Source organism: Psychrobacter sp. K31L (assembly GCF_017942195.1).
Taxonomy (GTDB): Bacteria; Pseudomonadota; Gammaproteobacteria; order Pseudomonadales; family Moraxellaceae; genus Psychrobacter; species Psychrobacter glaciei.
Genome location: NZ_JAGKSC010000003.1, coordinates 1 through 57671 on the forward strand (window position 1 = coordinate 1; position 57671 = coordinate 57671).

The following is a 57671-nucleotide window of genomic DNA, read 5'->3' on the forward strand; positions in this document are numbered from 1 at the left end:
ATACCGCATCACTCGATTGCTATTTTAACCAGTAGCCGCGCTGATATTGAAGATCCGCGTGTACAAAAGCTTGCTGACGATATTATAAAAGCGCAAAAACGTGAAATCGCTGAGATGAAGCAATTGATTGATGAGCTGGAATAATATGATGGTTTACCAGTGAACGCTGCGAAAAACGATCACTTTTTTCTGCTTAGACGCTCAATGACCCAGCCTGCTAGTGGGAAGGACACCAGCTGTGTCAACGGAACGAGTATGATCGTTTCAATTAATACCACCACTGGCAGGCTTAATCCTTGAGTCACAGGCTTCAATAACGTTAATACAATTAGGAGTGTTGGATAGAGTCCGACATATCCTACTAATATGCGTATAAGTCTGTCTTTAGTATTCTGATTCATTGTCTACTACCTATTGATAAAATAATAAAAAAATCTTTACGCGATAAAAACAATAATTTTCGCGTGATGATTGACTGTTTGTGAATATCCAACAAGTCCCAAATTTATAAATAAAAATAAGGCCATTAATATTAATGGCCTTATCTCAGTCACTGCTCAGCTGCTTCGCTATTATTGATATAGTTGATTCAGTTTAAAAGAGAGTCAAGGCAACCGAGTGCAGATGTATATGTAATACTTCAAGCGAGGTTAATGCTGTCACTCTTTTATAGAGGATTGACTATAGTAAGGATAATCACTGTAGCCAACGTCAGTGCCACCATACATCGTGGCAGGATCTACTTCATTGAGTGGCCAATTATTGGCGATACGCTCAGGTAGATCAGGGTTGGCAATAAAAGGACGACCAAACGCAAATAAATCGCCATAGCCTTTGGCTAAAATATTGACTGCTTTTTCTACGGTATATTTACCCGCATAAATAATACGGCCTGAAAATTCTTCTCTGACCGCTCGATAAAAAGTGTCTGGCAAATCAGGCGCATTATCCCAATCGGCTTCTGCAATTGACAAGTAAGCAATGCCAGCTTGCTCAAGAACTTTGACCGCTTCGACATACGTATGATGAGGATCTGACTCTACCAATCCTAAATACACGCGCGTCTCACCCGTACTCGCAAACAAAGGCGCAAAACGTACGCCTAAACGATCCGCACCAACCACATCACTGACAGCAGCGACGATTTCTTTTAAGAAACGTAGACGATTGGTCAACGACCCACCATATTGGTCATCACGTGTATTGCTATGCTCAGAAATAAACTGATTGACCAAATAACCATTAGCACAATGCAGCTCTACCCCATCAAAACCCGCCTCCAGTGCATTGCGTGCGGCTGCCGCATACATCGTTACCAGCTCACCAACTTCATCAGTGCTGAGAGCACGTGGCTCACTTGGATCGGCCAATGCACCTTCACCTGGACCTGTTTCAATAAATACTTTTACGTTGTCAGCAGCAATCGCTGATGGGCCTACAGGCTGAGCACCATTAGGCTGCAAGCTGGTATGAGATACACGCCCAACATGCCATAACTGAGCAAAAATAATACCGCCTTTATCATGTACTGCTTGCGTAACTTTTTTCCAGCCTTCAACTTGGGCTGGTGAATGGATACCAGGTGTCCAAGCGTAGCCTTGGCCTCTTGGCTCAATCTGCGTACCTTCCGTCACCATAAAGCCTGCTGTCGCACGCTGTGCATAGTAGCTGGCCATTAAGTCATTAGGAATATTGTCAGGCTGCGTGCTACGAGAGCGTGTCAATGGCGGCATGACGATGCGGTTTTTGAGCGTATAAGGCCCAAGTTCTACAGAGGAAAATAGTGTACTTGTATTTAGAATGGTTTGTGTCATAAATATCTCTTTTAAAGCAGCTGATGGCTTATTATTGAATGTATTTGGCCTGTTTTGATGCTTAATAGCTCATTTAGTTGCTACTTAAGCAATATTGGTCAGCATAGCGTTTTGAGGGTACAATTAGAAACAACCACTTATTGTTTAAGATACAACTATTAATGGTATGAGTTATGAATGGTATGAATCGGCTCGATATTAAGCAGCTTAGAGTATTACAGGCGCTGCTTGATCTAAAAAACCTCTCGCAAGTCGCGCGTAAAATGGGACTGACTCAACAAGCCATCAGTGAGCAGCTGCGCAAGTTACGTGAGGTGTTTGATGATCGTTTGTTTATTCGTCAAGGGAATAGCATGGTGGCAACGCCAAAGGCGCTATCGATGCAGCAACCTATTGACCATATATTAAAGCAGTTGGAAGATTTGTTAGAGCCAGAGGTTTTTATGCCGCAAACATATAAAGGCGTCTTTACGATTAGCGCAACCGACTATGCGACGCAGGCATTATTACCGCAGTTGTTTAATATTACGCGCCGCGACGCACCGGATTTGAAGCTGATCGTGCGCGACTTTGCCTCAGACAATATTAACCAACTTATTGCAGCAGGCGAGCTTGATTTATTGATTACCTTTCCCGAGTTTATTCCCGATAATTTATCGTATGTCACTCTGTTTGAAGAGCAACATTTATGCGTGACGGGTTGTGAAAATACTTTTGCCACAGAGCCATTAACACTGACGCAAGTGGCTGCGCACCCACAGCTGGTGGTATCGCCTTCGCGTGCTAATTTGCGCGGCTCTCATGACCAATGGTTTGCAGAAAAAGGTCTAAAACGAAATATTGTGATGTCAGTTCCTAGCTTTTCGGCTGTACCCAATATTTTGCACACGACTGATATGATTGCGTTTTATCCTTCGCGGTTATTGCCGAGCAGTAAGGTCAAAGAGCTTGAGGTTGAAGCCTTGCCACCTACTTTCAAAGTCATCGCGGCATGGCACCCACGTACTACTGACAGTGGCATACATCGTTGGTTGATTGAGCAATTACGAAATTTATAATTAGTAACGTTCCTACGTCATACTTTCCAAATTGGGTATTAAGTGGTTACTGTTTATAACTTTATTAACATCAACAAATGCACCTTTACCCACAGCACCAAGATTATAGTCTGCAAACTCATGATATAAAGTGACCACATCACCCATAATTAATAGTGCAGGTGTTGGCAATTTCGCTATCGCTTGCTGATTAGCGATACTACCAAGCGTACCGATGAGCAGCTGCTGCGTGGGTAAGCTTGCATGACTAATCACGGCAAAAGGAGTCTCGCTGTCGCGCCCCGCTGCTATCAACCCTTTGGTCAACTCACCTAGCCGATGCAGTCCCATATAAAACACCACTGTTTGTTTGCTGTCCAAGTGTTCGTCATAGTCATTATTGGCTGCGCCTGACTTTTTGCACGCTGTTACAAACTTGACGGCTTGTGCATGATCACGGTGCGTTAATGGAATCCCTGCACGGCTAGCAGCGGCGCTGGCGGCTGTGATGCCAGGAATGGATTCAAAACGAATGCCATGGCGCACAACTTCTTGCAGCTCTTCGCCGCCGCGCCCAAAAATAAAGGGGTCGCCGCCTTTTAGACGAACCACTGTTTTGCCTGCCAGCGCGTGTTTGACTAACAGCTCATTGATGCCTTCTTGTGGCAGAGCATGATTGGCACGGCGCTTACCGACGAATATTTTTTCTGCTGTCAGCGCGCACATATCTAAGATATCCTCTGAGACTAAGCTGTCATAAAGCACTATGTCTGCGCGCTGCATGACTCGTAACGCTTTTAGAGTCAACAACTCAGGATCGCCAGAACCAGCACCGACTAAATGCACAGTGCCTACTTTCTCACCTTCTGCTATCGTTGATGGTGTGTTTAGCACATTGACATTGCATTTTTTATTGGATAAATCATTCGAAGGTAGGGTTGCGATAAAAGCAGATGAATCAGTCATAATGGTCACTCCTAATAACACTATTAGCGCCGTGCAGATCAGCACTTCATAATGGAATACATAAGAACAAAAGATAGTACAAGACACGGTGCAAGCCTCATGCCATATCGATAACTTGACCCTCTTTCAACAGGCGTTTAGGACGCATATTCCTCAATAAGTGCATTAATTTGACTCACGCATGAGCCGCAATTGGTGCCCGCTCGGCACGCTTTACCAATGGCATGTGCGCTGGTACATTGCTGTTTGGTGATGGCATTGATAATAATATTTTCTCCCACCGCCATGCACGAACACACCAGCGGGCCTGGATCGATATAACCTGTGGCTGGACGACCTGCCAGCAACCATTTATAGCGCTGCTGTGCAGGTATCGCATCGGTATTGGCAAAGCAGCTATCAAGCCAATGACTGCTTGGCAGCTGCGTCACTTGCGGCGCGAAATAAATAGCTAATAGTAGCCGCTCACTCGGTGTCGTAGAGATAGAAGTGCTTGGCAACGTGCTATTGACCTCTTCATTATTTGCCTCACTTGCCTCATTCGCCTCTGACTGAGTCAAAATAAAACGTAGTTGTTGCTCCGGTTTACTAAGGGTAAAAGCACTATTAACCCCTACAGTATTGGTATTAGCAGCGTCATCAGTCAATCCTTTATCCGATACAGAGCTTTGATAGGTATCGATAAACTGCTGCCAAAACTCAGGATCAAGCAATTGCTTAGCGATGCTGTCGACTGGGCTAGCAAGAGTAATTAGAACGCTGTTGGTTTGGCGGCTAATACTCCATGTCAGTGCTGGTAGTGTTTGAGTCGACTGCTCACTAGCCACATCAAAGCTAGAAGAGGCTGCTTGCAACTCCTTGTCTGTCATTTGCTCTTTAAAGCTAGCCGCCATAGCACGAAAGTGCACTAGTATGGTGTCTTGCAAATCAGGATGCACCAAAATCTTGCCAAACGTCTGCATGGGTACAGCGCTGATACTAATCGCTGAGTTTTTTAGCTCAGGCTGTCCTGAATGGGGATCGACAACCGTCGGAATGAGCGTACCTACTCTTGCACTGCTGGCAAAGGCGTTACTCCAATGCATGGGCATAAATGCATCACCAACACGCATGCCATCACTGATGGCAACTTGTGCTATCACTTTTTGCTCTAACACTTCAATGTCTGTATTTGAATCAACAGCCGCCTTATTATGTGGCTGAAGCTTTTTTAGTAGGTTTTGCTCATAGCGAGGACGTAGCTGCACATAGTCGCCTTTTTCAACACCGAGTTGCTTGGCGTCATCGGGATGGAGGGTCAGCATCGGCGCAGATTCATGTTGGTTAAGCTGCGGCGCAAGTCCTGTGCGGGTCATGGTATGCCACTGATCACGCAATCTACCGGTAATAAGACGTAGATGCACGGTTGATGAGTGACCGTTATGTGGCTTATCGCTCTTATTATCCTTTTCTCTATTATCGCTTTCTGTATTGTCATTAGCTTTCGGTCTTGAGCGACGCTGATGCCTATTAGGTAAGCTGGCGCTATCCGAGGGTGTAATAGCGATAAAATTTGAGTGCGCCATCGTGATTCGCTGGTCGCCCCATTGAAAGGGGGTCATTACCTCATAGTCAGCACGGTTTAGGATTGGCATTGGTAGGTCTTTAGCCAAATTGAGATAGCGCGGTTGATTGTTTTTCGATTCTGATTGATTAGGGTCGTTCTTAAAAGCAGTGAGCGCCACGTACTCATTAAATATCTCACTAGGATAGTCATAATCAAACCCTGATAACCCCATACGCCTCGCCACTTGCGAGAGTATCCACCAGTCAGGTTTGGCAAGACCGAGTGCAGGCTTTACAGCACGTTGGCGTGAGATGCGTCGCTCAGAATTGGTAACTGTGCCTGATTTCTCACCCCAACCTTGTGCTGGTAATACAATATCTGCGCACTTCACCGTATCGCTGTCTACCGAGCAGTCAGAGACTATTACCAAGTCACAAGCCGCTAATGCGCGGCGAAATTTATCCGCTTCAGGTAAGCTCACGACTGGATTGGTCGCCATAATCCAAATGGCTTTGATACGCCCATCTAAGATAGCATCGGCAGCATCACAAGCTTGGATGCCCACCTCTGGCGCAATAGACTGCGGTGCCTGCCAAAAATCAGCCACCAGTTGACGATGAATACCATTACTCAAATCTAAATGTGCCGCCAGCAAATTAGCCAGCGCCCCGACTTCACGGCCACCCATAGCGTTTGGCTGACCAGTGAGTGAAAACGGACTGGCGCCTACCTTTCCTACGCGTCCGGTGTACAGATGACTATTGATAATGGCATTGACCTTGTCGGTGCCACTCTTTGATTGGTTAACACCCATACTAAACGCGGTCACTGTCTTGTCATTGGCAGCGACTAGCTGATAAAACTGGCGTATGAGGTCAGCGCTGATTTTGCATGCTTGAGCGACTTTGTCGATGCTCCACGTCTTGGCAGCCTCCAAAGCGAGATCGACATCATTACATTGCTTGAGATAACGCTCATCGCAACAACCTTGCTGCTTAAGATAGTGCAACAACCCATTGTATAAATGCGTATCGGTGCCAGCGGCTATTGGTAAGTGCAAATCTGCGAACTCACAAGAGTCCGTACGACGCGGATCAATGACAATAAGCTTTTTACTGGGATCAATTTTTTTTGCGTCCAAAAATCGTCCAAACAAAATAGGGTGACACCATGCCATGTTTGAGCCCACCAGCACCAATAAATCGCAGGACTCTAAATCCTCGTAATTACCAGGCACCAAATCAGCGCCAAAGGCACGTTTATGCCCTGCTACTGCGGAAGACATACATAGGCGTGAGTTGGAGTCGATATTATTATTACCGATAAAGCCTTTGATAAACTTATTGGCGACGTAGTAATCCTCAGTGAGTAGCTGTCCTGAGACATAAAACATAATACTGTCGCGACCATGCTTGGCGATCGTGTCGTTTAAGCGCGTGGCAATATCATCTAAGACGTTATTCCAATCGGTAGGCTTTGTAAGTGGCTCATCAGATATGTCGATAGCGTTAAAATCATTAACCAATTGCATAGGTCGATGTTGTTGCATTACCGCTTGCTTGTTTTGATAGTAAGGCTCAGTTAAGCGTCGCTCACTGCCTAAGGTTTGCGCCAGCGCACTGCCCTTTGAGCATAGTTTACCAAAGTTCGCCGGATGCTCAGGATCTCCTTTTACGCTCACTACCCCTGTCGCATCGACACTGGCTAGGACGCCACACCCTACCCCACAGTAAGGACAAGTGGTACGTATGGTGGACGTCGTTTCTTCAGTATAAGTGGCAATAAGAGCCGTTTTTGAAGGACTGACCATGTCATCAGATTTGTTATTAGATTTGTGATCAGATCGGCGTATACCACTTTCTAATTTTTGACTAGCATTCGGTTTATTACTCAAAATCAATTCACTCATGACGCCGCTCCTACTATGTCTGCTGCGCTTAATAAATCCAGATCGCTATCGTTATCCATGTCTCCGTTAGCCTCACTATCTGTCGTTATTTTCTCCAAATCACAGTAAGCCTCGCCAAATATTAAATCCGCTTTTATAGGCGCGATATCACTATTGCTGTTGATCAGCTGGCTATAAAAACTGCCTTCATTGACCTCACCGTAGAGTACAGCGCCGATCAGTTTATTGTTTCTAAGATAGAGGCAATGATAGTGATTTATACTGGTTTGCTGATAAGTGATGGTTTCGATAGCTGCCGCTTCCTCCTCGTCAAAGTCGACTTGCCCTGCTGAAAAGGCACTGATGCCAGATACTTTTAGCTTTAAAGACAGCGGTTTGCTAGTAAAGGGGTGCCAATTATTCCTGGATGCTAAGCCATCGTTTGATATCCTCGCATCTTTTAGGACAGAAACTAAGGTATCAACTTGCTGATTGACGGGCGCCACCATACCGAACAGCTCACCGTCTAGCTCCACACATTCGCCAATAGCGTATACGTTGGCAGCGCTGGTATGCATATAATTATCAACGATGATGCCACGGTTGACCGTCAGTCCGCTGTCTTTTGCCAATGTGATATTAGGTACCACTCCCACTGCCATGACCACGAAATCTGCTGGCAACGTGCGCCCATCTTTTAGCAACAATCCGCATACTTCATGCTGGTTGTTGACCGCTATACATTCAGTGATCGCTGATACCTCAAGTCCGACATTTCGACAGCTGAGCTCTGCTTGCAATAGCTCAGCGGCGGGCAAATCAAGCTGTCGGTTCAGTACATAGCTGTCCACATGAACAACCGTCATATCTGCTCCTTGAGAAGCCAAAGCGCAGGCGGCCTCTAACCCCAATACCCCACCCCCAATCACCAGACCTTTTTTCCCTTGATGTGCATATGCGGTTAGTGCATTTACATCAGCTACTTCTCGAAACACGTGCACGCCTTTAGCATCATAATTTGGAAAAGGAATAATTCGAGCACTGGAGCCCGTCGCAATAACCAGCTTGCTATAAGCGATCGTTTGTCCATTGCTCAGCTCAATGGACTGCTGTTTGACGTCTATTGTGTCAACCGAAATTCCAGCCAATACGGTGATACCCAGCTGTTGATACTCTGATTGCTCGTATAGATAAGTATCTTCAAATATAGAATCTCCTGACAGTACAGGCGATAGCATAATTCGGTTGTAGCCGACTTGTGGTTCTTTACTAATAAGCGTAATTGGCAGATGAATGTGAGGGTTTTCCAGTCTGTTTTGCTGTTGGGCACGAGCCAACTCAATAGCAAAACGGCTGCCTGCCATGCCAGCACCAATAATGACGATACCAGCACTCGAAGGTAGCGTTGACGCTATTTTAGGATTTTGGCTATTGACTACTGTTGACTGTGCATTAAGGTGTGGTACAAAAGGCGACATAAGAAGAGCATCCCTTAGCCGCAACGTGCAGCATTAAATAAATGGCGTGTCATATCATGTTTTTGTTGAAGCAAACTTATAGAAAATAAGCCAGCAGTGATAAGATAATGACAAACTGAATGAAGCAAATGCTGTGCCATACCAGTAAGGGATGGCGTATAATAAGCGGCTCAGGGTCGCGGATATTGCTGGTGTTATCGGGGTTAAAATCTTGTAAAAACTCACCAATTGCTTGGTATCTAGCTTGGGTGTTGGAATGCAGCGCACGCATTAACGCTTGCTGGCTAGTAGTGGGTACGCGGTGCTGACGTAATGATTGAGCAGGCAGCGTCAACGTATGACTTGCTTGATGTGAACTCATTAAATCTTGCGAACTAAACGGCAACTCATTGGTTAGTAGCTCATAACCGATTACGGCTATGGAAAATAAATCAGAATAAACTCCTTTTGGTGCATCGCTGTAATATTCTGGTGCAGCGTAGTGCAAATCACCGTTCGGTGGTCGAGTGCTGTCTTTGAGTATTAAAGAGCTGGCCGAACCAAAATCAATTAACTTGACCGCGCCTGAGGTGGTCAATAGGATGTTTTCCGGCTTGATGTCTTGATGCAATAGATAGTTACGATGCATCACCCGAACCGCCATGCCTATTTTGGTTAATAAATCATATGTCTGCCATACGTCGCAAGGGGCATGGCGATCCATAAAATCTCTGAGGCTCTCGCCCTCAATATATTCGGTCAGATGGTATAAATAAGTACTACTCGCTGGTACGGGGTAATAACGTAGCAATCCTGAAGAACTCAGCGCTGAGCTCGCGCTTTGATTGGTTTTGATGCTGATAAGGCTGTTATCGCTCGACAAATCATTAGGGTCCGCTTGATTGTAAGCAGGCTCGCCAGCACGGCTGTGCTTAGATAAGCTCAACCCTATTTTTCGCTCTTTTAAAAACTCGCGCAGATAGTACCCATCGGTAATCGTATCAAGGCTTGGCGACTTTATGACAAAGGCATGATGGTTGCTATCTTCTACCAAATACACTTCACTACGAGCAGTACGGGCTATAATGTTCTTGATAGTAAAACCGTCAATCTGCGCACCAATCTCCAAACCCGTTGGCAACTGATAACGATGAATATCGTGAGAGCTAGTATTGTCGCCTGTCTTATAAATTTGTGCCTTAAACGTTTGCTTATGGAGCACTGTTGTATTCATACCGAGCATCATCATACTTAGGTTATCGTAACTGCCTTCGCTAAACGCTTGCTCGCATAAGCTTTTACTGATATCTAAGCTTTCACCGATACCGATACCAACATCACTTATCTGTTGGTCGATAGCGTTTCGATCAGTCATAGTCGTCGATTGAACTAGCGCCTTTGCGGCGGCACACAGTTCAAACTGAAGCTCTGAGGCAGTAATAGATTCATAGACGCCATCAGTCATTAGCGCTAAGCACTCGTTTTGATGCAATGTAAATACCGATTGCTGTAACTGAATTCGTGTATCAGCGCCAACAGCAGCCGACAGAGCACCTTTGTCTTGCCCACGATGGATGCGGTGATCTTTAGTGAGCACCGCCATGCTATCCATACCTATACGGTAAATACGTGAATCGCCCGTATGAAACAGATGGATACGGTCACCGATACACAGTAGGCCTGATAAGGTCGATAACAGCGGTGGTACTCGCTCGTAGACTTGTGGGAAATAGAGCACATCATTGGTTTTGTTTACCGCCTCCTTAATCAATATGGCAATTTGATTATCATCAAAGCTTATCGGTGCCTTTTGACCATTGGCTTGTGACTCATTTTCTGATGCCGACTCATACTCTGTCCTCACGAGATTTTCAAGCGCTAAAGTAAGGTGATGCGTGATGGTATTGACGACCAATTGACTGGCTTGTTTAGGGAACTGACAGGCACTGACACCATCCGCCATCAGCACCAATAAAGGCGCATGAGGACAATGAACACCGCCGTTGATGGTTGCTGTGGACTGTCCATACGGCAAGCATGTTGTTATCAGCAAGCTGTCTTGATTTTCGGATTTGCGCCCTTGCATGGTATAAAAATCAAGCAACCATAGTGCATTATCCGCACTATAGTGACTGGTTTTGTCAGTGGTCTTAAAGTCTTGTGTGCCGCCCTTTTTCATACTTAGCTCACTTTAATTTGGGCAAAACTACCATCTGGCATTTCTTCGATGATAACGCCTTCAGGCTCTTTTAAAAAGAATAGTGCTAAGAAGCCAACCACTGCGGTGGCGGCGATCACAAAGAAAAACACCTGATAGGAGACGAGACTCAGTACGGTTAAATAAACGACCGAACCAACATTGCCATAAGCACCAGTCATGCCAGCGAATTGTCCAGTCATACTGCGCTTAATGAGTGGAATGACCGCAAACACTGCGCCCTCGCCTGCCTGTACAAAGAATGAGCAAAACATCGTGATTAACAATGCCAACGCAATCGGCCATGTTGAATCAACGATTCCCATCAATAAATAACCGACGGCTAAACCCGCAGTCAAAATCAGCAGCGTGATCTTGCGTCCATACTTGTCACTGAGCCAACCGCCGCCCGGACGTGACATCAAATTCATAAACGCATAGCTTGATGCCAATACCCCTGCCATCACAATCGATAGGCTAAATGTCTCTTGATAAAAAAGCGGCAACATAGACACCACCGCCAGCTCTGAGCCAAAGGTCGCAAAGTAGAGAATATTTAAGATACCGACTTGCTTAAAGTCATATTGATGTGCTTTTGGAACTGGCGTAGTAAATATCTCTTTATTAAAGCGATAACTACTCACGAACTCATAAATATATAAAACAACCAGTCCGATATAGACGATAGTCACGCTGTCCTGACTAAGCAAGCTGACGCCAGCGGGCGATAATTTCCATCCCAAAAGAGCCAAGGCCAAATACATTGGCAGCTTAAACGCCATCATCAGCCAAAAGTCACCTGCTGAAGTCACCATCATGGCACCAGATTTTTTGGGTTTAAAATACGTCGCACCCTTTGGCGTATCTCGCACCATCTTATAAAAAATCACACTGTACAGCATCATGACCACCCCTGAAGTAGCCGTCGCATAACGCCAGCCCTCATCACCACCAACTATAGCGGCAGCGATGATAGCCACTGTCGGTAATAGCAAGGCAGCAGCAGCGGAACCAAAATTGCCCCAACCGCCATAAATACCTTCAGCCGTACCCAGCTCATTTGCAGGGAACCAATCACTCATTAGACGAATACCCACCACAAACCCTGCACCCACAAAACCCAGTAAGAACCGAGACAACGCTAGCGTGTTGTAGTCTTGCGCAAAGGCAAAAGTAAAACAGGGAATGGCACCAATCGCCAAAATGGCGGTATAGACGAGGCGCGGGCCAAAACGATCGGTTAGCATACCGATAATGACTCGAGCTGGAATCGTCAAGGCGACGTTTAGTATCAATAAGGTTTTGATTTGATCTTTAGTAAGGTTAAGCGTCTCCCCAATCGCGGATAAAAAAGGCGCGTGGTTAAACCACACAAAAAAGGTCAGAAAAAAAGCCATCCAACCAAGATGGAGAATTTTATTCTTACCTGTAAAAGAGAAAATATTAAGCTTGTTTTTAGTTGGCACAGCGGGGTTCGATGGTGGCGATGACGACATATGCGATTTCCTTAAATGGCAAACTTTAGGGCCAACATAAAAAGTTATAAGAACAAATTATGTTAAACAGAATGATCAGTTAGAACAGTTAAGGGGGTGCAATGGCTGTGCCATTTGCCGTCATAAAAATCGTTGTAGAGGCAAACCATCGTCTTTGGTGAAAGCGTCAATGCTTTGTAATGGCAGACTTACAGGCGACTATCACAAGCCGATTCATATCTTAAAAAACATGATGCCCTTGTATCATTGAGAGACATAAAAAAATGCTACTCATTATAAATGTAATCAAATTGGTGCATGATTCTGTCCACTTTAGTGCATCAATACTTATCACCTCATTGCCAAATGATCGATTAATGTTTTATTTACCATCATCGTCAACCTCCTCATAAATGCCTTGCGACCTTGTAAATACGCGATGAGCGTCATACGTATTCGTCTGAATTTTTTAGCAATCCCCTTAAATACAAAGCGCTATATAACAGTGCTTGGCACAGTTATTGAAGGTGTAATTGGTGTAGGCACTAAATATTACTAACCATCATAACGTTTAGATCACGATATTTAGACAACCCCATTACTAAGGATAAGCGCATGAGCAGCACTATAGTGAGTACACCAAATAAAGCTAAGTTAGTGGTGATTGGTAACGGTATGGTCGGGCACCATTTCGTTGAGCGAGCCATAGAGCAAGGGCTACATGAGAGATTTGAGATTCATGTGTTTGCAGAAGAAGACCGTCCGGCTTATGATCGTGTGTATTTATCGAGCTATTTTGAGCATAAAGATATCAGTAAGCTAAATTTGGTTGATTTGAGCGCCTATGCCGCCGCCCAAATTCAATTGCACCTGAACCAGCGCATTGTAGATATCGACGCGACCAATCAATACATCATCACTGAAGCTGGCGAGCAGATTGAATATAGTGAGCTGGTGCTGGCGACAGGCTCCTATCCGTTTGTACCACCCATTCCAGGGCGTGAACATCCGCATTGCCACGTATACCGAACCATTGCCGATTTAGATGACATTCTTGCCATTGCTGAGCGCCCCACAGTCAGAAAGGGTGTGGTCGTGGGTGGTGGACTGCTGGGACTTGAGGCAGCAAAAGCACTGGTCACTTTAGGGCTAGAGACTTATGTTGTAGAGTTCGCCCCGCAACTGATGGGTGTTCAGCTTGATGCTGCTGGCGGTGAGATTTTGAAACGAAAAATTGAAGCTCTTGGGGTCAAAGTATTAACTGGCAAGAATACCCAAGCCATTATTGACAATACCGATGCCCTGTCTAAAAACAGGAATAACACCAGTGAAGATCAGTGCCACTTAACCATGCAATTCACCGATGATACCTCGCTTGATACCGATATGATCGTTTTTAGTGCGGGTATTCGTCCGCAAGATGGCATTATCAAAAACAATCCTGAGTGCGGTATTGAGATAGGTGCACGAGGTGGTATTTTAATTGACGAACAATGCCGCACCAATGCCGCGCATGTCTACGCTATCGGCGAATGCGCGGTGTGGGATAACAAGATATTTGGCTTAGTAGCACCAGGCTACAGCATGGCGAGTATTTGCGCGGCACAAATCACAGGAGATCATTCGCAAACCTTTACAGGCGCTGATATGAGCACCAAGCTCAAACTGATGGGCGTCGATGTTGGTAGTATTGGCGATGCTCATGGCAACAGCGCGGACAGCTTGAGCTATTTGTACCAGAACCCTGCTGAGGGCATTTATAAGAAACTGGTCACAACGCCTGATAACAAACGCTTGCTTGGCGCAGTATTGGTCGGTGATACCGAAGACTATAATAATCTATTACAGCTATATCTCAACGACATCGACCTACCTGCCCACCCTGAAAGTCTCATACTACCCAACGTTGAAAAACCGAAAATGGGTATAGAAAATTTACCAGATAGTGCAACGATTTGCTCATGCTACAACGTCACCAAAGGGGCTATTTGCGCGGCGGTTGAGAACGGTGCGTACTCCATTGCCGAAGTGAAGTCTTGTACCAGTGCAGGTACAGGATGTGGTGGCTGTGCGCCTATGGTGAAAGACACTTTAAGCTACCAGTTAACGACCCTCGGGTTTGAGGTCAATAACGACTTATGTGAGCACTTTGCTTATACTCGTCAAGAGCTCTATAGCTTGATTCGTGTCCATGGTATTAGAACCTTTGATGCTCTGTTGGATGAGCATGGTAATGGTCATGGCTGTGAGATTTGCAAACCTACGGTCGCCTCCATCTTGGCCTCATGCTGGAATGACTATGTGCTCAAGCCTGAACTGACACCGTTGCAAGATAGCAATGACTATTATCTGGGCAACATACAAAAAGACGGCACCTATTCTGTCGTACCTCGTGTGCCGGGTGGTGAAATCACCGCCGATAAACTGATCATCCTCGGACAAGTCGCCAAAGAGTTTAATTTGTATACCAAAATCACAGGTGGTCAACGCGTGGATCTATTTGGGGCACGTTTAGACCAATTGCCTGATATCTGGACACAATTGGTGCAAGCTGGCTTTGAGACTGGTCACGCTTATGGTAAGTCGTTGCGTACTGTTAAATCGTGCGTGGGTAATAATTGGTGTCGCTACGGTGTCGATGACAGTGTCGGCTTGGCACTCACCTTAGAGGATCGTTATAAAGGAGTACGTTCACCGCATAAGATAAAGATGGGCGTGTCCGGATGTACACGCGAGTGTGCAGAGGCACAAAGCAAGGACTTTGGCATTATCGCCACCGAGAATGGTTGGAATTTATTTGTCTGTGGTAATGGTGGTATGACCCCGCGTCATGGTGAGTTGTTTGCCACCGATCTTGATAGCGACACGGTCATCAAATACATCGATCGCATTATTATGTTTTATATAAAAACAGCAGATAAACTCCAACGAACTTCAAAATGGCGCGAGAGCTTAGAAGGTGGATTGGAATATCTACAAGCAGTCATTATTGAAGACAGCTTAGGCATCGCTGACGAGCTAGAAGCGCAGATGCAACTGCTAATCGACAACTATGTGTGTGAGTGGAAAGCCACCATCACCGATAGCGAAAAGCTCAAACGTTTCCGTCATTTCGTCAATAGTGAGCAAGGAGATGACAATGTGGTCTTTGTCACCGAGCGCGAGCAAATTCGCCCTGCAACCGATACTGAAAAAACTCAAATCCTAGTGACTGAGCTGGCTTAATCAACGCCCAAGATAGTCGGTTTAAGATAATGAAGAGACAATTAATAAACTAGGAAGGCGAATGACAGCACTATCAATAGTCGATCGAGCTAGCGTAACACCGTCTCTGATTTATCTAGGACTGCCTATACTCTCCGATAATATACGAATAAGGATAACCCAATGACTCAATATACGGTTTGTAGATTAGAAGACATTCTCCCTGAGACTGGTGTTTGTGCGCTCATAGATGGCAAACAAGTGGCTATCTTTCGCACCAAAGAAACTAAGCTGTTCGCGCTTGATAATTATGACCCTTTTAGTCAGGCCAATGTATTGTCTAGAGGTTTAATCGGTGGCACTACCATTACCAACGCAGCTGGCCTTAGTGAAGCAGTACTGTATGTAGCCTCACCTATTTATAAGCAGCGCTTTAATCTGGTAACAGGCCAATGTTTAGATGATGAAAGTATCATACTCAACACTTATAAGGTTGATCATGATGGGAGCAATGTGGTGGTCAAATATAATTTGCAGAGTTAGCTAGGTTAGCGCCGTAGCACTTTTATGGTGAGCCAGCTATATATCTTATCGTTCTCTCAATAGTCTTAAACAGCCTTTAAATCTAAGATTTAAAGGCTGTTTTGTTGTTTGTTATGTTTAATAATTTTATGAAAGGTCATGACAGTCCGTAATCAAATAACGGCATCCAAACCCGTATCGCTGATGAGAGTGGCGGTACAGGCCTTGATATTTATGATTCCTCTAACCTTATTCTTGAACGGCCTAACGACATAGACTAATATAACGCTCATACCCAATTAGGATGGGTGCAATACGATCATAAATTTGAGGGAACAAATATGTATGCTGTCATTGGTGCCGGTCCAATGGGACTAGCCACCGCCCGTAATCTCCAAAAACTTAATATTCCTTTCGTTGGTTTTGAGCTACACAGTGATGTAGGTGGCCTATGGGATATTGATAACCCTCATAGCACCATGTACGAAACAGCCCATCTGATATCCTCCAAACAGATGACCGAGTTCAAAGCGTACCCCATGCGCGACTCTGTTGCCTGCTACCCACACCATAGCGAGCTGCGCCAATACTTCCAAGACTTTGCCGATCAATTTGATCTCAAATCCCGTTATGAATTCTCTACTCGAGTCATCAGCGCCAGCCCCGAAGGTGATGGTTGGCGCGTAATCAGTGAGTGTAATGGCGCGCAGCAGTCGCGACTGTTTGATGGGGTGCTGATTGCCAATGGCACTTTACATAAGCCAAACATGCCAGCTTTGCCGGGCGAATTCGCCGGTCAGTTGATGCATTCCTCCGAGTATCGTAACCCCTCAGTCTTCAGAGATAAGCGCGTACTCATCATCGGCTGCGGTAATTCTGGTGCGGATATTGCGGTAGATGCCGTTCATCATGCAAAGTCAGTAGATATCAGCTTGCGACGTGGCTATTATTTCTTGCCTAAATTTATCAAAGGTCGCCCTATCGATACGTTAGGTGGCAAACTCAAGCTACCACGGCAAGCCAAGCAGCGCATGGATGCAGCGATGATCCGTATGATCATTGGCAAGCCTTCGGACTATGGTCTACCAGATCCTGACTATCGAATGTATGAGTCGCATCCAGTCGTTAACTCGTTAGTGCTTCATCATTTGGGTCATGGTGATATTAAGCCGCGACGTGATATAAGCGGTATTAAAGGGCATACGGTGAGCTTCAGCGACGGTGAGAGCAGCGATTATGACTTGATTCTGATGGCGACTGGCTATTTGCTAGACTATCCTTTTATTGATCGTAAGCACCTTAACTGGCCTGCCACACAACATGCACCGCAGCTGTATATGAATGTCTTTCATCCTGAATATGACAATTTGTTTATGATGGGTATGGTAGAGGCTGCTGGACTTGGCTGGGAAGGTCGCAACCAACAAGCGCGTCTGGTCGCGTTATATATTAAGCAGCGCGAGCAAAATAGCGCAGCGGCTGACAACTTCGATGTGGTCAAACGAGCACTGAGTGGCGTGACACTCGATGGTGGTTATGACTACATCAAGCTCGCGCGAATGGCATATTATGTCAATAAAGAGGAATATCTTGCCACACTTGCTGAGCATACCGCTAAATTGCAAATGGAGGAAGGCGAACAAGAGACTGACAATAAAACCTTCGGCAATAACCCCTCTATAGGTCGCCGCTTAAGACACAAAATCTTTAATAGAAAAGATCGTCAGTCGGATATGTCAGTATGAGTGGCGCGTTACCGATCGTCTTCGATCCTGCCAGCTTAATTATGCTCAATGTCATCATGGCTTTAATGATGTTTGGTGTCTCACTGACCTTACGCCTTGAGGACTTTAAACGTATTATCCTAGCACCCATTGCGCCTATAGCTGGTCTGTTTGCACAGTTTTTCCTGTTACCGCTAGCGACCTGCCTATTTACTTGGGCATTGAATGTCGATCCAGATCTGGCGTTAGGGATGATTTTGGTGGCTTCTTGTCCTGGTGGTAGTTTCTCTAATATCATGACTTGGCTGGCACGGGGCAATGTCGCTGTCTCTGTGAGTATGACAGCGGTTTCGAGCTTGGTAGCTACCGTATTGACGCCACTGAACTTTGCTTTTTATGGTTGGCTCAATCCACATACGCGACAATACCTGACCCAAATTACGCTTGAACCAAGTAGCATTTTATTACTAGTGCTCTTAGTTTTAGCCGTGCCTTTAGTGATTGGTATGTTGACCGGTCGCAAATTCCCCAAACTGGTTGCCCGTAGCGAAAAACCGTTACGCATCATCTCATTACTAGTGTTTTTAGCGTTTGTCGCTATCGCCTTTTCCAACAATTTTGACTTATTTATCGAACGTTTTAACAGTTTTTTTTGGTTGGTGGTGGCTCATAATTTACTGGCACTGTCGCTCGGCTATGGCATGGGTAAAGCGCTTAAACTGCCCGTTGCTGATCGCCGTGCAGTCACTATGGAAGTCGGCATTCAAAACTCAGGACTGGGCTTGGTCATTCTGTTTACTTTTTTTCCGCAAGCGGGCGGCATGATGCTGATTACCGCCTTCTGGGGCGTCTGGCATCTGGTGTCAGGCCTGACACTTTCACAAATTTGGGCACGGAGGCCATATGATTAAACGCATACTTATCACGGGCGCAGCAGGCTATATCGGTCATCAATTGGGTAATAGACTGGCCGCGCATTACTCTGTCATAGGCACGGACATCTGCACGCGTAAAGACCTAGACTTTCCTATCAAAATACTAGATATACGTGATGCCGACCTAGCTCAGTTGCTTATCGATGAGCAAATCACTCATGTGATTCATTTGGCCTCCATCCTGCAAGCGTCAAAAGATCGAGCACGGGATTTCGATATCGATGTTAACGGCACTCATAATGTCCTGAAGTGCTGCGTACAAGCTGGCGTTCGTCACCTGACTGTGACTAGCTCAGGAGCGGCTTATGGTTATCATGCAGACAATCCAGAATGGATCGATGAGCATGATGCGCTGCGAGGCAATCGTGAATTCGCTTATTCTGATCATAAGAGACAAATAGAAGAATTGCTGAGCGATTTTCGTCAAAATCATCCGCATTTGCAGCAGCTTATCTTTCGACCCGGTACTGTATTAGGTGCTGACACCCGCAACCAAATCACTGGATTGTTCAGGGCGCCGCGTATTCTTGCGCTCAAAGGCAGTGACTCCCCTTTTGTTTTTATTTGGGATCAAGATGTTATGAATGCGATGGAGATGGGTATTCGAGAAGATAAATCTGGCATCTTCAATATGGCTGGTGATGGCGCACTGACCATGAAGCAGATTGCACATAAGCTCAATAAGCCGCTATTAATCTTGCCCGTTTGGCTAGTCAAAGCAGCACTACAAGTTGAGAAATGGCGCGGCAAGCCCACTGGCCCCGAACAAGTTAACTTTTTGCGTTATCGTCCAGTACTTGCTAACCGCCGTCTAAAAGAAGAGTTTGGCTATCAACTGACCAAAACTTCCGCTGAAACCTTTGATTATTTTGTCAAAGCCAATGGACTGCGTAAATCTTGAAGAGATTGAATCTGTTTTTCTAAAGGAGCTTATTATGACCGTTACTTTGATTACTGGCGCCGCATCGGGACTGGGCTTAGCGATGGCTCGTCATTGGTATAATGCTGGTCATCACTTAGTGCTCATCGATATAGATGCACAGGCTTTGAGTGCACGAGCAACTGAGTTTACTGATACAGACAGAATCATGATGGTCGTCACCGATATCACTCAAGCTGATGATATTGCCTCACTTATTGATCAGCTATATGAGCGCTTTGGACGGCTTGACCTACTGGTAAATAATGCTGGCATCACTCACCGCTCACTGGCGCATCAGACTGACCCAGCAGTATTCCGCAAGGTGATGGCTGTAGATTGGCAAGGCGCAGTAGAGCTAACGATGGCGGCACTGCCTTTACTGCGAGAGTCTCGTGGTCAAATTGTTTGCATCGGCTCAATGGCAGGCTGGATGCCAGTCCCTGGACGCGCCGCTTATTGCGCTGCTAAAAGTGCGCTGACCCAGTTCTTTGAAGTACTGCGCTTAGAGTTAGAAGCCGATGGTATTCATATATTGATGGTATATCCGAGCTTCTTAGACACGCCTATCGAAAGTCATGCGCTCGGTCATGATGGTAATACTGCCAACCATCCACGCTCAGTCATCGGTAATATTCGCAGTGCTGAGTGGATGGTTGAGCGTATTGATAAAGGCTTGACCCAACGCAAACGCTGGATATTGCCCGAACCTGTCTCACGCTTTGGTAGCATCTTATGGCGCATCGCCCCCAGTATTTACTTGCGACAAGTACGCAAACGTTTTGCAAATGATCTTTAGAAATAGTCTTCGATAACGCGCCGCTATCGAACAGGCCGTATTCCAAAATCGTCACAATACGCCCTTGCATTATTTTGTAACATCTGACAGCTATAATTGAGCAATCACTCAACATAAAGCAAACACTTCTTACTCATGTCTGTCACATAAAAACCTTCTAATAACAGGCGTAGAAACCTCACTTCAATCCACCCTATTTTGAACTCGCTTTCAAACTTTATTAAAAAGAAATAACTTATGCCAAAACATCTCCCTTTGTCTTTACTGTTGCTTCGAATAGGCATTTTTATTGTTTTCTTATTTTGGACATTAGATAAGATTTTTCACCCCGATCACGCGGCAAATGTTTTCTCAAAATTCTATGGTCTCGAAGCGATGGGTGAGACAATATTCATTGCTATCGGTGTCGCTCAATTGATTCTTATTCTAATGTTTGCTGTCGGTCTATTCAAAACCTGGACTTATGGTGCAATTTTATTGCTCCATGCCATGTCAACTTTTTCGACTTTTGGACTATACCTCACGCCTTTTGACAATCTGTTATTCTTTGCTGCTTGGCCGATGTTGGCAGCATGTATCGCCTTATTTTTGATGAGAGATTGGGATACTTTAAGCTTAGGCAAAAAGACGTCACCGACTTTATCCTAGGAAAGTTGATAATCAGTCTGAATATTACTATAGTTTACTAAAAACGAATATATCGCTACGAACAACGAAAAAGTAGATTATAGTAGGACTGATGACATCGCTATGTGTTTGTATATAAGACTTTTTTAGATTTTATCACTCACACACCCCTTTGCATTATTATTTAGCTGGATAATCCATGATTAAGAAAATAGTTTTAATATTAGCCGTATTGATGTTAGTCATTGGCTTTTTTTACTTTGACCTCAACCAATTATTGACACTTGAGGGTTTAAAGGGCTCGATGGATCAATTCGACCAATATAAAGCGCAGTCACCATGGTTGGTTATTGGTGGCTTCTTTTTAGTCTATATATTAGTCACGGCATTATCTTTACCTGGCGCTGCCATCATGACTTTGGCAGCTGGGGCGTTGTTTGGCTTGGTTCAAGGCTTATTGGTCGCCTCGTTTGCCTCAAGTATTGGTGCCACACTGGCCTTTTTGACCTCACGCTATTTACTGCGCGATTCTATCAAGCAGCGTTTCCCCGAGCGCCTCGACTCTATTGACGCAGGCGTAAAAAAAGAAGGGGCTTTTTATCTATTTACCTTACGCCTCGTTCCAATCTTCCCATTTTTCTTAATCAATCTATTGATGGGTGTCACCGCGATTAAGGCAAGAACCTTCTATTGGGTCAGCCAAGTAGGTATGCTCGCTGGTACTTTCGTCTATGTCAATGCAGGTACGCAGTTGGCACAAATCGAGAGCTTGTCAGGCATCTTATCTTTCAATTTGATTGCCTCATTCGCGCTACTAGGGTTTTTCCCGTTGATAGCTAAAAGCATCTTAAATACGATAAAAAAACGCCGCGTGTATAAAAATTATACCAAACCAAAGAAATTCGATCGCAATATGATTGTCATTGGTGCGGGTGCTGGCGGTCTAGTCACCAGTTATATCGCGGCCACTGTCAAAGCAAAAGTCACGCTGATTGAAGCGGGTGAGATGGGCGGCGACTGCTTAAACTACGGCTGCGTACCCAGTAAAGCCCTTATCAAAAGCGCGAAAGTCGCAGAACAGATGCGCAATGGCGAACGCTATGGTCTCAATAATATTCAACCAGAATTTTCATTCAAAAATGTCATGATACGCATCCATAAAGTCATCGCTGATATTGCGCCAAATGACAGCGTCGAGCGTTATACGGAATTGGGTGTCGAAGTATTAAAAGGTTATGCTAAATTTATCGACCCATGGACGGTAGAAATTGCGCTAAACGATGGCGGCACGCAGCGACTCACCGCACGTTCCATTGTTGTCGCCACTGGTGCCCGTCCATTTATCCCAGACTTGCCAGGTCTGGAAGAAACGGGGTATGTGACGAGCGATACGCTATGGAACAAGTTTACTGAATTGGAAGAAGCACCGAAAAAGCTCGTCGTACTTGGCGGCGGGCCTATCGGCTCGGAGCTGGCACAAGCCTTTGCCCGCTTGGGTTCCAATGTGACTCAAATTGAAAGAGGCGCGCGTCTGATGAAAAAAGAAGACGTGGAAGTTTCAGAATTTGCGCAGCAAGTGCTCGTCGAGAGTGGCGTGAATGTCTTGACCTCGCATCAAGCGATTCGCTGTGAGACTCGCGATGGTAAAAAATTCATTATCGTTGAGCAATTAGACGACGATACAGATAAGCAAGACAGTCAAAATAAGCAAGAGATTGCTATTGAATATGATGAGTTGCTTTGTGCCGTTGGGCGTAGTGCTCGCCTCGAAGGCTACGGCCTAGAAGCGTTGGGCATCGAAACGGAACGTACTATCAATACCGATGACTACCTAGAAACTCTTTATCCTAATATATACGCCGCAGGTGATGTCGTCGGCCCTTATCAATTTACCCATGTGGCTTCCCATCAGGCATGGTTCGCCGCGGTAAACGGTTTGTTTGGACATCTAAAGAAATTCAAGGTCGATTATCGCGTGATTCCGTGGACAACCTTTATCGATCCAGAAGTCGCACGTGTTGGCTTAAATGAGCAGGAAGCTATCGAAAAAGGCATCGATTTTGAGATTACCCGCTACGACTTTAAAGACTTAGATCGTGCGGTGACTGAAAGCGCCAATGTCGGCTTTATCAAAATCATCACACCTAAAGGCAAAGACAAAATACTTGGCGTGACCATCGTCGCTGAGCATGCTGGTGATATAATGCCTGAGTTTATACTGGCCATGAAACATGGTTTAGGGCTGAATAAAATACTCGGCACCATTCACATGTACCCGACATGGGCGGAAGGTAATAAGTATGCAGCTGGTGAGTGGAAACGCAATCATGCGCCTGAAAAAGTATTAAACTTGCTTGAAAAGTACCATACATGGCGTCGAGGTTAGTTGGGTTTTTATCAACTGTGCTGAGAATATATCATCATAACGGAAACTTAAATGCACGTTATCAAGTCCTTGCAAGCCTCATCGACCTTAAAAAACCTAAGCCGCTATAGCATCTATGCTATGGCGCTTGGTATTTGTATGGGTATTTCTGCCAGTACCGCCTCTACTACCAATGTATCAGATAGTAAGAATCTATCGCACTGGCAACAAGTGCAAGAAACTGGCAAAAACCAAGACGTCTATTTCTATGCGTGGGGCGGCGACCCACAGATCAATGCCTATCTACAATGGGCAGCCGAGCAAGTAGATGATAAATATAATATCAATTTAGTCCATGTGAAATTAAGCGACACCAGTGAAGCGGTCAGTCGCGTGCTGGCAGAAAAATCAGCCAATAACAATGATGAAGGCAGTGTAGATCTCATCTGGATTAATGGCGCAAACTTTGCCACCATGAGTGAAAACTCATTATTGCTCAAGCAATGGGCGAATAAGCTACCTAACTTTGCCCTTACCGATCCAGAAAATAACCCTACGGTGAACTTTGATTTTGGTGTACCCACCAATGGCATGGAAGCACCATGGGGACAAGCCTCGCTGACTTTCTATTACGACCGTTTATCAACCGATGAGCCGCCAACGACTCTGAATGAACTGGCCAGTTGGACAGCGCAAAATCCTGGACGTTTTAGCTACCCAAAGCCACCAGACTTTTTAGGAATGAGCTTTTTAAAATACGCTTTAGTCATGCTGCACGAACAACATGATGCTCAAACAGGTGAAAATACCAAGGCACAGCTCAACCTGCCAGCCACTGAGCAAAATACCGATCTGGTATTAGATCCGCTATGGACATTTTTGGATGACTTGCATCCAACACTATGGCGCAAAGGCGAGCAATTTGTACAAACGGGCGCGCAGATGCGGCGCTTAGTCGATGATACCGAGCTGAGCTTGGCCTTTACTTTTTCTGCACCTGAAGTGCCAGCGGCCGTGCAGCGTTATGATTTACCCGAGAGTATTCGTAGCTATGCAATGAGTGATGGCAGCTTAAGTAACACGCATTTTGTGGCCATTCCTTATAATGCCAGCCATCCGCAAGCAGCGCAGTTAGTCGCAAACTTTTTGATGAGCCCAGAAGCACAGGCCAAAAAACAAACGCCTTCTGTATGGGGTGATAAAACGGTACTCGTCCAGTCTACACTCGACCCTGAACAACAAGCTTTATTTAAGAACAACCGACCACACCCTAGCGCCCTGCCCTTTGATAGTATCAAACGCACTGTCAGTGAACCACATCCAAGCTGGGTTGATGCCATTATGCAAGGCTGGCAGACACGTTATGGGGTCAGCCCATGAGTGACGTTTCTAACGATAAAACCACTGCTGCAAGCGCTAGAATGCCTGCATCTTATAAGACAGACCTCTTTACGCGTATCGTATCTTTTAGTCCAAAATTTTTGCTGCTACTGCTGATATTGCCAGTACTCGGTGGTTTGGTCAGCGTACTGCTGCCTGCGTTTAGTTGGCTGCCTGCACTTGAGCAAACAACTTTTAGCCTACAAGGCTTTAACGATCTTTGGCAGACGCCTGGTCTTACTCAAATGGCTGCGCTAAGCATCGCTACTGGATTGCTAAGCACGCTACTCGCTTTTGTCATGACCTTAATGATATTGGCGGCATTTTTTAATAGCATTTGGCTCACTCGTATTGAGCGTTTGCTGAGTCCAATTTTGGTTATTCCTCATGCAGCGGCAGCCATTGCGGTGGGGTTTTTAATTGCGCCTTCTGGCATGTTTTCACGGCTCATCTCACCGTGGTTAAGCGGTTGGGAGTTGGCACCGGATGGTATGTTTCCACATGACCCTTATGGCATTAGTATCATTTTGGGTTTAACCTTAAAAGAGCTGCCATTTTTATTATTAATGGCATTAGGTGCATTGGCACAACCAGAGCTGGGTAAAAAGCTGCATCAGCAATATAAAGTCGCGCTCAATCTCGGCTATTACCCCATCACTGCTTTTTTTAAAGCCGTCCTCCCTATCCTCTACCCCGTATTACGTCTGCCTATTTTAGCCGTCCTTGCCTATGCCAGTGCCAGTGTTGAGATGCCATTGATATTGGGTCCAAACACACCGCCCACACTCGCGGTCACGATTATGCAATGGTTTAATGATGTTGATCTAAACCTACGTATACGGGCGTCGGCAGGCGCGTTATTGCAACTGGCTTTGACGGGCGGATTAATCGCTTTGTGGCTTGCTGCTGAAAGAGCCATAAAAATTTGCTGTAATCCGTCATTGATTAATGGCAAGCGCAACTATGCCGATGCCTTAATGCAAAAAATTACCGCAGTTTTGGCCACTGTGGTCATTGGTTTTATATTACTGGCACTCATGGGTCTGTTCATGTGGTCAGTGGCAGGCTTTTGGCGCTTTCCAGCCGTATTGCCCGAGCAGTTTGTGTTATTACATTTTCAAAGCGCCTTTATGCAAATGGGCACGCCATTATTTAATACCCTTACGATCGGTATTGTGAGTACCTTATTTGCTATCGTCCTTGCTTTATTGTGCTTAGAAGCCGAACAGCTAAGTAGCAAGCCTCTTTCAAAATTTACCAGTTTAATCATCTATTTGCCGCTGTTAGTACCCAGCATTGCCTTTTTATTTGGCTTGGTATGGTTGCAACAATTGGTCAATAATCAAACGGCATTTTTTAATGTGGCGTTTACGCATTTATTGTTTGTACTGCCCTATGTGTTTTTATCGCTTGCTAGCAGCTATCGACGTCTAGACCCTCGTTTTGCTCATGTGGCAGCCAGTCTTGGCGCGACGCCAGCCAAAGTATTTTTGCAGGTCAAACTACCGCAGCTGTTTGCGCCTCTTTTAATTGCTATTGCGCTTGGTCTAGCGATTAGCTTTGGACAATACTTACCGACGTTATTAGCAGGTGGTGGACGTATCACCACTATCACCACAGAAGCTGTGACTCTCGCCAATGGTGCCAGTAGACGCACCAGTGCGGTGTATGCCATCATTCAAATGGCGTTACCGTTAATTGGCTTTATATTGGCGTGGGTATTGCCGAAATATTTCTTTAAAAGTGGTAGAAATAGCAGTCGTTAAAATGGTTTATTTTGAATAAAAACAGTTTCAAAAAACGCTGGTTTTGAACAACAACTCACTATAAAAACGCAGATAAAGGGTTTTTGATGCCATCATCTTTACAGATAAAAAACTTACAATTGTATCGAAAAGACGCGCTATTACTGAGCTTAGATGAGCAGATTGCAGGCGGTGAGATACTCACCATTATGGGCCCATCTGGCAGTGGTAAATCAAGCTTATTAAACTGGCTGACAGGCACATTACCACACGGCTTTAGCGCGACTGGTGAGGTTTGGTTAAATGAGCAAAACGTGAGCCATCTACCGACGCACTTACGTCATATCGGCGTGCTCTATCAAGATGCGCTACTGTTTTCGCATTTATCAGTCGCAGGTAATATTGCCTTTGCGATGCCCAAAGACAATAAGCAGCGTGATAAAAGACAGCGCCTTGAGAAAATAGAACACGCCCTTGAGCAAGTGGGTTTAGCAGGTATGAGCAATCGCCATCCTGACAATCTGTCTGGCGGTCAGCAAGCACGTGTTGCCCTACTACGCACTCTATTGAGTGAGCCAAAAGCCATCCTACTCGATGAACCTTTTAGCAAGCTCGACACCCAGCTTAGAGCCGAGACCCAACAGTTAGTATTCAATCAAATCCGTACCTATAAACTTCCGGCTATCATGGTCACCCACGATCATAGTGATGCTGAAGCAGCAGAAGGTAAAGTCATTAATCTTGGTCATTAACTTTAGTTTTTAGCGGTAATATAAAAGGGTAATTGCATGCTAGATAAGTTTATTACACCCGTCATCAAGCCTATATTAACGCCCATAGTCATCATGTTACATAAGCGCGGCGTTACTGCTGATCAATTGACAGTGGTCGGTTTTATTATCGGTATGCTAGCTTTACCACTACTGGCTAATCAGCTCTGGTTTGGCGCACTTATCGCTATTGCTCTGAATCGTATTTTTGATGGCTTAGATGGCGCACTCGCACGTCATGCCCATCAAAGCTCAAGCGCAGGAGGCTACTTAGACATTACCCTCGATTTTTTATTTTATGCTGCCGTGCCGCTTGGCTTTATCTTGGCAAATCCTGAACAAAACGCTATTGCAGGGGCATTATTACTCGCCGCCTTTATTGGTACTGGCTCTAGCTTTTTAGCGTTTGCCATTGCTGCTGAAAAATTTGCATTAGACAAGCCGCAGTTTAAATACAAAAGCTTTTATTATTTGAATGGTCTCACAGAAGGCACTGAAACCATCGCATTGTTTGTCGCCTTTTGTATTTGGCCACAGCAGTTTGTCTTACTGGCCAGTGTTTTTGCGGCTGCCTGCGCTGTTACTATTTTTACCCGTATATATGGCGGTTACCAAACCCTCAAACGTCTAGAAGCAGACAGCCATTCAAACAGCATATAAACAGAATAAGTAAAGAGGTAGCCAATGACGAATGAGATATGGTGGCGACTGGGCTTCTTTTTCAGCATATTAATGATCATGATGCTGATTGAATGGCGCATGCCAGCACGTAAAGCCCCGATCAAAAGCAACAAGCGCTGGTTGGCTAACTTTGGCTTGGTGCTAGCGTCATCAATTGTGGTGCGTTTGGCCGTACCAATAGGTCTAACGGCGGTTGCGCTGTATAATCAGCAGCACGGAATTGGCTTGTTCAATATGCTCGATTTATCCATTTTAGTGTCTATCGTATTGAGCTTGCTCGTGCTCGACATCATTATTTATTGGCAGCATCGATTGTTCCACCGAGTGCCTATTCTATGGCGCTTGCATAAAGTCCATCACGCTGATGCTCACGTAGATACCAGCACAGGGCTCAGGTTTCATCCTATTGAAATTGTCTTAAGTATATTGGTTAAACTCTTCGTCGTCAGTGCGCTGGGTGTGCCTGCCGTAGCCATATTGATATTTGAAATCGCCTTAAATGGCTTGGCGATGTTTAATCATGCCAATATTCGTCTGCCGCCTGCCATTGAAAAGCCTGCGCGTTTAATATTAATGACGCAAATTTTACATCGTATCCATCATAGCCAACGCGTGTCTGAAACCAATTCAAACTATGGGTTTAGCGTGATTTGGTGGGATAAAATTTTCGGTAGCTACAAGAGCGACGCTCAGAAGCCGGACAATGAGCTCGATATTGGGTTAAAAGAATATCCATCACCCAAACAAAACGCCTCTCTATGGGGATTGTTAGCGATGCCATTCAGAGGTAAATCACTTAAAGGTAAGTCACTTAAAAATAATTTACTTAAAAGTAAATGATTTACTTTATCAGTCGTTAGTGATCGTGGTAACGTCAATGACGAGGCAATATAAGCAGTCTTTAATACCGTATTTATCAGACGTCAAATTTTAGAAGCGGTCTTTGTTGCCGCTCAAAAAGTCACGGAAAATACACCAACTATTTGGCTAACATGCCAATAGACAGTATCTTTCAAACATATGCATGGCACAAAGCTGGTTAGGGTCTGTTGAGTATTCAAATATTAGGACTGCTGATCGCTAAAATCGCACCAAACATTTTATCAAATCAGGCGTAAACTGACGATAATGTCGAGACCTTAGCTAGGTTTGCAACAACGTTTGGGGTGATTTTAGCATCAGCCCCAAGTATACAAGCAGGGGCAGGGCTATTTTTTGCCAATACATGGCGAAATTGTCTAACCTAGAATGACTAGGCGTCAAAAACTTCACCGCGTATTGTCTAAAAAATAGCCACTGCCAGTTCCACATTTGAATACTCAACAGACCCTAATTAAAAACTAAAAAGATAAGGAATCAATATGAATAATTCAGAAAAACCATTACGAATAGATATCGTATCGGACGTGGTTTGTCCTTGGTGTGTCATCGGTTATCGACAATTGGCTGAAGCACTCAAGCAAACGAACACCGCCCATGAAATTCATTGGCATCCGTTTGATCTGAATCCTGACACCCCACCTGAAGGCCAAAACTTGCGTGAGCATATCGCTAAAAAATATGGATCAAGTAAAGAAGAGTCTGATGCTAGCCGCGCAATGATGACTAAGGCTGGTGCAGAAGTGGGTTTTGAGTTTAATTTCACCGAAGAAACTCGCACTTATAATACCTTTGATTTGCATCAGTTATTGCATTGGGCTAATCAACAAGGTCGAATGCATGATTTAAAGCAAGCCCTATTCGCCGCTCACTTTACCAACGCTAGAAATATCGCTGACACAGAAGTGCTGGCAGATATTGCAGCGGAGATTGGCTTAGATCGTAGCGAAGCCTTAGCGGTGCTAACAGATCAACGCTTTGCTGAAGACATACGTCAATCCCAGCAGCAGTGGCGTCAGCAAGGCATTCAAAGCGTACCCTCTGTTATCTTTAATCAAAAGCATTTGGTGAGTGGCGCACAAGGCGTTGAGAACTTCAAAAATATCTTGCAGCAACTAGTAGAACTGCCAGATTAATTGGTATTTCTCGTTAAGGCTAAAGTCTTTTTTAAAGCGCAGCTATTAGGGCGTGTCCTCATTTAAAATAAAAGGGCTACTTGAAGCTTTAAACTTCGAGTAGCCCTTTTTAGGTTTTATCCATTTATAAAATGAATGGACAATACTAATTGATTTTTAGCCTAGCAACCATACTCAGCTAGCAAACGAGTCAGTGCGCATCTCTTCTATAGAAGATGCCATGTCTTCCGCCAGCGCATGCACCGCAGCACTATCGACATCACGCTGAGCAAAGGCACGCAGTCCCATGACTTCTGCCTGCAAACGACGTCCTAGCCTAACCGCATCAAGCTCACTATCAATCTCACCCAACCGCTGTGCCTCAACGAAACATTCTGTAAAGCGTGTCTCCAAGCCCGCCAGTAATTTTTCGACTTTATCTAGTGCTGACTGCTCTCGAGCCCCAAGCTCCAGTAAACTTTTGACCAACATACAGGCCCGACTTGGTATTTTTTGGTCGCGGATACCACCCAGTTGACGCATATAAGCTGCCAAACCTAATAAAGGTGACTCATGGCTAGCTAGTACGCGTTCAAGCTCCATCAGTGCGGCATGGGCGTAATGCTCTAGCGCTTCTTGAAACAGTCCATTCTTATTACCGAATGCAGCATAGATACTACCCGGGCGCATATCAAGGACTTGCTCGATATCTTTTAGAGAGGTGGCATGAAAGCCCTTTTGCCAGAACAGCTGTATAGCGCGCTCTAAGGCTTCTTGACGATTATATAGCGTAGTACGTGACATAATATTTTCCAATTTCTCAAAGCCATGACTCCTATATGAAGTCAGTATAGCTGTATCGTATCGTTTGAGTAATTATTCAATTTTAACTTGAATGATTGCTCAAGTCCAGTTAAAGTAAGGTCAACCAGCCTCCAATGGAGCGTTAGGTGAGGTTTATGTAAAGCTCGTTCATAAACCCTAAACAAATCATAATTGACTGACTATAAGAAGCTTGATTTAATAATCGAATCTTTTAGCTTTCGTTATTCACATTATTATAAAAATTCAAAGGATAAAAATATGCAATCAAATGACTCTCAAAAACTTCGCGCCGGTTCTCAATTTCCTGATCTACAGGTACAAATGCGAGATGGCGAAATGCAATCGTTGGGTAAGCCTGAAAATGGTCACGATTGGAAATTAGTGGTTGTTTATCGAGGCAAGCACTGCCCGATTTGTACTAAATATCTTAATCAGTTAGAAACGGTCAAAACGTCATTTGCCGACGCTGGTGTCGATATCATTGCCGTATCAGCTGATAGTAAGCAGCAGTTAGAAACACATCTAGAAGAATTAAACATTAACTTCCCGATCGCTTACGGTTTGACAGTTGAGCAGATGAACAAGCTAGGGCTTTATATCTCTGATCCACGCTCAGAAAAAGAGACCGATCATCCTTTTGCAGAGCCTGGTGTATTCGTTATCAATGCCAAAGGAGACATCCATATCATTGATATCTCTAACGCGCCTTTTGCTCGACCTGAGCTTGAATCGCTTGCCAGTGGGTTGTCTTATATTCGAGGAAACGACTACCCGATTCGCGGCACGCATTAGTAGCCATAAAAATACCATGGCTACTACTAGGGCATATTCTCATTTTAAAATAAGGACACGCCCTAAACGCGATAGCAAAAAAAGATAATATTTCGAAACATCAAAAGCCCCTCAAACTTTATAGTTTGAGGGGCTTTTTACATAGACCAACGCAACAGACCCTAAACTTAATCAATGCTTAGCAGTGCTAACCGGTATTGCGTAAGCCCGCTGCCAGTGCATTGATACTACGGATTAATGGGTCTTCTACGTTAATATCCTCATGATCAGCATATTCCATCGTATCTTGTTGTCTGGCACGCTTTAACAGCTCAATCTGTATATAGTTAATAGGGTCTAGATAAGCGTCTCGCCATTGCAGGGATGCCGCAAGGTTTTGTTGATTGGATAACAAAGAGTCTTGCTCAAGCAGAGAGTTTAAGCCTGAATTGGTCAGCGTGTATTCATCGGTGACTGCTGTCATAATCTGTTCACGTAACGGCTCATCATCACATAGTTGGCTATAGGCCTGTGCAATATTCATATTGGCTTTGGTAAAAGCCATCTCGATATTACTGATAAATACGCTAAAAAACGGCCAGTGTTTATTCATCTCTTTCATTAGTGCTTCGTCAGCTTTGACACTATGCAGCGCACTACCTACGCCATACCAAGCAGGTAAAGTGAAGCGCGCCAATGACCAACCGAATACCCAAGGAATGGCTCGCAAAGTCGTCTTACTTGGTAGGCCTTTTTTACGATGGGCTGGGCGTGAGCCAATATTTAATAAAGAGATTTCTTGTACTGGGGTCACTTGCGAGTAGAATTTATAGAACCCTTCAGTATGATCGGTCAGCTCACGATAACGTTGCTCGCCCGCGTCTGCTAAGCGTGCAAACAAGTCTTCATAATTTGGCAACTCAGTGGGTTGCACCACGAACCTTGAGGAGCAGGCTTTGAGTGTGCCCGTGATCGCCATGGTCAGCTCAAATACTGCGGTATCGGTATTGGCATACTTAGCGTAGAGAACTTCACCTTGCTCAGTCACTTTAATCTGACCATGCAGTGTGCCCGCTGGTTGCGCAGCAATGGCTTTGTGCGTTGACCCACCACCACGGCTCACTGATCCGCCACGACCATGGAATAAGCGGGTTTTGATGCCATATTTTTCAGCAATGCTATTGATAGTTTGCTGTGCGCTATAAAGCTGCCAAGCAGAGGTGATAATACCGCCGTCTTTTGATGAGTCTGAATAACCTAGCATAATCTCTTGCGTGTTATCCGTGTTCCGTAGCAGTCCACGATACAGTGGATTGTCTAACACGGCAGGTAAAATCTTATCGATATTTTTAAGATCTTCAATGGTTTCAAACAACGGTGCCACTGGTAAGTCAGCAGACAATTGACCTTCATCATCGAGCCTACATAGGCCTGCAAACCGCATTAATAGCAATACTTCTAATAGCTGACTGGCATTATTAGTCATCGAGATCACATAACTGCCAAAGGTGTCAGCGCCAACAAGTTTTCGTAACATTGCGACTGAATTCATCAGTGACAATTGCTCACGTGTTTTGTCTGTCAAGTTATCGGTATAGATAAGTGGCGTGCCTGGTTTTTCTAGCAAGCGTGTCAACCATTCTTGACGTTCGGTTTCGCTTAGCGCTTGATAATCTGGTAGGTTCGAGGCACTGGCAAAAATATCAGCAATAACCTCGCTATGGTACGAGGACTCTTGACGGATATCGAGCGCCGCCAAATGAAAGCCGCAGGTTTTGACCAAACGAATCATATCGAGCAATAACCCGTCTGCATGTGCCGTATCATGTGTATTCACGCTATGACGGATAATGCGCAAGTCCTCTAGTAACTCTTCTGGATTGCGATAAGCATCCTTTTCAGCCTCAATATCAGTGCCTTTGCTCTGAATGCGGCGATTGGTGGCTTTGACTTTAGTAAGGATGACAGAGAGCAGTCGACGATAAGGCTCATTGCTATAGTCATCGAGATTGTAATCAAACACACGCTGATCAAGCTCACCGTAACTGGTGATTTTGGCATATACGTCAGGTGAAACGGTGACAGTCGTATCACTATGGATGAGCTGGCGACGCAGTTTTTTTAGTAGTACTTGGTAGTGACGCAACACAGTATCCGCATGCATTAATACGGCAAGTTCTGTGGTCTCAAAAGTCACGAAAGGATTGCCATCTCTATCGCCGCCGATCCAAGAGCCAAAGCTCATAAATGCAGGTAACGGATAGTCTGTCAGCTCTGGATAGATATCAACAATGGCTTTTTTGATATTACGATATACCTTTGGGATGGCATTGAACAAGCTGGCATTAAAGTAGTGTAAGCCGTTATTTATTTCGTCATATACCAATGGCTTACGCGTTCGCACTTCATCAGATGACCATAACAAGTCAATCGTTTGCGCCGTTTGCTCTTTGGCCTGCTCGTAAGCAAAACTGTTTTCGGTCAAATTATTTAAGGCATCGCTATGCGTGAATAGACTTTGTAAGATGTTCATCGTGGTACGGCGACGAGCTTCAGTAGGATGCGCGGTGAATACAGGCGTAAACTTTAGCTGATCAATCAGCTCTTGCATTTGAGCGGGCTCAATATTACGCTCACGACACTCAAGCAACGTACGACGAAACGAGCCTTCCCAGCTTTGCTCAGACTGCATGCGCTGCGCGTGACGTTGCTCTCGCAAGTAATTCTCTTCACTTAAATTGGCTAAGAAAAAATAGATAGAAAACCCACGTATGACGTTTTTTAAGGTTTGATTGTCCAAAGAAGCGATAAAATCGATGAGCTGCTGTTTATGGGCTTCGTTAGGCTCACGGCGCTGCTGAATAAAGCCTTTACGCAGCGTCTCAATCGTATCTAGCGTCTGCTCACCAGATTGGCGAGAGATAGCATCGCCAAGCAATGAACCCAACAAACTGGTGCGTTTACGTAGTACGTTATTATCTAGTGTCATCTTCAACCTTCTTATTAAATGAGTGAGTACCAATGAATGAGTAACATAGTAAAATTATGATTTTAGTTGCTTAACCTATGGCGGTTTATTGATATAAATAATTCGCTTTTATTATTTTAGCTGCCCAAGCAATTTACCACATTAACCATAGCAAAACTATCGAACCTCGATAACATAACCAAGCTCTAGAATTGCAGACTCACCCTAATAAACGAAAAATATAAAATACGACAAAAAGTGAACTCAATATAAGATCAAAAAACCTGCATCCCTTTGTATGCATATTGCTGTCACTAACACAGTGATTTCATGAGTTATTCATCATTGCACTCAAACACGATATATAGTCAAAATACCCCAGAAACGCTACGATACTGCTGATATCAATTTTTTGTAGCCTCTGTCTGCGTAGGCACAGCAAGCAAGAAAAATTGATATCAGCAGTGCGTGATGTATCTATATTACTGTTCACTGACTACGCCAGCCCAAAACTTAGAAAAAAGCCTCGTGAGCTTGCACTACGAGGCTATATTTGAGGCGTGTTATCAATGATAGTTATGATGTAATGTCGAGATAGTCATAAGCAGTCAGCTCATAAAAATAGAATCTGACGTCATTACATTCTTATCGATTTAGTGCTTCTCTATTCGACTGATAGTCACCCCTGTAAAGCCAAATAATATCGTCAACAGTAGCGACAAATAACAGAAGAATGCATAAGGCAGATAATCAAGCACGGGCACACCTAACGCTTGGCTGATAAACACACCGCACACACTCCAAGGCACTAGCGGATTAATAACCGTACCGGCATCTTCAATCGTACGAGACAGATTCTTAGGATGTAAATTCAAACGCTCAAACGTCGGACGAAAGGCAGTACCAGATAATAAAATACTCAAATACTGCTCACCAATCAGTACGTTGATGCTTAAAGCAGACATGGCAGCGGCAAATATGGCGCGTCCTGATGTGGTTAATGTGTCTTTGATCCCTAACAACAATGCTGGCAAAATACCCAATGCCGTTAGTAGTCCACCAAGACTGAGTGCCAATATCACAATCGCTTGGGTAAAGAACATACTCTGCACACCGCCGCGCGATAACATGCCTCCTACTTCACCCAGCTCTAATGATTCAGCGGGTGCATACCCTGCAAATAGATAACCACCTAACTGTCCAAAGCTCGGTGAGCTGTGCAAATAAGTAATAATCAATGCCGCAATAATGGTACAGATAATCGTATAGATAGCATTGACGCGAAAGATAGCCAATCCAACCAGCACGACAAAAGGCAATACCGCATAGCCTTGTACCAGCCCGCTTTCAATCAACTGCCCTTGCAGGATAGTCACCTGACTCAAATCTGAGCCAGCAGTCTGACCTGAGAAAAACCAAAAAATAATGACCGTCAGTATCCACGCTGGTACCGTGGTGTACATCATATTGCGAATATGCTCAAACAAATCAATACCCACCACCGATGAAGCAATGGTACAGGTGTCCGATAATGGCGACATTTTATCACCGAAAAATGCGCCTGAAACCACAGCACCTGCCGCAATCGCCACGTTGGCATCAAACGCATTACTCATCCCAATAAAAGCCACGCCCAATGTCGCGGCAGTGGTCAAACTACTGCCCAAAGCAATACCGATAATAGAAGTCAGCACAAAGGCAGAGATATAGTAATACTCAGGTGAAATCAGCTGAAAGCCAAAATACATCAGCGTTGGAATGGCACCAGACATCATCAAGGCGGCGACCATTAAACCGATAAAGAAAAACAGATAAATGGCACCGATACCACGCATGACACCTGATGCCATTTGCGACTGCATATCATCAAAGCTTAGCCCTTTGAACAGACCGATGCCTAGCAAGACACAGATAGCGAGAATCAATGATAAATGTGGTACCCAGCCAAAGCCAATCATGGTGACACCCATGATGGCGATGACAATGGCAGAAATCATAAAAGCAAGTTGAGGCGAAATTTGGGTTAATATCTTTGGCGGCATCACACGTCCTTAGCTTGCCAGCTGTATCTGGCATAGAAGTTGGCTTTGAGTGTGGCAAGTTTAATGAGTTACAATGCTTATTGCTACCTTCATCACTTACCAATTAGGCTATCGGTCTTTGCAGCCATAACAAAGTCATTGCGATGCAACCCTTTAATGCTATGCGACCACCACGTTACAGTGGCTTTGCCCCACTCTACCAAGATGCCTGGATGATGCCCTTCTGCTTCAGCGATGTCTGCCAATTGATTGGCAAATGCCATCGCCTTGACGAAGTTTTTAAATTTATATTGGCGTTGCAATTGTTTGATGCCATCAACGTCAATCAATGACCAATCTGGAATTTGCTGTAATAGCTCGCTTGCCTCAGCATCCTCAACTGTTGGTGCACCAATACGGCAGGCTTCACAGCTGGCTTGTGATAATGTCGTCATTATAATTTCCTTTTATGTTAACTGTTTTTTTAGTAAATATACGTCCGTGTTGACGCTGTTCTTATTGCTATATGATTCAAAGGATGCTGCGCTTCCCAATCATGCATTAAGCATTTTTTGCCGTATAAGCTGGCTCAAACAATCCCAGTGACATGGCTTTTTTGACCATTGCCATGATGTCGCTATTAACGATATCGAATAACGTATCCAAATCATCAATGACATAATAAATCGGCTGAATATGGTCAATACGATAAGGAGTACGTAACACATCAAGCAAGTCAAACGCTCGATGCTCTGGTTGAGGCTGGGACTTATGTTGAGACTGAGGTTCTGCTTGCTGCTCAGAACTAGCATTGAGTGCATAAATGGTCTCAGACGGTGAGCTTAAGATGCCACCGCCATAGATTCGACGGTTATCTTGGGTTTTTCCTACCAAACCAAACTCGATGGTAAACCAATAAAGCCGTGCCAAAAACCATCTCTCTTCTTTGCTGGCATTGAGACCCAGCTTGCCATAAGTCTCATTAAAAGTCGCAAATGCAGGGTGTGTCAGTAGCGGACAATGTCCGACGATTTCGTGGAAAATATCAGGCTCTTCGATATAATCCATATCATCAAATCGACGGATAAAAGTTGCAACGGGAAAGGATTTATTGGCAAGCAATTTGAAGAACTTACCAAAGCTTATTAGCGCGGGGACAGCAGCAGTTTGCCAACCAGTAGTCGCTTGCAATACCTCATCGATATCATGCAATTGTGGAATACGGGTGGCGGGCAAATCCAGCTTTTTCAAACCGTCTAGATAGGCTGGGCAGGCGCGATTGGGTATTTGCTCGGCTTGACGCTCAAGTAACGCTTGCCACATGCCACTTTCATCATCGCTATAGTGAATATGATCATGACTATCCGGCTGATGCGACACGTAAGGTTGTTTTTTCGGAGTAGAATCACTCTTTTGATGCGTAGAGTCATCGTGGCTAGCAGTATCATTGTTTGGTGTTTTAGAAGCGACACTATTGGCACCGATGGTGGTATTAAGAGAATCTATATGTGATAGGCGTTCCATGCCTGTGTTCCTTTTATTGCAGTTAGCGCTTTAAATGTTGTTAGTCGCGTTCAATGATGATTGAACCATCACATTGGCTTCACGACATTACAAAGTGCAGAGCTCATTATGGGCAAGACAAACTACTTTCATCCTGCCCATTTTTTTAGGGTCTGTTGAACATTCAAATGTGGAACTGGCAGTGGCTATTTTTTAGACAATACGCAGTGAAATTTTTGACGCCTAGTCGTTCTAGGTTAGACAATTTCGCCATGTATTAGCAAAAAATAGCCCTGCCCTGAAAGGCTAATACTAAAATCGCCCCAAACGTTGTTGTAAACCTAGCTAAGGTCTCGACATTATCGTCGGTTTACGCCTAGTTTGGTGCGATTTTAGCGATCAGCAGTCCTAATATTTGAATGTCCAACAGACCCTATTAACTTTTCCCTAAATGTAGCGTAAATTATGGCGTTTCAGTCTGTGGCTGACCAACCGCGCCGCGGCGCACTTGGTCACGCTCGATAGATTCAAACAAGGCTTTGAAGTTGCCTTCGCCAAAACCATCTTCGTAATCGCCTTTACGTTGGATAAATTCAAAAAACACTGGGCTGCCCAAGATAGTTTCAGAGAAAATCTGTAACAGCAGACGTGGGACAGAACCCTCAGTCGTGCCATCGAGCAAGATACCACGCATTTGTAGCTCAGATACAGTTTCGCCATGACCCGGTAGACGCTCGTCCAGCATTTGGTAATAAGTATCATTTGGTGCGGTCATTAGTGGAATACCAGCCGCTTTTAGCTTATCGATACTGGCAAACAAGTCATCGCTAGCCAAAGCGATATGCTGAATACCTTCACCGTTAAAGTGCATCAAATACTCTTCGATCTGACCACCGCCCTGCTTGGCTTCTTCATTTAGCGGGATACGAATTTTGCCATCAGGCGCTGTCATGGCTTTACTGGTCAGACCAGTGTATTCACCTTTGATGTCAAAAAATCTAATTTCGCGGAAGTTAAAAACGCGCTCATAAAAGTTTGCCCAATAGGCCATGCGACCACGGTAAACGTTATGGGTTAAATGATCGATGACTTTAAAGCCATGTCCGATAGGGTTTCTGTCTACATCAGTAAAAAATTCAAAGTCGACGTCATAAATAGATTCACCATCTTTATAACGGTCAATCAGATAAATCAATGAACCGCCAATACCTTTGATAGCAGGAAGGCGCAGCTCCATCACACCCGTTGGTACGTCTACTGGCTGCGCGCCCATCTCGATGGCACGCTCGTAGGCTTGTTTGGAATCTTGTACCCGAAAACCCATGCTACAAGCACCCGCGCCATGCTCTTCTACAAAGTAACTGGCTTGGCTTTTTGGCTCACGGTTCAGGATAAGGTTAATGTCACCTTGACGGTATAGCGCAACGTCCTTTGAGCGATGATTGGCTACGTGTGCAAAGCCAAGCTGTTTAAACAATGCCTCGACAGCATCTGGTTTAGGTGAGGCGAATTCAACAAAATCAAACCCATTTAAGCCCATTGGGTTTTCAAATAAATCTGCCATTGTAATCATCCTTAATTTCAATTGGTGGTCTAAAAATCATAAAAACAATATGAGAAAGCACCCTTAATCATGAGAAAGCACTCTCAATCAATAATTCATTATTGACGATGCATTTATATTAGATTAGGTTTATTTATAAGACTAATTGTTTTTTATGATTTATTTATCAGGTTTACTTATGAATATCAGCATTCGCCAACTCACCGCTTTTATCCAAGTCGCTGACAACGGTAGCTTTACTCGTGCCAGCGATCAAATGCATTTGACCCAATCTGCCGTTAGTGGATTGATTAAAGAATTAGAATCTGGCCTCGGTATTGTGTTATTTGACCGTACTACCCGTCAGCTGTCTTTGTCGGTAGTTGGACGGCATTTGTTGCCACAAGCACGGCGTATTTTGAATGAGATGCAGCTGTTCGAAAATGAGGCGAGTAGTTTGACCAGCTTGGCGCAAGGTCAAGTACGGCTAGCCGTTTCGCAGTTCGCAGCCTCGTCCATGCCAGCAGTTATCGCTCAGTTTTCCAAACAACACCCCGAGATTGGCGTGTCGTTATTGGACTGTTCAGCAGAAAACTTACTTAGACATATTCAAGACATCGAAGTCGATTTGGGTGTCGGTACTGAGCTTGGCTTTATGGAGACTGATGACGATGTCAACGCTGATTTGTTATATCAGCTGCCATTTTGTGTGGTGATGCCTGACAGCCATGCGCTGGCACAAAAACGTGAGATAACGTGGCAGGATTTATTAGACATTCCGCTCATCACGCTGCAAGGTCCTTTCATTGAACAAGTGACAGCAGAACTGGACGATCAGATCGCCAGCCATATCCAGCAGGCACGATATAAAGTGAATTTTATGTCTACCGCCCTTGAGATGACCCGTCAAGGATTTGGCATTACGCTTTGCTTGCCCTACATGCCTGAAGTTATCGACTGGGTCAGTGCCAACGGCTTGCAAATGCGACCTTTGTCCCAGCCTGTTAAGATGCGACAGTTCTTTATTTATCAACGCTCCTCACGCGCGCTATCCCCTGCCACTATTGCTTTCAAGAAATTCTTACAGACGTATTTTAACGATCATTTTGATGGTTTACACAATACTTAATTTGCATAACACTTAGTTTGTACGGTACTTTATTTTTATAGTACTTGATTTTTATAGCACTTAATTTTACATAGTACGTAAGCCAAGTTTATTCAATCCTTGACGGAAACCATAAATATAATTAAAAAATAAATAGGGCATGTTGGTGTTTTTCAAGCGTTTTATATATTATTTGGCTTGTCGTCAGTCAATGTGACTAAATCTTACGTTGAGTTAATTATCCATTTGATTTATGCTTTTTGGCTTCGCGACTCATATTTTTTGTAAGGATACAGAATGTTTAGAAGTGTAGAATATTATGCTGGTGACCCTATCCTAGGGCTTATGGACAAGTTTTCTGCTGATCCCAATCCCAATAAAGTCAATTTGGGCATCGGTATCTATTACGATGAAGAAGGGGTACTGCCCGTACTGGACTGTGTAAAAACAGCCGAAGAGTGCATTGCCGACCCTATCTCTGCGCGTCCCTATTTGCCAATGGCAGGATTGCCTGGTCATCGTAGCGCTTGCCAAAACTTACTGTTTGGTAAAAACGCTCAAGTGTTAACTGATGGTCGTGTGGCTACGATAGCGACCCTCGGTGGCTCAGGTGCGTTAAAAGTTGGCGCTGAGTTTATCCATCAGTGGTTCCCGCAGTCGAAGTGCTATGTCAGCGACCCGACATGGAGCAACCATATCGCCATTTTTGAAGGCTGCGATGTAGAAGTTGGCACTTATCCCTACTACGATAAAGCCAGCAGCAGCATCAAATTCGATGAGATGATCGGTTTTTTTGAAACTTTAAATAAACAAGATATCGTGTTGTTGCATCCTTGCTGCCATAATCCAACCGGTATGGATTTGACCAAAGCGCAATGGGATAAAGTCTTAGAGGTGATACAACAGCGTGAGCTGATTCCCTTTATGGACATTGCCTACCAAGGGTTTGGCGAGGATATGGACAGTGATGCTTATGCTATCCGTAAAGCGGTTGATATGGATCTCATATTATTCGTGAGCAATTCCTACTCGAAAAACTTGTCTCTGTATGGAGAGCGTGTCGGCGGTCTGTCCGTCGTTTGCCCTACCGTAGAGGAAACCGAACGCGTCTTTGGTCAGTTAAATTTCATCGTTCGCCGTATTTATACCAGTCCCCCATCACATGGCGGACGTGTGGTCGATATCGTCATGAATGATGACGCACTATACCAGCAGTGGGTTAGTGAGGTTTATGGCATGCGCGACCGTATAAAAGCCATGCGCTTAAAGCTCAAGTCGGTATTAGAGTCTAAACTTCCTGAGCGTAGTTTTGATTATATTACTCGTCAAAACGGTATGTTTAGCTTTACCGGATTGACAGTTGAGCAAATCGAGCAATTACAAACCGAATTTGGTATTTACATGGTATCTAACTCACGTATGTGTGTGGCAGGCTTAAACGTCAACAACATTGATTACGTGGCCAATGCCATGGTAAAGGTTTTAAAAGACTGATTAAATCACACAACTAAAAATGTGGTTTGATAAAAAAGGCTGAGCACTTGCTCAGCCTTTTTTTGTGTTTCATTTTGGTGTAATTAGTAAAAATAATAATACAGTCAGTGAAAAGTAATATCGATACATCACGCACTGCTGATATCAATTTTATAGCTGGTATAGCGCCAAGCCATTGCACAAAAAACTTGCAATCCACATATCAATAAATTACATTATACGTAAGTAGTTAATTATAACGTAATCATAAATTTATATTAGCAAGGAGCAAATCATGTCAACGATTGACGCAAGCCTCACCTCATTTATCGATATCACCCCCGATTCTGACTTTTCAATCCACAATCTCCCCTACGGTATTTTTAGCGATACCAAAGACGCTGCTGGTAATAACAAGCGCCGCGCTGGTGTTGCCATCGGTGAGCATGTACTGGATTTGTCTGTACTGGAAACAGAAGGGTTATTGACCTTAGAGGGTGGCTCATACTTTGACCAACCTACTCTGAATGCTTTTATTGATTCAGGTCGAGACAATTGGACGCAGGCACGTACAACTATTCAAACACTGCTGTCTAGCGATAATGATACCTTACGTGACAATGCAGACTTACAGCAAAAGGCGCTGTTTAAACAAGCAGATGTCACCATGCATTTACCTGTTCGAGTGCCCGGTTTTACCGATTTTTATTCTTCTAAAGAGCATGCGACCAATGTCGGCACCATGTTCCGCGACCCAAACAACGCCCTACTACCTAACTGGACTGAAATGCCTGTTGGCTATAACGGACGCGCCAGCACCGTCATCGTTAGCGGGACGGATATCGTACGTCCATCAGGCCAGCTAAAGCCCAACCCTGATGACCGTCCTATTTTTTCTGCCTGTAAGCGTTTAGATTTTGAGCTAGAGACTGCATTTGTCGTTGGCAAAGGCAATCATATCGGTCAACCAATCGCTGTAGATGAGGCCTCTGATCATATCTTCGGTATGGTACTGCTTAACGACTGGTCAGCCCGAGATATCCAAAAGTGGGAATACGTACCTTTAGGGCCATTCAATGCTAAGACCTTTGCTTCTGAAGTGTCCCCTTGGATTGTCACCATGGATGCATTGGCCCCGTTTAAAACGGCTTGCCCAACACAAGAACCTAAGCCACTTGCTTATTTAAATGAAAAAGCGAGCAATAACAGCTTTGACATCAATCTTTCGGTTGAGTTACTACCTGAAAATGCGGAGACGGCTACTGTTCTTTGTGAGACCAATTTTAAATATATGTACTGGTCAATGGCACAGCAGCTTACCCACCACACCATCACTGGCTGCAAAGTCGAAGTCGGCGACATGATGGGCTCAGGGACGATTTCAGGGCCAACGCCAGACTCTTATGGCTCGATGCTAGAGATTGCTTGGAATGCGACTAAACCAGTCACGCTAAAAGGCGGCGAGACGCGCAGCTTCATCGAAGATAGCGACACAGTGATCATGAAAGGCTATAGCGAGAAAGACGGCATTCGTGTTGGATTTGGTGAAGTACGCGGCAAAGTACTGCCAGCACTTAGCTTTGATTTTGATTTTGATTTTGATAAATAATAACCGTATATAAAAAAGGCGTAAAAGTAGATTCAAACTGTCAGAAAATAATGACATACCGTCTATAAGCACTGGCAGCTTGTCTATTGATATTAACGATACGCCCTATCAAAAGGAGTTTGATATGAGCTTTACCATTGAAAAAATTCATCATGTGGCTTATCGCTGCAAAGATGCCAAAGAGACCGTTGAATGGTATCAAGAACACCTAAACATGGATTTCATCTTGGCATTCGCAGAAGACCATGTGCCTTCAACCAAAGCTTTTGACCCCTATATGCATGTCTTCTTGAATGCTGGTAGTGGCAATGTTTTAGCTTTCTTTGAAGTACCCAATCAACCTGAGATGGGTTTTGATCCAAACACCCCAAATTGGGTGCAGCATTTGGCGCTAAAGGTCAAAGACCGTGATGAACTATTGATTGCCAAAGAGCATTTGGAACAAGGCGGCATTGACGTCATTGGTGTAACCAATCACGGTATATTCCATTCTATTTACTTCTTTGATCCCAATGGTCATCGCCTTGAGCTGACTTATGACGATCCAACCTCAGAAGACAAAGTCTCGATGATTACAGACGCCATCAAGCAAGACATGCTAGATGAGTGGTCTCGTACCAAACGCGCCCCAGCACATACGCAGTTTTTGCATAGTGAAGAGCTGGCTGAAGCACGCGAAATAGCGCCTGTCGGTGAATAGCAAACCATATCTAACCATCATGAAAGGATTCGATGATGAAAGTAAAAACCCCTTTAGGAATACTCTTGGCTGCCTCTATTGCGATGACTGGCTGCTCCAATAACGACCAAGCAGCAGGCGCGTCTACAGATGCAGGTGAAGTGACGACGTTGCGATTCTCTCATTTTATGACTGCCACTGACAACATAAACACCGAAGCATTAGAGCCATGGGCGAAGAAAATTGAAGCCGATTCAAACGGCCGCTTAAAGGTTGAGATATACCCTTCTGCGACGCTCAGCAAACCAGGTGCTACCTATGACGCTACGGCTAAAGGCAGTGTAGATATTGGTATGCAAGCGCAAGGATATACAGCAGGACGATTCCCTTTGACTCAAATTGTAGAGTTGCCGGGTATCACAAATACTGCACAGCAGCAGAGCTGTATACTTCATAAACTATATGACGAGGGTGTCATTAAAGATGAGTATGAAGACACTCACTTGCTCGCTTTGATAGGCACTGGACAAGGAGCGCTTCATACGGTTGATAAACCGATTCGCACGCCAGCTGATATGAAAGGTCTGCGTATTCGCCAACCTTCTGCGGTTGCGAGCCATATTATCGAAGCCACTGGTGCTGCACCTGTCGGCATGCCTGCCAGTGATACTTATACCTCGCTTCAGCGCGGTGTCATTGACGGGCTCAGCTTTACTTGGCAGCCCATTCAAGCGTTTCGCCTTGATGAGCTGATCAATACGCACACCAACATCCCTTTTTATAATTCCACCTTTGTGATCAGTATGAACAAAGATAAATATAACAGCTTGCCTGATGACCTCAAAAAAGTGATTGATGACAATTCTGGCGCAGAGCTGGCAGCGCATATCTCTAAGGTATTTGACGTCAGCAATGCCAAAGCGATGGCTGCTGCTAAAGAAAAAGGCGATATTATGATTGATATCCCTGACCCACTCAACGACCCAGATTGGAGAGGCCCATTAATGGAGGGCTCTCAGCATTACCTAGATGAAGTAAATGCGACTGGCCTAGACGCTGACAACGTATACGAAAAAGCAAAAGCGGCCAGTAGTGCCTGTATGGTTTAGAGGATGAATATCATTAGATGATGTTCGAAAATAAATCTTTTGATGCGATAGCCAGTTAGCTTATAGAATCACATACTGGCTACGCTATTTGATAACGCTGCGCTATTGCGAGTATTTGTTCGACCACGTTATGTTGCTCGCTCATCGGTAATTGCTCTGTGGTTCCAATAATAGTGATGGCGTATTCTAACGGTAGCGCTTCGTTAACAGTTTTATCACTACTCGTGGATGGTTTAGCAGCACTACTGGCAAGCTGCGGTAAGATGACAGGAATTGTAATGGCATTAATGCCCATGAGCATATCGCCCGTCACTGTTGCATAGCCTTGAGTACGAATTTTGGCTTGCAAGTGACTGAAATTCTGCCATTTTTCTGTAATTATTGCTTCATTGTCTGTCTGCCATTCAGCTGCGACCAATGGCTGAATGATGACATCTGGCTGATAACTGGCAAATAACTGCCCTGTCGCCGATGTCGTCAGTGGCATACGCGAACCGATGCGAGTAATGATACTGATTGGACTGTCTGGCTCAACCGACTGAATGATGATAGGGCCTTCACTAAACCATTTGGCGATTTGTACCCCGCAATTTAAGGTGTCTTTAATCTCATTAGCCACCTGCGTGAGACGTGCCAAAAGATTGTTTTGGTTGAATCCAGTATGTCCTAATGATGCCAATGCATTGACTCTATCGCCCACTCCGTATCGACCATCATCGAGCTTACGAGCATAGTCTTTACGAATGAGGCTGACCAAGTAACGATGGGATTTTGCTGGGTGCATTTGCATGGCTTCAGCGATATCCTTTAGCATCATAGGCTCATTGCGGTCGATCAGCACATCTAGAATCGATAGCCCAATCTCAAGCGACTGGACGCCACTTTGGTTTTTACTGGTGACAGAACTATCTAAAAGGGTTTTGGCTGCTGGCATGATTTGCTCAATGAATAATTTACTTAGTTAAATGTCAATTTAAAGCTGGGATAAAGATTTAACATCATCACGCTTGTTTTAGGCCGTGTTGAACATTCACAACATATCATAATAAAAGGAATTAATAATGATGACACTTTATGGCTACTTTCGCAGTGGCACTTCTTACCGTACTCGTATCGCTATGAACCTAAAAGGTTTAGATTACGACGATATCGCAATCAATTTGGCACAAGATGAGCAGTTAGAGACTGCCTTTAAAGCGATTAACCCGCAAGGATTGGTGCCAGTCCTAAAAGTTAATGATTTACTATTATACCAAAGTCCAGCTATCTTGGAATGGTTAGAAGACGTCTACCCTGAGCAGCCATTATTGCCTAAAGATGCTGCTGGACGTATGCATGTGCGCGCGTTGAGCGCCATGATTGGTTGCGACATTCATCCGCTTAACAATCGCCGTATCTTACAATATTTACGTAATGAGTTATCAGTAGATGAGGAAAATGTGATTGCATGGTGCAATCGCTGGATTAGTGAAGGATTTGCCGCTTTAGAGACACGTTTGGCGGCGGATAAAAATCGCGGACAATTCTGCTATGGTGACAGTCCTACTTTTGCAGATTGTTATTTGATTCCTCAAGTTTCTTCCGCTCGCCGTTTTAAAGTAGACCTCAGCGCTTATCCCAACGTCGTCGCTATTGATGCCCACTGCCGCACGCTAAAAGCCTTTGCAGATGCTGACCCTATGATGCAACCCGATGCCCCTAAGCCTCAATAAATCACGAACCCGTTATTGAAAGGATAAGCACGTTGCAAAATAGGTTCTATAGTCGATTCAATGTAAAAAGAACACAGCTTAAAAAGAACATAGCATTGCTGGGATTGATTTTCGAAGCCTCTGTCTGCGCAGGCACAGTAAGCAAGAAAAATTGATATCAGCAGTGCGTAATGTATCGATATTACTTTTCACTGATTACACCCTCTTGTTTTAATACACCCTCTTGATTTTTAACTGATTATAGGCGATAGTTACTGACTTTAGTACAACTGCTTTGATATTGTTTTCAAAGCAGTTTTTTGTAAAAAACCGACGACTGGTATCAGAAAACCGATAAAAGTTCTAATAATGTGAGCTAATTCAGTGTATAGTTTAAATGAACTTGGTAAGGATACTATTTAATTTAATTAATCAAACTTTAGAATGTAATTGAATTCATCAAAGTTCATATGTTATGAAATTTTCACAGCCTCTATCACTTAAGTTTTTCTACAAGGATCCGTATGAAACACACCACAAAGGCTCTAATAGCAGCCATGACTCTATGCGTTAGCGCAAGCGCCGTCGCCTCTAGTCACCGTGAAGCCCCTTCCATTACCAAAACCCCTAAAGTCGATGCCACTGACTTTTATATGTTCAATAGTTATGAAAATAATCGAGCCGATTACGTCACGATTATTGCCAACTATTTACCGCTACAAGACGCTTACGGTGGACCTAATTACTTCGCATTAGACGACGATGCCTTGTATGAAATCCATATCGATAACAACGGTGATGCTGTCGAAGATATTACCTTCCAGTTTGACTTTACCCAAAACTTAAACAGTATCGAAATCGACTCAGATGGCAACCCATCGACAGCAAATGTCGCCATTCCTTTGTCCAACGCTGGTGATGCTTCGGTTGCTGCTAACGTACAAACCAGTGAGAGCTATGACGTCACGATGGTCAAAGGCGATCGCCGTAGTGGCTCACGCACTGATTTGGGCAATTTCAAAAAACCATTTGACTATATCGGTACCAAATCGTTTGCTGACTACCCTACCTATGCACGCAGCTTCATTAAACCGTTAAACTTGGGTAGCTGTGGTCAAGGTCGAGTATTCGTTGGTCAACGTGCTGAGAGCTTTGCAATCGACTTGGGTAGAGTGTTTGATTTAATCAACCTAAACCCATTAGGTGCACGTAATGGTGGTACTAACATTCTGGCAGATAAAAATATTACCTCTATTGCCATGGAAGTGCCTAAAGCTTGCTTAGTTAACGCGACTGGTAACGATCCTGTCATCGGTGCTTGGACAACGGCTAGCGTTCGTCAAGCGACCTTGGTAAATGGCAATCCTGCTTCAGGTATCAGCACAACGGCCAAAAAAGGCGGTGCATGGACGCAAGTGTCACGACTAGGTATGCCATTGGTCAATGAAGTGGTTATTGGACTTAAAGATAAAGATAAATTCAATGCGTCAGAGCCAAAAGATGATGTAGCAAAATTCGCGCCTTATGTCTTCTATCCTACGCTTCCTGCTCTAATTCAGACTTTATATCCGCAAGCGCCAGCACCAACGAATTTCCCTCGTCAAGATTTAGTCACCGCATTTTTAACGGGTGTTCCTACGATCAACAAACCTGCTAATCCAAAACAAGTGCCGGCAGATATGTTACGACTGAACACTAGCACGCCTGCTGTTGCAGCTGCCAATCAAAATGACTTAGGTGTGATTAGTATTATTCCAGGTCAGAACGATGGTCGCCCAAGTGCAACTGCTAAAGATGTGGCAGGTTTTCCAAACGGTAGACGTCCTGGTGATGATGTCACTGACATTGCGTTGAGAGTATCTATGGGTGCTTTATGTCATGCTGGATTGCCTGCAGACGTCACTTGTGTGCCTGCGGATGCTAAAGCTGGCAAAGCATTGTTTACAGATGGTGCAGTCAAACCTGCAACCGAGTTTGACTCTGTCTTTCCTTATCTAAAAACGCCTAACCCAGGTAGCCGATAAGCTGAATCTAACCCAAGGAGAAATACTATGCGCTATATAATGTTAGCCGTATTGATCACTGGATCAGCTGCACTTTCTGGTTGTTTCAATGATAATGACAACAATGACTTTGACTCGTCAAATCAGGTTGATAATGCTGTTGCGGCAGACCAAGCGAAAGCGAAGTTAGCCGTTAATAATACCTCTGCTGTGATTGACGCTAGTAATAATGTCGACACTGATGAGCCTCAAGATATTGATCGGGTAATGCTGCCTGAAGCCAATTTGGCAGAACCTGTCGCAGTATCAGGCGCCAATGCCTCGCTGTAGTTTGACCTGAAGTTATCCAAGCACCTAATCAGTTTACTGATTGGGTGTTTCTTTATGTTTTGAGCCGAGATATTTTATGCATTGGATTAAATTCCCTATCGGATTATTACTGTTATTATCTCTCAGCAGCCAACTGCTTCACGCTGCCCCCTTTATACCAAAAGACGATCAACAAATTCTAGCGACCCTGCCTACAGATTCCCCAGCGCCGCGCTATCTAAACGCTGCTGACTTTCGAACTGACACACACACAAATACCCCAGCACAAACCAGTCAATTACTAGAACGTGCGTATCTACAAGGTGATCCTCGGGCATTGGGTCAGGCACGCGCGCAGTTAGATCAGAGCACAGACCAGAGTATAGATACGCTAATGCTACGAGCACGAGCATTGCAGTCAGATCATAAATTTGCTCAAGCAAAAGAGTTACTAACACAGATATTAGAACAAGAAGCGACTCATCCAGATGCTCTATTAACTCTTTCTTCTTTACTGGTCGTCCAAGGTCAGTTTAAAGACGCTTTGAGCTACTGCAACAAACTTGATGATCCTGAATTGCGTGTTTATGAGCTGGCTTGTCAGGCTCAGATACAGAGCATGACTGGGCAGCTTGAACAGGCAAAACAAACACTCAGTGGACTGGCGGCGATCGCACCTGGGTTAGATGCATCAACTGCTCGCTGGATATACTTGATGCAAGCAGATGCCGCATTACGTAGCCAAGATACTTCGCTTACCAATCAGATTTTTAGTGTGATGGACGATCAAACCGTACCGGCGCTGATGGCTCGCGCTGACTGGCTATTGAGTATCGGTGAGTATGAAAAGGTACGCGATATGCTCCAAGAGCATACGGATAAAGACGCCTTGCTACTACGCCTTATCACTGCTCAAATGGAATTAGGCGACCCTCAAGCACAGAAAAACTTGGCCTTGATGAAAGAACGCATTGAGGTATGGCAGATACGCAAAGAAAACGCGCACATGCGCGAACAAGCGACTTATGCTTTGCTGGCCAATCAAGTGGACTCAGCACTAAAATTGGCTCAAGATAATTGGCAACAGCAGCGTGAAACGGCTGATATCGTGCTCTATGCGAGCGCAGCTATCAAAGCTGGCAGCCAAGCAGACATCAAGCTAATACGCCAATTCATGACAGACACGCAATTCGAATATCCTGCACTAGAGCAAGCGCTACGCTCAGGTAAAATCAGTGATTGTCTAAATTGCCAAGTTGCCACTATGCAAACGTCCAACACTCAAGCCAAAAGCACGCAAACCGTAAACACGCAAGGTATGAATAAGGAGAAGCTTTTATGAATGCGCTTCGCAGACTTATTGGAAGTCATACTTATCGTTACCTGACGCTGTTGTTACTGGCGCTGACGTGTTCAGTGGCACAAGCGCATGAGTCTAGTACCGCCTACTTAAACCTCAATCTGAGCGACTCTGAGAGTACGGCAGAGAGTAAATATGATGCTGAATATGAGCTTTCACTGCGCGACTTAGCGTTGCTGATTGATATAGATCCAAACAAAGACAGTCAAGTCAGTTGGGCAGAAGTAAAGTCACAGACATCGCTGATAGAGCAACTGATTCAATCCAAAATAAAACTAGAAAGTAGCGCACAAGCGTGTCAAATTACAAAATTTGCGCCATTGGCCATTAATACACGTGGCGGATTTAATTACTTATATAGCAATTTTGCCTTAAGCTGTACTCAGCCCATCGATAATCTTGATTATCAAATATTGGCAGGTATCGATGCTAACCACCGATTGATTCTGACTCAGGCTAATGATGACACTGCCCTACAAGTGCTAGCAGTAGGTCAAAGCCCATTAGGAGCGCAGGCAAATACTGGCTGGATGTCTACCGCGACTAATTTTCTCAAAAGCGGTATACACCACTTGCTGATTGGTTGGGATCATCTGTTATTCTTATTTGTACTGCTCATTCCTGCGGTGTACGTGCGCAAACAGAAACAATTGATTGCTGTCACTAAACCAAAAGCGGCGCTGCTTGAAGTGTTTTGGATTGCGACTTCGTTCACACTCGCTCACTCCATTACACTTAGCTTAGCGGCACTGCAAATCGTTAGCATACCGCCACGCTTTATCGAATCTTTGATTGCATTGTCTATTGCCTTTGCCGCGCTCAATAATGTCGTGCCATTATTACGGGTACGAGCGGTCTATCTGGCCTTTGTTTTTGGACTGATTCACGGTTTTGGTTTTGCCAATGTATTGGTAGACTTGCCACTTGCTACCAGTGCACGTGTATTAGCGTTGTTGAGTTTCAATATAGGCATTGAGATGGGACAGTTAGTATTTATCGCTTTGGTGTTTCCAATAGCGCTACTATTACGTCACACACAATTTTATAAATGGATTATATTTTATATCGGTTCGCTGATTAGTATTTTAGTGGCACTGTGGTGGTTTTTTGAACGGGCATTTTAGATGATTGCCGTTTTCTTCCTTTTAAGCTGATTCAAAAAATAAACCCTAGAGCGTGTCATCATTTAGATTGTGAGACTTAAAATGAGAAAAATTGCAGCCAAACAAGGAAGAAATAGCCGCTAATATGAACATATTGGCAAAATTTCTGACGATGTTTGGCTAAATTTAGCCATTTTAAGACCACTAAATGTATTCATGTGCTAATTGATGACACGCCCTAGCATCTTCTTGATGGTAGGGCTTATTTTTTACGGTTGTATTTCAAAAGCTTATTCATTGACGAAAGCAACTTTAGTGAGACCTGCATTACTCGCAGCAGCCAAGACTTGCGCCACCATATCGTAACGAGTGTCTTTGTCTGCGCGCAGATGAATACTAGGATCTAGCCCATCACTTGCTGCTTGCGCAAACCGTGTCTGTAGTTGCGGTAATGACAGCGACTCTTCATCCCAAAACAGCTCATTATCTTGATTAATACTGATTTGTAATATGTCATCAGGCAAATCATTAATCGTAGCACTGGTCTTGGGCAGATCCAATGGCACAGTTGGGTTCATCACTGTCGCTGTCACTAAAAAGATAATCATCAGCACCAGCATGATATCGATGAGCGGTATCAGGTTCATCTCGCTCAAACCTTGAGTGTCATCATCTCCTAGATGAAACGCCATGCGTGTCTCCTTTTTTATAGCCAATAAATTGCAAAGATCTAAACATTTGTATTCGTTTTATCTGTCGCCACTGCTGGACGCATCGATGCACCTAAGAGACCATGAGCGATATCATTGGCTAAGAATAACGTTCGACGATTCATACGCGCAATGATGTTATAAAAAATCACAGCAGGAATCGCAACGGCAAGACCAAGCCCCGTCATGATGAGCGCCTCACCTACTGGACCTGCCACTTGCGCAAGCCCTGCCTGCCCGCTCATACCGATACTGCGTAGCGCATGAAATATGCCCCATACCGTACCAAATAATCCAATAAAGGGTGCAATAGCGGCAGTCGTACCTAGTAGCGGCAATCCTTGCTCACTGCGATGTCGATAGCGACCAATCAGTTGCAATAAAGTCTGCTCGGTCATCAATCTGCGCTCCTCTGCACTGGCTTGCAAACTAGGCGGTACTTGTTTTTGCAATTGCTGCGCTAAATCAGCCGCGACAGTTTTGGCCAGTTGGCGACTATAATACAGCCGCAAAATTCCTGTGACCCAAGAAGCAACCGATAACGCAAAAAGCGCAAAAAATAAAGCCTTGGTAATAATATCTGTGTATTGCCAATAATCCATAAGATCCATACATCTTCCTTAACGTAACTATCTTGACTTGGCTATCTTAACGTAATTATCTTGACGTAATTATAGTAGATTCACTTTAAAAAAATACCATACTGCTGGGATGAGTTTTTCTAAAGCTCTGAAGTGCCAAGCACACAGCAAGCAAGGAAATTTATAATGCCTAGGTGTGATACTTGCCGTTTTTTTATATTGATCTGACGATAGATCGTATTGTTCATTTAAAAACAGCTGCTATCATTGTCATCGGCGAAAGACCTTACAAATTCTATGTTAATTGTTAAATGTCGGTCTCTCATATACCAATGACATCGGCACAATCGCATCAACTGTTTTACCGTCTTTTTGCAGTGGATTGAGTTGCCCTGTCCTGACCTGCGTGGTTGCCATTGCATCGATTATTGGACTGCCTGAGGGTTCAAGCAGTTGCACCTCAGTAATATAGCCTTCTTTATTGACATGCAACTCTAGCATGACGATAAACACATCACCGAGCTCAGTATCAACGCTACGCCATATTAGCAATGGTAAGCTAGTCGTCGGTTCGTGCTTATCGAGCCAGCTACCATAATCTGCCAAAAACGGGGCCCTCTCGTCATTTTTATTGATTTTATTATTTTTATCAGCCTTCTCATCTATAGCGGCCTGATCAGTGACTTGCTTTTCGGCTTGGGCAGCGGCTAACTTCAGCATGTTGGCAATTGTTTCATTGGCTGCTTGTATGCGCCATTGCTCTTGTTCGGCGAGCTTTCGGTTGGTTTGTTTTCCTAGTGCACGTTTCTGTCTGGCTTGATCACGGTTGAACTGCGCTGTCACAGCTCGAATCATCGCCGATAGATCTTGCTCTGTGTCCTCTGATTCATTTGATACATTCGATATTTTTCTTGATTCTACTGTCGTCAATGGTGACGCTGATGAGGGGTTTTCGAGAGAATTTTCAGGATTTCTTTCTAAATTGGGTGGTTTTTTAGCCACGTCAGTGTTTGTTGTTGAAGGTATTAGCGCTTCTTTTGTTTCAGCTTTTAATGTTGCAGCTGATAACGTCTGAGCAGATGCTACTACTGTTTCTAATGGTTTGATTGGTTGAGTCTCAGAGATGGGCTTTTTTTCCGAGACAGGCTTGGATTGAGGTTCTGTACTTGGCGTATTGGTAGGAGGTGACGCTAATGTGATTAGCTCTAGTTGAATGGTCTCTGGTTTATTTTTTATTTCGGGAGGTTTTGGGGTATCGATAGACATCATTGCCCATACCGTGGCACCGTGCAAGGCAACCACAAAAATGGTGACCCAAGCATTGAGAGGACGAGTGAATGGATTTGGTAGTATCATGATGATTAGAATACTCATTAAAAACAAACCTGTATATCGATTTATTCAATAAATAACCAAAGCATATCAAACATTCAGTAAGGGCACTGCAAACCACTATGCTTTAATGAATTGACAACGAGTTATCTTCATAAAGGCAATTTGACGTAACGCTTATTTATGTCAGCTCCTTGTGTTTAAAGAGTATCTATTTAATAGGCAAAATTATCTGTACCACCAACCCTTGAACATCATCTTGGCGATTGTAGACATGAATCTGACCCTTATGCGCCATCACAACCGCATGGACAATTGCCAATCCCAAACCATAGCCACCTGTTTCACGATGACGAGCCGAATCAAGCCGTACAAAGGGCTGAAAAATACGCTCTACATCTTTATCCGCGACGCCGCCGCCCTCGTCCATTATGCTGATTTGAATCGCGGGTTTCTTATCCTCCATCTCCACCTCTTTAATATCAGCAATCACTGTTGAATCAGAGGCCGTATGCATAAAGGCATTACGGATGACATTTTCAAGCGCGCTATGTAGCTGCTCTTGGTTACCAAGCACAGTCCAAGGAGTGGCTGAGTAAGCCGTTGATAAAGAATCTGTCACGCGTGTATGACTCGGCTGCCATTGCCAGCGCACGTTTTTATGCTGAAACTCAAAACAAACGTCTTGACCAATTTCACTGATAATATCAGAGAGATCAACCGCTTCGTTTTCTATATTATCGATCGTATATTGCTGCATTTGTAGAGATTGAATATGAATGATTTGCTCAATCAACTCATTCATCCGCGCTGACTCTTTGTCGATACGGTCTAGGTAACGACCGGCATTCGGTGCAAAGTCGCGAGTCAACTCAGTCGCAACGTCAAGACGCGCCAGTGGCGATCGTAGCTCGTGCGAGATATCACTGAGCATCTGTTTGCGTGCCAGCTCACTCTCAGCCAACCGCGTTGAGAGTTTGGCCACATCTTTAGCCAGCAAACCCAATTCATCATCGCCCATTTTTGATAGATTTGGATGGGCTTGATAGTCGCCGTCAATCATACGATGTACGGTGTTTTGCACACGGCGAATACGCTGGGTCAATGTACGACTCAGCCAAACACAAACCAAGATGCTAAAGATAATAATCAACAGTAAACGTATGGGAAAATTGCCACGTTGCAGCGCCACGACGTCTGAAAAGCGCAGATGCGGACGCAACTGTATGATCACAGCCTGCTCATCTGGTAAGACGACTGTCATGTCCGCCAGTTCAGGACGACTATCAGGATCAGCCATCTTCGCGCGATTCGGGGTCATCGGTGACAGGATATGATTTAAAAGTGACGGTTCGTTATTTGATACTCTATCATCGTGATTACCAGACATTTTATTATCAGGTTTTTTATTATCCGCATTAGGCATTGACTGTATTGGTAGCATTGATGAATACCCCATTACCTGTCGATCGCTATTCATAGGTTTTTGCCTACGCCCATCTCTATCACGATAACGTGGAAATATAATGGCACCTTGCTCATCATAGACTCTGATCTGATTCATAAGCCGCCGATCTTGACGGTACATCTCCCTGACAGTGGTTAAATCACCCACTTGTAGCGCCTCAGTCATTTCTTGGCGTTTAACCAATAAACTATCAATTTGCACATCCATACGAGCGGTTAGTGCTTTTTCGACCAGCCAACGTTCCACCATAATGGATAAAACTGAGGTTATCAGAATCGTCACTAATAAGCTTAAAAACAGACGCCAAAACAGAGTCATACGTATCTTAAATATTGGAGGCTTCATCGATGATTCCGTCATTACAACACCAGCTGATAACCTTTACCACGAACTGCCTTGATAGGCTCCTCGTGAAAAGGTTGGAGTTTTTTGCGCAGTCGCGAGACATGCACATCAAGGCTACGGTCGAACGGCTGTAATTCGCGTTGTAAGACATGCTCTGACAGCCACGCTTTGCTTACCACCTCGCCTTTTTGTTTCAGTAGCGCAACCAACAAATCAAATTCTGTGCCCGTCACTTGTAGCTCTATGCCATCTATCTGACAAAGCCGCTGGTTTTGATCCAAATGCAAACGGCTCTCTGGTAACGGCGTATGCTCTGATGCCGCCGCATTGGTGCGCTTGATGACGGCATTGATACGTGCCAGCAGTTCTCTAGGATTGCAAGGTTTGGTAATATAATCATCAGCACCAAGCTCCAGACCAATAATACGATCAATCTCCTCCCCTTTTGCCGTCAGCATAATGACAGGGATATCACTGATATTGGGCAATTGACGCAACACACTCAATCCATCGATTTTTGGCATCATAATATCTAGCACCAGCAAGTCATAAGCAGCACCATTAAGTACATTATTGCTCGCGGTTTTGAGTTTCTGTATGACAGCCTCGCCATCGTGAACGCAGTCGCATGTCACCCCATGATTGTGCAAGTATTCTTGTAATAATTGGGTCAACTCTTCGTCATCATCGCCTAGTAGTATGTGTGGCACATCTTTCTCCTTGAGCGTTGGATCGCTTTATTAGCCATATTATCAGTCAATTGCTTATCGATTCGCTATAAACGTTACCTTTCTTAATACTTCATAAATGTTCGTAACCTTTAACTGTCGTAATATAGCGTCTATCAGCGACAAATACTGATAACAAGCTGTGATGGATAGTGGCTATCCGGGACACTTACCATTCATAAGCTGATCAGATAAAAACTGACTTTTTCGCAACCAATAACGTATGCACCATAAATTAAGGTAATGATGATGAAAAAATTATTAATGGGCTCAGTATTAGCAATGTCTAGCATTTTCACCGTAACGGCTTGTACCAGTGTTAATGCAACCACTGATACCACACCAACGACCAGCAAAATGCAGCATAAAGATGGCATGAAAAAAGGT

The 57671-nt window shown here is 44.4% G+C and carries 47 protein-coding genes (1 of these 47 running past the window's edge); 28 read left to right on the top strand and 19 right to left on the bottom strand.

Going from position 1 to position 57671, the window contains the following annotated elements; translation table 11 throughout:
* A partial coding sequence (locus J5X94_RS05570; RefSeq protein ID WP_210540815.1) for a DUF305 domain-containing protein occupies window positions 1-144 on the top strand: 144 nt, incomplete at its 5' end.
* Between the two features lie 35 nt (window positions 145-179).
* Here the strand turns inward: J5X94_RS05570 and J5X94_RS05575 are convergent.
* Together J5X94_RS05575 and J5X94_RS05580 are read right to left on the bottom strand one after the other, a co-directional pair.
* The gene (locus J5X94_RS05575) at window positions 180-401 is read right to left on the bottom strand and encodes a hypothetical protein (RefSeq protein ID WP_194619683.1); all 222 of its coding nucleotides are present in this window, start codon (window positions 399-401) and stop codon (window positions 180-182) included.
* 258 nt (window positions 402-659) lie between these two features.
* A complete protein-coding gene (locus J5X94_RS05580) occupies window positions 660-1814 on the bottom strand; it encodes an alkene reductase (RefSeq protein ID WP_210540549.1) in 1155 nt (384 codons plus the stop codon).
* Window positions 1815-1987: 173 nt separating this feature from the next.
* On the opposite strand from J5X94_RS05580, the gene J5X94_RS05585 reads away from it, so the two are divergent.
* The gene (locus J5X94_RS05585) at window positions 1988-2872 is read left to right on the top strand and encodes a LysR family transcriptional regulator (protein WP_189585211.1); all 885 of its coding nucleotides are present in this window, start codon (window positions 1988-1990) and stop codon (window positions 2870-2872) included.
* 12 nt (window positions 2873-2884) lie between these two features.
* Here J5X94_RS05585 and cobA read toward each other — a convergent pair whose 3' ends face one another.
* The 5 genes from cobA to J5X94_RS05610 all read right to left on the bottom strand — a co-directional run bounded on the left by cobA (window position 2885) and on the right by J5X94_RS05610 (window position 12401).
* Window positions 2885-3817 carry a uroporphyrinogen-III C-methyltransferase gene (gene cobA / locus J5X94_RS05590; protein WP_210540550.1) on the bottom strand — a complete coding sequence of 311 codons (933 nt, stop codon included), beginning with the start codon at window positions 3815-3817 and terminating at the stop codon, window positions 2885-2887.
* A 137-nt stretch (window positions 3818-3954) separates the two neighbouring features.
* Entirely contained in the window at window positions 3955-7272 is a 3318-nt protein-coding gene (locus J5X94_RS05595) for a molybdopterin-dependent oxidoreductase (protein ID WP_210540551.1), read from the bottom strand.
* Window positions 7269-8729, bottom strand: a complete 1461-nt coding sequence (locus tag J5X94_RS05600; RefSeq protein ID WP_228293175.1) for an NAD(P)/FAD-dependent oxidoreductase — start codon at window positions 8727-8729, stop codon at window positions 7269-7271. Before J5X94_RS05600 ends, J5X94_RS05595 begins: the two co-directional genes overlap by 4 nt.
* Window positions 8730-8805: 76 nt before the next feature.
* Entirely contained in the window at window positions 8806-10887 is a 2082-nt protein-coding gene (locus J5X94_RS05605; RefSeq protein ID WP_210540552.1) for a bifunctional protein-serine/threonine kinase/phosphatase, read from the bottom strand.
* Between the two features lie 2 nt (window positions 10888-10889).
* The gene (locus tag J5X94_RS05610; RefSeq protein WP_210540553.1) at window positions 10890-12401 is read right to left on the bottom strand and encodes a NarK family nitrate/nitrite MFS transporter; all 1512 of its coding nucleotides are present in this window, start codon (window positions 12399-12401) and stop codon (window positions 10890-10892) included.
* Window positions 12402-12995: 594 nt separating this feature from the next.
* Between J5X94_RS05610 and nirB the strand changes: the two genes are divergently transcribed.
* The 14 genes from nirB (at window position 12996) to J5X94_RS05680 (ending at window position 30066) form a co-directional block, all read left to right on the top strand.
* The gene (gene nirB, locus J5X94_RS05615) at window positions 12996-15605 is read left to right on the top strand and encodes a nitrite reductase large subunit NirB (RefSeq protein ID WP_210540554.1); all 2610 of its coding nucleotides are present in this window, start codon (window positions 12996-12998) and stop codon (window positions 15603-15605) included.
* 162 nt (window positions 15606-15767) lie between these two features.
* Window positions 15768-16127, top strand: coding sequence for a nitrite reductase small subunit NirD (gene nirD / locus J5X94_RS05620; protein ID WP_194619692.1), 360 nt, complete (start codon window positions 15768-15770; stop codon window positions 16125-16127).
* A 320-nt stretch (window positions 16128-16447) separates the two neighbouring features.
* Entirely contained in the window at window positions 16448-17851 is a 1404-nt protein-coding gene (locus J5X94_RS05625) for a flavin-containing monooxygenase (protein WP_210540555.1), read from the top strand.
* Window positions 17848-18741: a bile acid:sodium symporter family protein gene (locus tag J5X94_RS05630; protein WP_201588511.1), complete on the top strand. Its 894-nt coding sequence runs from the start codon at window positions 17848-17850 to the stop codon at window positions 18739-18741. Before J5X94_RS05625 ends, J5X94_RS05630 begins: the two co-directional genes overlap by 4 nt.
* Window positions 18734-19666 (top strand): SDR family oxidoreductase, encoded by a 933-nt coding sequence (locus J5X94_RS05635; protein WP_210540556.1) that lies wholly within the window; start codon window positions 18734-18736, stop codon window positions 19664-19666. The genes J5X94_RS05630 and J5X94_RS05635 overlap by 8 nt, the downstream gene beginning before the upstream one ends.
* A 34-nt stretch (window positions 19667-19700) precedes the next feature.
* Window positions 19701-20483, top strand: coding sequence for an SDR family oxidoreductase (locus tag J5X94_RS05640; RefSeq protein ID WP_210540557.1), 783 nt, complete (start codon window positions 19701-19703; stop codon window positions 20481-20483).
* Between the two features lie 237 nt (window positions 20484-20720).
* Window positions 20721-21131, top strand: a complete 411-nt coding sequence (locus J5X94_RS05645; protein WP_210540558.1) for a hypothetical protein — start codon at window positions 20721-20723, stop codon at window positions 21129-21131.
* A 178-nt stretch (window positions 21132-21309) separates the two neighbouring features.
* Window positions 21310-23496 carry an FAD-dependent oxidoreductase gene (locus J5X94_RS05650; protein ID WP_210540559.1) on the top strand — a complete coding sequence of 729 codons (2187 nt, stop codon included), beginning with the start codon at window positions 21310-21312 and terminating at the stop codon, window positions 23494-23496.
* A gap of 51 nt (window positions 23497-23547) precedes the next feature.
* Window positions 23548-24855 (top strand): ABC transporter substrate-binding protein, encoded by a 1308-nt coding sequence (locus J5X94_RS05655; protein WP_210540560.1) that lies wholly within the window; start codon window positions 23548-23550, stop codon window positions 24853-24855.
* Window positions 24852-26621, top strand: a complete 1770-nt coding sequence (locus J5X94_RS05660; RefSeq protein ID WP_210540561.1) for an ABC transporter permease — start codon at window positions 24852-24854, stop codon at window positions 26619-26621. Before J5X94_RS05655 ends, J5X94_RS05660 begins: the two co-directional genes overlap by 4 nt.
* Window positions 26622-26707: 86 nt before the next feature.
* Window positions 26708-27352: an ATP-binding cassette domain-containing protein gene (locus tag J5X94_RS05665; RefSeq protein ID WP_210540562.1), complete on the top strand. Its 645-nt coding sequence runs from the start codon at window positions 26708-26710 to the stop codon at window positions 27350-27352.
* A 36-nt stretch (window positions 27353-27388) separates the two neighbouring features.
* Window positions 27389-28030: a CDP-alcohol phosphatidyltransferase family protein gene (locus J5X94_RS05670; RefSeq protein WP_210540563.1), complete on the top strand. Its 642-nt coding sequence runs from the start codon at window positions 27389-27391 to the stop codon at window positions 28028-28030.
* A 24-nt stretch (window positions 28031-28054) separates the two neighbouring features.
* Window positions 28055-28891, top strand: coding sequence for a sterol desaturase family protein (locus tag J5X94_RS05675; RefSeq protein ID WP_210540564.1), 837 nt, complete (start codon window positions 28055-28057; stop codon window positions 28889-28891).
* Window positions 28892-29412: 521 nt separating this feature from the next.
* Window positions 29413-30066 (top strand): DsbA family oxidoreductase, encoded by a 654-nt coding sequence (locus J5X94_RS05680; protein ID WP_210540565.1) that lies wholly within the window; start codon window positions 29413-29415, stop codon window positions 30064-30066.
* A gap of 174 nt (window positions 30067-30240) precedes the next feature.
* Here J5X94_RS05680 and J5X94_RS05685 read toward each other — a convergent pair whose 3' ends face one another.
* On the bottom strand, window positions 30241-30849 hold the full coding sequence (locus J5X94_RS05685; RefSeq protein WP_210540566.1) for a TetR/AcrR family transcriptional regulator: 609 nt from the start codon (window positions 30847-30849) through the stop codon (window positions 30241-30243).
* Between the two features lie 279 nt (window positions 30850-31128).
* On the opposite strand from J5X94_RS05685, the gene J5X94_RS05690 reads away from it, so the two are divergent.
* A complete protein-coding gene (locus J5X94_RS05690) occupies window positions 31129-31662 on the top strand; it encodes a peroxiredoxin-like family protein (RefSeq protein ID WP_210540567.1) in 534 nt (177 codons plus the stop codon).
* Window positions 31663-31849: 187 nt separating this feature from the next.
* Here the strand turns inward: J5X94_RS05690 and ppc are convergent, their stop codons facing one another.
* From ppc to hppD, 5 genes are all read right to left on the bottom strand, one after another.
* Window positions 31850-34630 carry a phosphoenolpyruvate carboxylase gene (gene ppc / locus J5X94_RS05695; RefSeq protein WP_210540568.1) on the bottom strand — a complete coding sequence of 927 codons (2781 nt, stop codon included), beginning with the start codon at window positions 34628-34630 and terminating at the stop codon, window positions 31850-31852.
* A gap of 632 nt (window positions 34631-35262) precedes the next feature.
* Window positions 35263-36651, bottom strand: a complete 1389-nt coding sequence (locus tag J5X94_RS05700; RefSeq protein ID WP_189585165.1) for a Na+/H+ antiporter NhaC family protein — start codon at window positions 36649-36651, stop codon at window positions 35263-35265.
* Window positions 36652-36743: 92 nt separating this feature from the next.
* Entirely contained in the window at window positions 36744-37085 is a 342-nt protein-coding gene (locus tag J5X94_RS05705; RefSeq protein ID WP_210540569.1) for a 4a-hydroxytetrahydrobiopterin dehydratase, read from the bottom strand.
* 106 nt (window positions 37086-37191) lie between these two features.
* Window positions 37192-38154 (bottom strand): phenylalanine 4-monooxygenase, encoded by a 963-nt coding sequence (gene phhA / locus J5X94_RS05710; RefSeq protein WP_210540570.1) that lies wholly within the window; start codon window positions 38152-38154, stop codon window positions 37192-37194.
* A gap of 442 nt (window positions 38155-38596) precedes the next feature.
* A complete protein-coding gene (gene hppD / locus J5X94_RS05715; RefSeq protein ID WP_210540571.1) occupies window positions 38597-39697 on the bottom strand; it encodes a 4-hydroxyphenylpyruvate dioxygenase in 1101 nt (366 codons plus the stop codon).
* A gap of 178 nt (window positions 39698-39875) precedes the next feature.
* Between hppD and J5X94_RS05720 the strand changes: the two genes are divergently transcribed.
* The 5 genes from J5X94_RS05720 to J5X94_RS05740 all read left to right on the top strand — a co-directional run bounded on the left by J5X94_RS05720 (window position 39876) and on the right by J5X94_RS05740 (window position 45654).
* On the top strand, window positions 39876-40805 hold the full coding sequence (locus tag J5X94_RS05720; protein ID WP_201588478.1) for a LysR family transcriptional regulator: 930 nt from the start codon (window positions 39876-39878) through the stop codon (window positions 40803-40805).
* Window positions 40806-41081: 276 nt separating this feature from the next.
* Entirely contained in the window at window positions 41082-42278 is a 1197-nt protein-coding gene (locus J5X94_RS05725; RefSeq protein WP_210540572.1) for an aromatic amino acid transaminase, read from the top strand.
* A gap of 274 nt (window positions 42279-42552) precedes the next feature.
* Window positions 42553-43866, top strand: a complete 1314-nt coding sequence (gene fahA / locus J5X94_RS05730) for a fumarylacetoacetase (protein ID WP_210540573.1) — start codon at window positions 42553-42555, stop codon at window positions 43864-43866.
* 124 nt (window positions 43867-43990) lie between these two features.
* Entirely contained in the window at window positions 43991-44566 is a 576-nt protein-coding gene (locus tag J5X94_RS05735) for a VOC family protein (protein ID WP_210540574.1), read from the top strand.
* Window positions 44567-44601: 35 nt separating this feature from the next.
* Window positions 44602-45654, top strand: a complete 1053-nt coding sequence (locus tag J5X94_RS05740) for a TRAP transporter substrate-binding protein (RefSeq protein ID WP_210540575.1) — start codon at window positions 44602-44604, stop codon at window positions 45652-45654.
* A gap of 79 nt (window positions 45655-45733) precedes the next feature.
* Here the strand turns inward: J5X94_RS05740 and J5X94_RS05745 are convergent, their stop codons facing one another.
* Window positions 45734-46588: an IclR family transcriptional regulator gene (locus J5X94_RS05745; RefSeq protein ID WP_210540576.1), complete on the bottom strand. Its 855-nt coding sequence runs from the start codon at window positions 46586-46588 to the stop codon at window positions 45734-45736.
* Window positions 46589-46718: 130 nt separating this feature from the next.
* Between J5X94_RS05745 and maiA the strand changes: the two genes are divergently transcribed.
* The 5 genes from maiA (at window position 46719) to J5X94_RS05770 (ending at window position 52141) form a co-directional block, all read left to right on the top strand.
* Window positions 46719-47366: a maleylacetoacetate isomerase gene (gene maiA / locus J5X94_RS05750; protein WP_201588930.1), complete on the top strand. Its 648-nt coding sequence runs from the start codon at window positions 46719-46721 to the stop codon at window positions 47364-47366.
* A 503-nt stretch (window positions 47367-47869) separates the two neighbouring features.
* Window positions 47870-49369 (top strand): DUF4331 domain-containing protein, encoded by a 1500-nt coding sequence (locus tag J5X94_RS05755; RefSeq protein ID WP_210540577.1) that lies wholly within the window; start codon window positions 47870-47872, stop codon window positions 49367-49369.
* A gap of 27 nt (window positions 49370-49396) precedes the next feature.
* Window positions 49397-49678, top strand: coding sequence for a hypothetical protein (locus tag J5X94_RS05760; protein ID WP_210540578.1), 282 nt, complete (start codon window positions 49397-49399; stop codon window positions 49676-49678).
* Window positions 49679-49754: 76 nt separating this feature from the next.
* Window positions 49755-50999 (top strand): tetratricopeptide repeat protein, encoded by a 1245-nt coding sequence (locus J5X94_RS05765; protein WP_210540579.1) that lies wholly within the window; start codon window positions 49755-49757, stop codon window positions 50997-50999.
* A complete protein-coding gene (locus J5X94_RS05770; protein ID WP_210540580.1) occupies window positions 50996-52141 on the top strand; it encodes a HupE/UreJ family protein in 1146 nt (381 codons plus the stop codon). Before J5X94_RS05765 ends, J5X94_RS05770 begins: the two co-directional genes overlap by 4 nt.
* Window positions 52142-52410: 269 nt before the next feature.
* Here the strand turns inward: J5X94_RS05770 and J5X94_RS05775 are convergent, their stop codons facing one another.
* The 5 genes from J5X94_RS05775 to J5X94_RS14040 form a co-directional block, all read right to left on the bottom strand.
* Window positions 52411-52812 (bottom strand): ExbD/TolR family protein, encoded by a 402-nt coding sequence (locus J5X94_RS05775; protein ID WP_189585118.1) that lies wholly within the window; start codon window positions 52810-52812, stop codon window positions 52411-52413.
* Between the two features lie 38 nt (window positions 52813-52850).
* Window positions 52851-53441, bottom strand: coding sequence for a MotA/TolQ/ExbB proton channel family protein (locus J5X94_RS05780; protein ID WP_210540581.1), 591 nt, complete (start codon window positions 53439-53441; stop codon window positions 52851-52853).
* Between the two features lie 270 nt (window positions 53442-53711).
* A complete protein-coding gene (locus J5X94_RS05785) occupies window positions 53712-54785 on the bottom strand; it encodes an energy transducer TonB (RefSeq protein ID WP_210540582.1) in 1074 nt (357 codons plus the stop codon).
* A gap of 169 nt (window positions 54786-54954) precedes the next feature.
* Window positions 54955-56556, bottom strand: a complete 1602-nt coding sequence (locus tag J5X94_RS05790) for a sensor histidine kinase (RefSeq protein WP_210540583.1) — start codon at window positions 56554-56556, stop codon at window positions 54955-54957.
* A gap of 14 nt (window positions 56557-56570) precedes the next feature.
* Complete coding sequence (locus J5X94_RS14040; protein WP_210540584.1) at window positions 56571-57266, bottom strand: response regulator transcription factor; 696 nt, start codon at window positions 57264-57266, stop codon at window positions 56571-56573.
* 267 nt (window positions 57267-57533) lie between these two features.
* On the opposite strand from J5X94_RS14040, the gene J5X94_RS05800 reads away from it, so the two are divergent.
* On the top strand, window positions 57534-57671 hold the 5' portion of the coding sequence (locus J5X94_RS05800; protein ID WP_210540585.1) for a Spy/CpxP family protein refolding chaperone. Its footprint extends 399 nt past the window's final position; only the first 138 of its 537 coding nucleotides appear in the window; the start codon lies at window positions 57534-57536; its stop codon lies off the right edge, out of view.

Excerpts from the sequence above, each read along its gene's own strand:
- J5X94_RS05655 (WP_210540560.1), top strand. The coding sequence starts at position 23,548 with ATGCACGTTATCAAGTCCTTGCAAGCCTCATCGACCTTAAAAAACCTA.
- J5X94_RS05610 (WP_210540553.1), bottom strand. The coding sequence starts at position 12,401 with ATGTCGTCATCGCCACCATCGAACCCCGCTGTGCCAACTAAAAACAAG.
- J5X94_RS05585 (WP_189585211.1), top strand. The coding sequence starts at position 1,988 with ATGAATGGTATGAATCGGCTCGATATTAAGCAGCTTAGAGTATTACAG.
- J5X94_RS05765 (WP_210540579.1), top strand. The coding sequence starts at position 49,755 with ATGCATTGGATTAAATTCCCTATCGGATTATTACTGTTATTATCTCTC.
- J5X94_RS05775 (WP_189585118.1), bottom strand. The coding sequence starts at position 52,812 with ATGGCGTTTCATCTAGGAGATGATGACACTCAAGGTTTGAGCGAGATG.
- hppD (WP_210540571.1), bottom strand. The coding sequence starts at position 39,697 with ATGGCAGATTTATTTGAAAACCCAATGGGCTTAAATGGGTTTGATTTT.
- J5X94_RS05650 (WP_210540559.1), top strand. The coding sequence starts at position 21,310 with ATGATTAAGAAAATAGTTTTAATATTAGCCGTATTGATGTTAGTCATT.
- J5X94_RS05635 (WP_210540556.1), top strand. The coding sequence starts at position 18,734 with ATGATTAAACGCATACTTATCACGGGCGCAGCAGGCTATATCGGTCAT.
- J5X94_RS05690 (WP_210540567.1), top strand. The coding sequence starts at position 31,129 with ATGCAATCAAATGACTCTCAAAAACTTCGCGCCGGTTCTCAATTTCCT.
- nirD (WP_194619692.1), top strand. The coding sequence starts at position 15,768 with ATGACTCAATATACGGTTTGTAGATTAGAAGACATTCTCCCTGAGACT.
- J5X94_RS05745 (WP_210540576.1), bottom strand. The coding sequence starts at position 46,588 with ATGCCAGCAGCCAAAACCCTTTTAGATAGTTCTGTCACCAGTAAAAAC.
- J5X94_RS05770 (WP_210540580.1), top strand. The coding sequence starts at position 50,996 with ATGAATGCGCTTCGCAGACTTATTGGAAGTCATACTTATCGTTACCTG.
- J5X94_RS05660 (WP_210540561.1), top strand. The coding sequence starts at position 24,852 with ATGAGTGACGTTTCTAACGATAAAACCACTGCTGCAAGCGCTAGAATG.
- fahA (WP_210540573.1), top strand. The coding sequence starts at position 42,553 with ATGTCAACGATTGACGCAAGCCTCACCTCATTTATCGATATCACCCCC.
- J5X94_RS05675 (WP_210540564.1), top strand. The coding sequence starts at position 28,055 with ATGACGAATGAGATATGGTGGCGACTGGGCTTCTTTTTCAGCATATTA.
- J5X94_RS05580 (WP_210540549.1), bottom strand. The coding sequence starts at position 1,814 with ATGACACAAACCATTCTAAATACAAGTACACTATTTTCCTCTGTAGAA.
- J5X94_RS05665 (WP_210540562.1), top strand. The coding sequence starts at position 26,708 with ATGCCATCATCTTTACAGATAAAAAACTTACAATTGTATCGAAAAGAC.
- J5X94_RS05575 (WP_194619683.1), bottom strand. The coding sequence starts at position 401 with ATGAATCAGAATACTAAAGACAGACTTATACGCATATTAGTAGGATAT.
- J5X94_RS05785 (WP_210540582.1), bottom strand. The coding sequence starts at position 54,785 with ATGAGTATTCTAATCATCATGATACTACCAAATCCATTCACTCGTCCT.
- J5X94_RS05705 (WP_210540569.1), bottom strand. The coding sequence starts at position 37,085 with ATGACGACATTATCACAAGCCAGCTGTGAAGCCTGCCGTATTGGTGCA.
- phhA (WP_210540570.1), bottom strand. The coding sequence starts at position 38,154 with ATGGAACGCCTATCACATATAGATTCTCTTAATACCACCATCGGTGCC.
- J5X94_RS05735 (WP_210540574.1), top strand. The coding sequence starts at position 43,991 with ATGAGCTTTACCATTGAAAAAATTCATCATGTGGCTTATCGCTGCAAA.
- J5X94_RS05640 (WP_210540557.1), top strand. The coding sequence starts at position 19,701 with ATGACCGTTACTTTGATTACTGGCGCCGCATCGGGACTGGGCTTAGCG.
- J5X94_RS05625 (WP_210540555.1), top strand. The coding sequence starts at position 16,448 with ATGTATGCTGTCATTGGTGCCGGTCCAATGGGACTAGCCACCGCCCGT.
- J5X94_RS05760 (WP_210540578.1), top strand. The coding sequence starts at position 49,397 with ATGCGCTATATAATGTTAGCCGTATTGATCACTGGATCAGCTGCACTT.
- J5X94_RS05700 (WP_189585165.1), bottom strand. The coding sequence starts at position 36,651 with ATGCCGCCAAAGATATTAACCCAAATTTCGCCTCAACTTGCTTTTATG.
- J5X94_RS05595 (WP_210540551.1), bottom strand. The coding sequence starts at position 7,272 with ATGAGTGAATTGATTTTGAGTAATAAACCGAATGCTAGTCAAAAATTA.
- cobA (WP_210540550.1), bottom strand. The coding sequence starts at position 3,817 with ATGACTGATTCATCTGCTTTTATCGCAACCCTACCTTCGAATGATTTA.
- J5X94_RS05605 (WP_210540552.1), bottom strand. The coding sequence starts at position 10,887 with ATGAAAAAGGGCGGCACACAAGACTTTAAGACCACTGACAAAACCAGT.
- J5X94_RS05755 (WP_210540577.1), top strand. The coding sequence starts at position 47,870 with ATGAAACACACCACAAAGGCTCTAATAGCAGCCATGACTCTATGCGTT.
- J5X94_RS05680 (WP_210540565.1), top strand. The coding sequence starts at position 29,413 with ATGAATAATTCAGAAAAACCATTACGAATAGATATCGTATCGGACGTG.
- ppc (WP_210540568.1), bottom strand. The coding sequence starts at position 34,630 with ATGACACTAGATAATAACGTACTACGTAAACGCACCAGTTTGTTGGGT.
- J5X94_RS05740 (WP_210540575.1), top strand. The coding sequence starts at position 44,602 with ATGAAAGTAAAAACCCCTTTAGGAATACTCTTGGCTGCCTCTATTGCG.
- J5X94_RS05725 (WP_210540572.1), top strand. The coding sequence starts at position 41,082 with ATGTTTAGAAGTGTAGAATATTATGCTGGTGACCCTATCCTAGGGCTT.
- J5X94_RS05780 (WP_210540581.1), bottom strand. The coding sequence starts at position 53,441 with ATGGATCTTATGGATTATTGGCAATACACAGATATTATTACCAAGGCT.
- nirB (WP_210540554.1), top strand. The coding sequence starts at position 12,996 with ATGAGCAGCACTATAGTGAGTACACCAAATAAAGCTAAGTTAGTGGTG.
- J5X94_RS05790 (WP_210540583.1), bottom strand. The coding sequence starts at position 56,556 with ATGAAGCCTCCAATATTTAAGATACGTATGACTCTGTTTTGGCGTCTG.
- maiA (WP_201588930.1), top strand. The coding sequence starts at position 46,719 with ATGACACTTTATGGCTACTTTCGCAGTGGCACTTCTTACCGTACTCGT.
- J5X94_RS05720 (WP_201588478.1), top strand. The coding sequence starts at position 39,876 with ATGAATATCAGCATTCGCCAACTCACCGCTTTTATCCAAGTCGCTGAC.
- J5X94_RS05630 (WP_201588511.1), top strand. The coding sequence starts at position 17,848 with ATGAGTGGCGCGTTACCGATCGTCTTCGATCCTGCCAGCTTAATTATG.
- J5X94_RS05685 (WP_210540566.1), bottom strand. The coding sequence starts at position 30,849 with ATGTCACGTACTACGCTATATAATCGTCAAGAAGCCTTAGAGCGCGCT.
- J5X94_RS05670 (WP_210540563.1), top strand. The coding sequence starts at position 27,389 with ATGCTAGATAAGTTTATTACACCCGTCATCAAGCCTATATTAACGCCC.
- J5X94_RS05645 (WP_210540558.1), top strand. The coding sequence starts at position 20,721 with ATGCCAAAACATCTCCCTTTGTCTTTACTGTTGCTTCGAATAGGCATT.
- J5X94_RS05600 (WP_228293175.1), bottom strand. The coding sequence starts at position 8,729 with ATGTCGCCTTTTGTACCACACCTTAATGCACAGTCAACAGTAGTCAAT.